This is a genomic window from Sphingobacteriaceae bacterium GW460-11-11-14-LB5 (assembly GCA_002151545.1).
In the GTDB taxonomy this organism is placed as follows: Bacteria; Bacteroidota; Bacteroidia; order Sphingobacteriales; family Sphingobacteriaceae; genus Pedobacter.
Window position 1 is genome coordinate 1,038,087 of sequence record CP021237.1, and the last position, 57,671, is coordinate 1,095,757.

At 37.4% G+C, this 57,671-nt stretch carries 57 protein-coding genes and 1 tRNA gene; 35 read left to right on the forward strand and 23 right to left on the reverse strand.

Features of this window, described 5'->3' with window-relative positions; genetic code table 11:
• Positions 1-181: 181 nt before the first annotated feature.
• Together CA265_04290 and CA265_04295 are read left to right on the forward strand one after the other, a co-directional pair.
• Entirely contained in the window at positions 182-739 is a 558-nt protein-coding gene (locus CA265_04290) for a hypothetical protein (GenBank protein ID ARS38938.1), read from the forward strand.
• Between the two features lie 5 nt (positions 740-744).
• A complete protein-coding gene (locus CA265_04295; protein ARS38939.1) occupies positions 745-951 on the forward strand; it encodes a transcriptional regulator in 207 nt (68 codons plus the stop codon).
• Positions 952-1,289: 338 nt separating this feature from the next.
• On the opposite strand, the gene CA265_04300 is transcribed toward CA265_04295, so the two are convergent.
• The 5 genes from CA265_04300 to CA265_04320 all read right to left on the reverse strand — a co-directional run bounded on the left by CA265_04300 (position 1,290) and on the right by CA265_04320 (position 5,330).
• Positions 1,290-2,489, reverse strand: a complete 1,200-nt coding sequence (locus tag CA265_04300) for a succinate--CoA ligase subunit beta (GenBank protein ID ARS38940.1) — start codon at positions 2,487-2,489, stop codon at positions 1,290-1,292.
• A gap of 73 nt (positions 2,490-2,562) precedes the next feature.
• The gene (locus CA265_04305) at positions 2,563-2,799 is read right to left on the reverse strand and encodes a hypothetical protein (protein ARS38941.1); all 237 of its coding nucleotides are present in this window, start codon (positions 2,797-2,799) and stop codon (positions 2,563-2,565) included.
• A 126-nt stretch (positions 2,800-2,925) separates the two neighbouring features.
• Entirely contained in the window at positions 2,926-3,234 is a 309-nt protein-coding gene (locus tag CA265_04310) for a hypothetical protein (GenBank protein ARS38942.1), read from the reverse strand.
• Positions 3,235-3,330: 96 nt separating this feature from the next.
• Positions 3,331-3,750 carry a hypothetical protein gene (locus CA265_04315; protein ARS38943.1) on the reverse strand — a complete coding sequence of 140 codons (420 nt, stop codon included), beginning with the start codon at positions 3,748-3,750 and terminating at the stop codon, positions 3,331-3,333.
• 11 nt (positions 3,751-3,761) lie between these two features.
• Positions 3,762-5,330: a hypothetical protein gene (locus CA265_04320; GenBank protein ID ARS38944.1), complete on the reverse strand. Its 1,569-nt coding sequence runs from the start codon at positions 5,328-5,330 to the stop codon at positions 3,762-3,764.
• Positions 5,331-5,403: 73 nt separating this feature from the next.
• Between CA265_04320 and CA265_04325 the strand changes: the two genes are divergently transcribed.
• The gene (locus tag CA265_04325) at positions 5,404-5,595 is read left to right on the forward strand and encodes a hypothetical protein (GenBank protein ID ARS38945.1); all 192 of its coding nucleotides are present in this window, start codon (positions 5,404-5,406) and stop codon (positions 5,593-5,595) included.
• A gap of 108 nt (positions 5,596-5,703) precedes the next feature.
• On the opposite strand, the gene CA265_04330 is transcribed toward CA265_04325, so the two are convergent.
• Both CA265_04330 and CA265_04335 read right to left on the reverse strand, forming a co-directional pair.
• Positions 5,704-6,000: a transcriptional regulator gene (locus CA265_04330; GenBank protein ARS38946.1), complete on the reverse strand. Its 297-nt coding sequence runs from the start codon at positions 5,998-6,000 to the stop codon at positions 5,704-5,706.
• 2 nt (positions 6,001-6,002) lie between these two features.
• The gene (locus CA265_04335) at positions 6,003-6,638 is read right to left on the reverse strand and encodes a hypothetical protein (protein ARS38947.1); all 636 of its coding nucleotides are present in this window, start codon (positions 6,636-6,638) and stop codon (positions 6,003-6,005) included.
• Between CA265_04335 and CA265_04340 the strand changes: the two genes are divergently transcribed.
• From CA265_04340 to CA265_04375, 8 genes are all read left to right on the forward strand, one after another.
• Positions 6,631-6,822: a hypothetical protein gene (locus CA265_04340; GenBank protein ID ARS38948.1), complete on the forward strand. Its 192-nt coding sequence runs from the start codon at positions 6,631-6,633 to the stop codon at positions 6,820-6,822. The genes CA265_04335 and CA265_04340 overlap by 8 nt on opposite strands.
• Positions 6,823-6,859: 37 nt before the next feature.
• Positions 6,860-7,510, forward strand: coding sequence for a lipoprotein-releasing system ATP-binding protein LolD (locus CA265_04345; GenBank protein ID ARS38949.1), 651 nt, complete (start codon positions 6,860-6,862; stop codon positions 7,508-7,510).
• A 71-nt stretch (positions 7,511-7,581) separates the two neighbouring features.
• A complete protein-coding gene (locus CA265_04350; GenBank protein ID ARS38950.1) occupies positions 7,582-8,061 on the forward strand; it encodes a hypothetical protein in 480 nt (159 codons plus the stop codon).
• A 1-nt stretch (position 8,062) separates the two neighbouring features.
• Positions 8,063-8,671, forward strand: a complete 609-nt coding sequence (locus CA265_04355) for a hypothetical protein (protein ARS38951.1) — start codon at positions 8,063-8,065, stop codon at positions 8,669-8,671.
• Between the two features lie 2 nt (positions 8,672-8,673).
• Entirely contained in the window at positions 8,674-10,164 is a 1,491-nt protein-coding gene (locus CA265_04360) for a hypothetical protein (GenBank protein ID ARS38952.1), read from the forward strand.
• A 149-nt stretch (positions 10,165-10,313) separates the two neighbouring features.
• On the forward strand, positions 10,314-10,580 hold the full coding sequence (locus CA265_04365) for a hypothetical protein (protein ID ARS38953.1): 267 nt from the start codon (positions 10,314-10,316) through the stop codon (positions 10,578-10,580).
• 51 nt (positions 10,581-10,631) lie between these two features.
• Positions 10,632-11,726 (forward strand): DNA protecting protein DprA, encoded by a 1,095-nt coding sequence (locus CA265_04370; protein ID ARS38954.1) that lies wholly within the window; start codon positions 10,632-10,634, stop codon positions 11,724-11,726.
• Between the two features lie 157 nt (positions 11,727-11,883).
• Positions 11,884-13,245, forward strand: coding sequence for a cystathionine beta-synthase (locus CA265_04375; GenBank protein ID ARS38955.1), 1,362 nt, complete (start codon positions 11,884-11,886; stop codon positions 13,243-13,245).
• A gap of 324 nt (positions 13,246-13,569) precedes the next feature.
• On the opposite strand, the gene CA265_04380 is transcribed toward CA265_04375, so the two are convergent.
• From CA265_04380 to CA265_04405, 6 genes are all read right to left on the reverse strand, one after another.
• The gene (locus CA265_04380; GenBank protein ID ARS42882.1) at positions 13,570-14,895 is read right to left on the reverse strand and encodes a UDP-N-acetylglucosamine 1-carboxyvinyltransferase; all 1,326 of its coding nucleotides are present in this window, start codon (positions 14,893-14,895) and stop codon (positions 13,570-13,572) included.
• 93 nt (positions 14,896-14,988) lie between these two features.
• Positions 14,989-15,675: a hypothetical protein gene (locus tag CA265_04385; protein ARS38956.1), complete on the reverse strand. Its 687-nt coding sequence runs from the start codon at positions 15,673-15,675 to the stop codon at positions 14,989-14,991.
• A 515-nt stretch (positions 15,676-16,190) separates the two neighbouring features.
• Positions 16,191-16,688 carry a histidine phosphatase family protein gene (locus CA265_04390; GenBank protein ARS38957.1) on the reverse strand — a complete coding sequence of 166 codons (498 nt, stop codon included), beginning with the start codon at positions 16,686-16,688 and terminating at the stop codon, positions 16,191-16,193.
• Positions 16,681-17,712 (reverse strand): heptosyltransferase, encoded by a 1,032-nt coding sequence (locus CA265_04395; GenBank protein ARS38958.1) that lies wholly within the window; start codon positions 17,710-17,712, stop codon positions 16,681-16,683. Before CA265_04395 ends, CA265_04390 begins: the two co-directional genes overlap by 8 nt.
• Before the next feature lie 109 nt (positions 17,713-17,821).
• Positions 17,822-18,424, reverse strand: coding sequence for a hypothetical protein (locus CA265_04400; GenBank protein ID ARS38959.1), 603 nt, complete (start codon positions 18,422-18,424; stop codon positions 17,822-17,824).
• A gap of 176 nt (positions 18,425-18,600) precedes the next feature.
• Positions 18,601-20,277, reverse strand: coding sequence for a DNA polymerase/3'-5' exonuclease PolX (locus tag CA265_04405; GenBank protein ID ARS38960.1), 1,677 nt, complete (start codon positions 20,275-20,277; stop codon positions 18,601-18,603).
• 41 nt (positions 20,278-20,318) lie between these two features.
• On the opposite strand from CA265_04405, the gene CA265_04410 reads away from it, so the two are divergent.
• Positions 20,319-20,996, forward strand: a complete 678-nt coding sequence (locus tag CA265_04410) for a hypothetical protein (protein ARS38961.1) — start codon at positions 20,319-20,321, stop codon at positions 20,994-20,996.
• Between the two features lie 196 nt (positions 20,997-21,192).
• Here CA265_04410 and CA265_04415 read toward each other — a convergent pair whose 3' ends face one another.
• Positions 21,193-22,959, reverse strand: a complete 1,767-nt coding sequence (locus CA265_04415) for a signal peptide peptidase SppA (protein ARS38962.1) — start codon at positions 22,957-22,959, stop codon at positions 21,193-21,195.
• Positions 22,960-22,999: 40 nt separating this feature from the next.
• Here CA265_04415 and CA265_04420 point away from each other — a divergent pair, with 40 nt between their 5' ends.
• The gene (locus CA265_04420; protein ID ARS38963.1) at positions 23,000-23,506 is read left to right on the forward strand and encodes a 2-amino-4-hydroxy-6-hydroxymethyldihydropteridine diphosphokinase; all 507 of its coding nucleotides are present in this window, start codon (positions 23,000-23,002) and stop codon (positions 23,504-23,506) included.
• 19 nt (positions 23,507-23,525) lie between these two features.
• Positions 23,526-23,894 carry a histidine phosphotransferase gene (locus CA265_04425; GenBank protein ARS38964.1) on the forward strand — a complete coding sequence of 123 codons (369 nt, stop codon included), beginning with the start codon at positions 23,526-23,528 and terminating at the stop codon, positions 23,892-23,894.
• Positions 23,895-23,986: 92 nt separating this feature from the next.
• On the opposite strand, the gene CA265_04430 is transcribed toward CA265_04425, so the two are convergent.
• On the reverse strand, positions 23,987-24,682 hold the full coding sequence (locus tag CA265_04430; GenBank protein ID ARS38965.1) for a CDP-diacylglycerol--serine O-phosphatidyltransferase: 696 nt from the start codon (positions 24,680-24,682) through the stop codon (positions 23,987-23,989).
• A gap of 89 nt (positions 24,683-24,771) precedes the next feature.
• Positions 24,772-26,514, reverse strand: a complete 1,743-nt coding sequence (locus CA265_04435) for a transcription termination factor Rho (GenBank protein ARS38966.1) — start codon at positions 26,512-26,514, stop codon at positions 24,772-24,774.
• Between the two features lie 425 nt (positions 26,515-26,939).
• On the opposite strand from CA265_04435, the gene CA265_04440 reads away from it, so the two are divergent.
• The 6 genes from CA265_04440 (at position 26,940) to CA265_04465 (ending at position 30,383) form a co-directional block, all read left to right on the forward strand.
• Positions 26,940-27,770, forward strand: a complete 831-nt coding sequence (locus CA265_04440) for an orotidine-5'-phosphate decarboxylase (protein ID ARS38967.1) — start codon at positions 26,940-26,942, stop codon at positions 27,768-27,770.
• Positions 27,771-27,876: 106 nt separating this feature from the next.
• On the forward strand, positions 27,877-28,131 hold the full coding sequence (locus CA265_04445; protein ID ARS38968.1) for a hypothetical protein: 255 nt from the start codon (positions 27,877-27,879) through the stop codon (positions 28,129-28,131).
• Positions 28,122-28,445 carry a hypothetical protein gene (locus tag CA265_04450; protein ARS38969.1) on the forward strand — a complete coding sequence of 108 codons (324 nt, stop codon included), beginning with the start codon at positions 28,122-28,124 and terminating at the stop codon, positions 28,443-28,445. The genes CA265_04445 and CA265_04450 overlap by 10 nt, the downstream gene beginning before the upstream one ends.
• Before the next feature lie 36 nt (positions 28,446-28,481).
• Positions 28,482-29,765, forward strand: a complete 1,284-nt coding sequence (locus tag CA265_04455; protein ID ARS38970.1) for a hypothetical protein — start codon at positions 28,482-28,484, stop codon at positions 29,763-29,765.
• A 52-nt stretch (positions 29,766-29,817) separates the two neighbouring features.
• A complete protein-coding gene (locus CA265_04460; GenBank protein ARS38971.1) occupies positions 29,818-30,033 on the forward strand; it encodes a hypothetical protein in 216 nt (71 codons plus the stop codon).
• A gap of 131 nt (positions 30,034-30,164) precedes the next feature.
• Positions 30,165-30,383: a PspC family transcriptional regulator gene (locus CA265_04465; protein ID ARS38972.1), complete on the forward strand. Its 219-nt coding sequence runs from the start codon at positions 30,165-30,167 to the stop codon at positions 30,381-30,383.
• A gap of 82 nt (positions 30,384-30,465) precedes the next feature.
• On the opposite strand, the gene CA265_04470 is transcribed toward CA265_04465, so the two are convergent.
• Complete coding sequence (locus CA265_04470; GenBank protein ID ARS42883.1) at positions 30,466-31,122, reverse strand: hypothetical protein; 657 nt, start codon at positions 31,120-31,122, stop codon at positions 30,466-30,468.
• A gap of 794 nt (positions 31,123-31,916) precedes the next feature.
• On the opposite strand from CA265_04470, the gene CA265_04475 reads away from it, so the two are divergent.
• From CA265_04475 to CA265_04520, 10 genes are all read left to right on the forward strand, one after another.
• Entirely contained in the window at positions 31,917-34,505 is a 2,589-nt protein-coding gene (locus CA265_04475; protein ARS38973.1) for a cell division protein FtsK, read from the forward strand.
• 61 nt (positions 34,506-34,566) lie between these two features.
• Positions 34,567-35,217, forward strand: coding sequence for a gliding motility protein (locus CA265_04480; GenBank protein ARS42884.1), 651 nt, complete (start codon positions 34,567-34,569; stop codon positions 35,215-35,217).
• Between the two features lie 648 nt (positions 35,218-35,865).
• A complete protein-coding gene (locus tag CA265_04485; protein ARS42885.1) occupies positions 35,866-36,138 on the forward strand; it encodes a hypothetical protein in 273 nt (90 codons plus the stop codon).
• A 49-nt stretch (positions 36,139-36,187) separates the two neighbouring features.
• Positions 36,188-36,952: an MBL fold metallo-hydrolase gene (locus CA265_04490; GenBank protein ID ARS38974.1), complete on the forward strand. Its 765-nt coding sequence runs from the start codon at positions 36,188-36,190 to the stop codon at positions 36,950-36,952.
• Between the two features lie 42 nt (positions 36,953-36,994).
• Positions 36,995-37,081 (forward strand) — tRNA-Leu (locus CA265_04495).
• Between the two features lie 265 nt (positions 37,082-37,346).
• Positions 37,347-38,153, forward strand: coding sequence for a short-chain dehydrogenase/reductase (locus CA265_04500; protein ARS38975.1), 807 nt, complete (start codon positions 37,347-37,349; stop codon positions 38,151-38,153).
• Between the two features lie 74 nt (positions 38,154-38,227).
• Entirely contained in the window at positions 38,228-39,139 is a 912-nt protein-coding gene (locus CA265_04505; GenBank protein ARS38976.1) for an AraC family transcriptional regulator, read from the forward strand.
• Positions 39,140-39,232: 93 nt separating this feature from the next.
• On the forward strand, positions 39,233-39,571 hold the full coding sequence (locus CA265_04510; protein ARS38977.1) for a hypothetical protein: 339 nt from the start codon (positions 39,233-39,235) through the stop codon (positions 39,569-39,571).
• A gap of 14 nt (positions 39,572-39,585) precedes the next feature.
• Entirely contained in the window at positions 39,586-39,906 is a 321-nt protein-coding gene (locus CA265_04515) for a MazG-like protein (protein ARS38978.1), read from the forward strand.
• 489 nt (positions 39,907-40,395) lie between these two features.
• A complete protein-coding gene (locus CA265_04520; protein ARS38979.1) occupies positions 40,396-42,096 on the forward strand; it encodes a hypothetical protein in 1,701 nt (566 codons plus the stop codon).
• 109 nt (positions 42,097-42,205) lie between these two features.
• Here CA265_04520 and CA265_04525 read toward each other — a convergent pair whose 3' ends face one another.
• Both CA265_04525 and CA265_04530 read right to left on the reverse strand, forming a co-directional pair.
• Entirely contained in the window at positions 42,206-42,952 is a 747-nt protein-coding gene (locus CA265_04525) for a DNA-binding response regulator (protein ID ARS42886.1), read from the reverse strand.
• A 4-nt stretch (positions 42,953-42,956) separates the two neighbouring features.
• Complete coding sequence (locus tag CA265_04530; GenBank protein ID ARS42887.1) at positions 42,957-44,561, reverse strand: sensor histidine kinase; 1,605 nt, start codon at positions 44,559-44,561, stop codon at positions 42,957-42,959.
• 354 nt (positions 44,562-44,915) lie between these two features.
• On the opposite strand from CA265_04530, the gene CA265_04535 reads away from it, so the two are divergent.
• Entirely contained in the window at positions 44,916-45,689 is a 774-nt protein-coding gene (locus tag CA265_04535; GenBank protein ID ARS38980.1) for a carbonic anhydrase, read from the forward strand.
• A 30-nt stretch (positions 45,690-45,719) separates the two neighbouring features.
• Here CA265_04535 and CA265_04540 read toward each other — a convergent pair whose 3' ends face one another.
• Together CA265_04540 and CA265_04545 are read right to left on the reverse strand one after the other, a co-directional pair.
• Positions 45,720-46,913, reverse strand: coding sequence for a serine hydrolase (locus CA265_04540; GenBank protein ID ARS38981.1), 1,194 nt, complete (start codon positions 46,911-46,913; stop codon positions 45,720-45,722).
• Between the two features lie 113 nt (positions 46,914-47,026).
• Complete coding sequence (locus tag CA265_04545) at positions 47,027-47,611, reverse strand: hypothetical protein (GenBank protein ARS38982.1); 585 nt, start codon at positions 47,609-47,611, stop codon at positions 47,027-47,029.
• 285 nt (positions 47,612-47,896) lie between these two features.
• On the opposite strand from CA265_04545, the gene CA265_04550 reads away from it, so the two are divergent.
• Positions 47,897-48,748, forward strand: a complete 852-nt coding sequence (locus tag CA265_04550; protein ID ARS38983.1) for a hypothetical protein — start codon at positions 47,897-47,899, stop codon at positions 48,746-48,748.
• A 207-nt stretch (positions 48,749-48,955) separates the two neighbouring features.
• On the opposite strand, the gene CA265_04555 is transcribed toward CA265_04550, so the two are convergent.
• Both CA265_04555 and CA265_04560 read right to left on the reverse strand, forming a co-directional pair.
• On the reverse strand, positions 48,956-50,209 hold the full coding sequence (locus tag CA265_04555; protein ID ARS38984.1) for a hypothetical protein: 1,254 nt from the start codon (positions 50,207-50,209) through the stop codon (positions 48,956-48,958).
• Between the two features lie 101 nt (positions 50,210-50,310).
• The gene (locus CA265_04560; protein ARS38985.1) at positions 50,311-50,499 is read right to left on the reverse strand and encodes a hypothetical protein; all 189 of its coding nucleotides are present in this window, start codon (positions 50,497-50,499) and stop codon (positions 50,311-50,313) included.
• A gap of 622 nt (positions 50,500-51,121) precedes the next feature.
• Here CA265_04560 and CA265_04565 point away from each other — a divergent pair.
• Genes CA265_04565 through CA265_04575 form a run of 3 tightly spaced genes read left to right on the forward strand, consistent with a single transcriptional unit; the run spans position 51,122 to position 57,649 of the window.
• Entirely contained in the window at positions 51,122-52,651 is a 1,530-nt protein-coding gene (locus CA265_04565) for a hypothetical protein (GenBank protein ID ARS38986.1), read from the forward strand.
• Between the two features lie 11 nt (positions 52,652-52,662).
• Positions 52,663-56,007 (forward strand): hypothetical protein, encoded by a 3,345-nt coding sequence (locus tag CA265_04570; protein ID ARS38987.1) that lies wholly within the window; start codon positions 52,663-52,665, stop codon positions 56,005-56,007.
• On the forward strand, positions 55,991-57,649 hold the full coding sequence (locus CA265_04575) for a hypothetical protein (protein ARS38988.1): 1,659 nt from the start codon (positions 55,991-55,993) through the stop codon (positions 57,647-57,649). The genes CA265_04570 and CA265_04575 overlap by 17 nt, the downstream gene beginning before the upstream one ends.
• Positions 57,650-57,671: the final 22 nt, after the last annotated feature.

Sequence of the window (57,671 nt, forward strand, 5' to 3'; positions counted from 1 at the left end):
ATATGACGTTTCTTAATTTTTAAACGATTTAAGCCAATTCAAAAAATGCACTTATTGCAGTGTGTTTTTGATCATGTAATTTTTGTCAGGTAGTCTGTATGGAAATTAAAACAAGAAATTACTTCTATTATTAAACAGTAAAATAAATCTCAGGCATTACATTTTAAACAACTATGTAATTATGGAAATTAAAATAACAACCAATCAGATTTTGAAAGTATTACAGTTGCTTTCCTGGATCATTTTTATCGGCCTGTGTGTCGAAGCAGGTGGGGTACTCGTTAATACGATTATCACAACATTTATAAATCAAGAGGGCGTACGCAACTTTTGGGATGGAGCAGATTATTTGTCAAATGTTTACAAATTTGATCAGGGGTATTTTCTGGTCATCACACTCGTGATGATTATCGTTGCCGTGCTAAAAGCCATCATGTTCTATTTAATTGTGAAATTGTTTATCGATAAAAAACTCAGCATTTCTCAGCCTTTCAGTATAGAATTAAAGCATTTTATTTTGATACAGGTTTTTTTAGCGCTAGGCATAGGTTTTTTTGCCCATTTAGGCTATAAATTTACCATCTGGTTAGCGGAAAATGGCGTTGAGGGGGCTAACCTCCAAACATTAAATATGGATGGCGCTGATGTGTGGTTTTTTATGGCTGTTGTGCTTTTTATCATTGTACAGGTGGTTAACAGGGGGATTGAAATTCAACAAGAAAACGATTTAACGATATAAGCCTTATGCCCATAATTGTAAATTTAGATGTGATGTTGGCCAGGCGTAAAATGTCGTTAACCGAATTAAGCGATCGGGTAGGGATTACGATGTCTAATTTATCGATACTTAAAACAGGTAAAGCAAAGGCTGTTCGTTTGGAAACTTTAGAGGCGATTTGTAAGGCTTTAGATTGTCAGCCTGGTGATATTTTAGAATTCCGTGCAGATTAACTTCTGGTTGGTTCAATAAACCTGATGGAATGGAAATACTTTTTGTTGCGGGGTCTTCGACTCCGCTCAGGCTGAAAATCACAAAAAGATTGTTTGAGAGCAGGGCTTTTGTAACCGAAACCAATAGAATCCCTCACTTTCTAAATAATTTAACCACCTAAGACACCTTAGATCATCTTAAGGTATTTATGTATAGGGTAAATAATAGTTTAAAGAAACACCCCGTCCTGCGGACACCCCTCTAAAAGAGGGGAATAAAAAAACCTTCCAGTTTGCACTGAAAGGTTTTAGAATATGTTATTGCTTTAAGCTTGGGCCTTTCGACTTTAAGCTTAAACCTATGCTTGTTCAGCCAATACTTTAGTTACTAAATCTGCAGCTTCTTTTAAAGCAATTGCTGAGTAAACCTGAAGGCCAGACTCGTCAATTAATTTTTTAGCTTCTTCAGCATTTGTACCTTGTAAACGGCAGATAATTGGCACCGGAATGTTACCGATTTCTTTATAAGCATCGATTACACCTTGCGCAACACGGTCGCAACGTACGATACCACCAAAAATATTGATCAAAATTGCTTTAACGTTAGGGTCTTTCAAAATGATGTTGAAAGCCGCTTTAACAGTTTGTGCATTAGCAGTTCCACCAACGTCTAAAAAGTTAGCAGGTTCACCACCAGCCAGTTTAATAATATCCATGGTCGCCATTGCTAAACCAGCACCGTTAACCATACAACCTACGTTACCATCAAGGTTAACGAAGTTTAGGTTAGAAGCACTTGCTTCAACTTCCATCGGATCTTCTTCCGTAACATCGCGCATTGCTGCATAATCAGGGTGACGGAATAAACCGTTCTCATCCAGATTCACTTTAGCATCAACTGCAATTACTTTATCATCAGATGTTTTTAATACCGGGTTAATTTCGAACATTGAAGAATCGGTTGCTTCGTAAGCTTTGTATAAAGCGCTTACAAATTTAACCATTTCTTTAAAGGCATTACCGCTTACACCTAAGTTGAAAGCAATTTTACGTGCCTGGAAACCTTGTAAGCCAACTTTAGGATCGATTTCTTCTTTGAAAATTAAGTGTGGCGTGTGTTCTGCCACCTCTTCGATATCCATACCACCTTCCGTACTGTACATAATAATGTTACGGCCTTTTGCACGGTCTAACAATACAGAGATGTAGAATTCTTTGGTTTCAGAAGCACCTGGATAATAAACATCCTGAGCGACCAAAATCTTATTCACCAATTTACCTTCAGGGCCGGTTTGAGGAGTAACCAATTGCATACCAATAATATCGGTTGCACGTTGTTTAACTTCTTCCAGGTTTTTGGCTAATTTAACACCACCACCTTTACCGCGACCACCTGCGTGGATTTGCGCTTTAATTACAACCCAGTCAGAATTGTAATCTATTTTCAGTTGCTTAGCAGCCTCAACAGCTTGCTCAGGAGTATCGGCAACTATTCCTTCTTGAACGTTAACACCGAAACTTTTTAATATTTGTTTACCCTGGTATTCGTGAATATTCATCTGTTTATATTTTTGTCTTTATCTGTCAGATGGAGCCTATTACGATTAAAATAATATTTTAATCGTATCGGGTTCATTTGCTACAAAATTTGCCCAAAGCTACAATTTCAAACCCTTTAAACAAATAGCAATTGCCGATTTTTTCATAAAATGAACGTTTTATGTTAAACCCGAAATTAGCGCCTGTAATGGACGCTTGTTTATAGTGTCCTGCTGGTTTCTCAGATAGACGCAGCGATTTTTTATTTGAAAGCGAAGGCCCGGTGCTTCGTGGCGGCTCGCGGCCCTGCTTTCCGCTATAAGTCCTCACTACGCTCCGGGCTTACCGCTGCAATCAGGCTTAAAAACAAAGTGAGTTTTTGCCAAATGCATAAAAAATATTTCCGCTGCGCTAATCATTTTAAATCTGCGGGAACATAAGGGTTAATAGTGTCCGTTAGCTTCCTGCAAATGGTGTTCCGAAGATACCAACGGCCAGTTCTGCCCAGATGAGGAATAATGCCAGTAAAATCGCTACAAGTATTACCGTTCTTAAAATACCGGTTTTTAAATTTCTGAACACAAGTTCTATGGCTAAACCTGTACTTAGCAATAATGTACCCATTACTGCAAAATCCCTTGTGTCCCACTGTACCTCGTTTGTAAATTGCATGGCTACCAATGGAATGGCTAAAATTGATGCAATTACACTTAAGATGATGGTAATTCTTAGTTTTCCTGAATTTAATGTTTCCTGATTTTTCATGATTTTATATTTTAATATAAGTTTTAAATGGATAATTAAATAATTTTAGTTTCCCTGATGCGGTTTGCACCAGGGAGCTAAGGGTTGAGCGGTTAATTATAAAACGATTTGCAAAACAGCTTTCACTTTCTTAAATTTTGCTTTAGCAATCGGAATAAGCATTTGTGTCTCCCTGAAATCGCCATATTTGCGGCTTAATTCCGAAATCCAAACAGATTGCCCATTTTTGATAAAAACAACTAAGTTGAAATGATCAAGCTGGTTTATCCCGTTGTTTCGGATATTGCTTAAATCTATTTTTAACTTACATTGAAGTGTATTTAGTTGAGTATAAGGCGCAGCAATGAGGATATAATCTGCATCTAAATTTTCAATCTTGGAGAAATCAATGCTTTGTTGTGAAATAATCTGATCTATTATAGCATGCGTTAATGTTCGGTTAGACCTCAATTGATGGTAATAATTCCAGCAGAACAGGCCAACTACCAAGAAGATAAGAAATGCTTTTGCTTTCATGATTTTGATTTTTATTTGTTTAATCCAAAATATGCTGCAGTATTCGAATCTTGTAAATTCCACGATAACCAGCCCGATTCCTCATAACGCGATTTAAAATAGCCAATTCTTTTATCGAGGCGAGTTAAGATTTGATCATTGTTTTTATCTGCACTGACAACCGTTTCTTCTTCTGGGATGAATGAAGGAGGCATTACCAGCTTATTCCGGCTTTTATCTAATGTGGGAAGTGTTTTTTCAGATAAAGAAAGCAGGTAATCTGCATCCAACGCAATAGATGTGCTGTGTGCCAGATTATACTTTACGATAAAAACATCCCAGTTAATGGTGCTAAAAGTTAGGAGCAAGGCGAACCAGATATTTCCGTTCACCTTGAAAAGATAGAATATCGTTTTCTGTTTTGCTACTTTAAAATAAACCGTTGCCAAACCGATGATGCAAAGGATGGCAAATACCAATACACCGATTCTCTTGTGCGTTAAGCCATGGAATTCGATATAATAACTGTCGCGGATCAATACCGATATAATCAATATAAAGTTTTGAGCCATCCAGGTAAAGGCAAGCACCCTTAACGTTTGGCTTTTGTGGTAAAAATTTAAATTTCCCCTGAAAAAGTAAAGGATTATGGCCATGGCCATTACAATACTAAAGATTAATGTATTGGTGCCCTGGTGTAATTCGCCGGAGAAATTTCCTGAAGGTTTATAGCCAAACCAAAGCGTGGTAATATCGATGGCATTTAATAACAACAACAAAAGGTTAAGTGCAACAAACGAAATTATGCCCACAATATATTCGGTTTTTAAGGCCATTTTTCGGGTTAAGAGGTTTCCGCTAAATGTTTCTACAATATTGTACCAAATCGTTTTTTGACCTATTGTCTTCCTGATCCTCACCAATTGTTCCTTGCATTTCAGTTCTGCTTTCTCTAAACTTTTATCAAAAAATGCCAGCAATAAACCACCTGTTAAAACTAATCCGAAACAGAAATGTACAATGCGTCCGATGCTTAAATCTTTGAAAAAGAAATGAAGGATATCTTCAAAAAACTGTCCGATGCTCGTTAACACACTTTCGGCATAGTGTGCAAAAACATTATTGGCGGCCGAATACAAACAGGCAAAAAAGATTACGGCAATAACCGGGATAAAAATATACTTAATTAATTTAAAAACAGGTTTAAGGTTAAAATTGCCTATGCTTACTTTACTTAAATGCCGTATTGCATTAAAAGGTACCGTAATCATTTGTAAAATACTGGCAAGAAAAGCAGTAAAAATGGTTCTGATCTGTTGGTTATGGCTAAAACCGATGAATAATAGTAAACTGATGTAATAGGTGGCAACAGCTAAATCGGAGTTGTTAACCACAACCAGTACCGCTGCCAAAAGATGTGCTAAACCATAAATTTTTAGTTTATTGCTTTTAACTACATCGGGATTAATAAAAGTGATGGCTAGTAAATAAATGCTATAAATAAGCAAATTGAGTGCTAATCTTTCCTGCCAAAAGAGAAAAGTGAACAAGAGGCCACCCAGCAGGACGGAGAGTGTTAAGAGGTTGGATTTATTTTCCATTTTGTTTAAGGTTTAAGAATTGAAGTAACTGATAATGAGTAGGTAGATAATAACTAAAGGAATATTTAATAGCATGCAGATGATGGTAGCGACAGTGTTTCTCCAGGAAGTTTGGTCACAAATGAGCTCAATTAGAATTATTGCTAACACAAAGAAATTTACAATTGCTGCACCAAGCGTAAAAACAGCTCCTATGATCATGAGAAAAAAAGAGTCTGATATTAAGTTTATTATTAGTATTAATGTGCCGATAAGTGCAGAATAGTAAGCCAGCCTTTTGCCTAAATAATTCATTTGAGGCGCTAATATTTCTTCCGTTTTCATGTTTTTAAAAGTGCTTTGAAATTCAAAGTGAATAGTTAAAAAAAAATGTTTATAGTTTCCTGATCATTTTTTCAAGTGCATCTAAATGTGCTTTGAAGGCTTGTTTGCCCAAAGCGGTAATCGCGTAGGTGGTACTGGTTTTTCTGCCAATAAACCCCTTATGTACTTTAATAAATTCGGCCTGCTCTAATGTATTTAAATGCGAAGCCAAATTACCATCAGTTAACTCGAGCATTTGTTTCAGGTCGTTAAAGCCAATCTCATCGTTTACCACCAGGATAGACATTACACCTAACCTGATCCGGCTATCGAATATTTTATTTAAATCTGCTATCGGGTTTTTCATTCTTACTGACCTCTCTCATATTTAAAATACATTAAAAGACCATAAACAATGTGCAGTATACCAAAGCCAAAAGCCCAGAATATTAAGCCATAACCCACGTAAAACATGCAAATCAATCCCAGTATTACCTCGCAAAGCCCCAGGTAGCGAATGTCGCTGTAAGTATATTTACTGGCATTAATAAGCGCTAAACCATAAAAAATTAAACAGCTTGGTGCAATAATAGCATAGGTGTTCGGATGGTTAACCAATAAAGCAATAATAAATAAACCTCCTGCAACCAATGGAACAAATAAGTTAATTAAAAGTGATTTAGAGGTTTTGTCCCAGATGGGAAGATTGTTTTTCTGACTTTTTCTGTAGGTAAACAAAATTCCGCCAGCCAAAGCAATCACCAAAACAAAAATACCAAGTTTGATCAGGTTAAATTCCAGGTCCATTTCTCCATCAACACCGTAACCATAACCCCGTTTGTTGATGAATTTGTTAATTTCATCATTGGCAAAATAAGCCCCGATTAATGCAATAACACCCGCAAAAACACCAGATAAACCGCTCAAAGAAATAAATCTTGATGACCTGTCCATCATTTGTCTGATATCTTTTAAGGCATTTAATTGTTCTTCCTGAGTGTTCATTTTAAAAGTGCTTTGTTTTTCAAAGTTAAATAGAAAATTGATAAATGCAAATCTTTTTTGTTTTTTATTGGTTGATGTTAATGGCCAGATGGCTCATGGTGAGATGGTCCATGGCCTGGCTGTTAAAGAAATATATACCAATCATGAATTTCCAATGGATGATTACCTGTTGAACTATCGCTAACTATTGAACTAACCAACCATTTTATTAAATTTGGAGCATGCTAAAAGCCACTGGAATAAGAAAATCGTACGGGAATCTGCAAATTTTAAAAGGCGTAAATTTTGAAGTACAAAAAGGGGAGATTGTAAGTATTATTGGGCCATCTGGTGCAGGTAAAAGTACTTTATTACATATTTTAGGAACATTGGATAAACCTGATGATGGATCTGTACAATTAAAAGGTACGGTTATCAATAAACTGAACGGCGATTTGTTGAGCACTTTCCGAAATCAGAACATCGGTTTTGTGTTTCAGTTTCATCATTTACTGCCAGAATTTAGCGCCATTGAAAATATTTGCATTCCGGCATTTATTGCCAAAACCAATAAAAAACAGGCCGAAACCAGGGCATTTGAACTGTTAGATTTGTTTGGGCTTAAAGATAGAGCCCAGCATAAACCCAATCAGCTTTCTGGCGGCGAGCAGCAACGTGTGGCCATTGCAAGAGCGTTGATCAATAATCCCTCTATTATATTGGCTGATGAACCTTCAGGGAATTTAGACTCTGAAAATGCAGCCGGATTACATCAGTTGTTTGTAAGTTTGCGCGATAATTTCCATCAAACGTTTGTAATTGTTACACACAATGAACACCTTGCAAAAACCAGCGATCGTGTGGTAAGCATGAAAGATGGTTTAATCGTATAAGATTATGCGCTAATTCTTTATTCGCTCACTCATTTTATCCATTACTAATTTATTCATTCAATCATTATACCTTGAAAATACTGATAACAGGAGGGAACAATGCCAGGGCCTTAAAGCTAATGAAGGCATTTCCCAGTCATTTTGTTTTACTTGCCGATTATGGCGATGTGCCGGGAATAGTAACCGAAAATTATGCCTTTTCATCACTAGGCCTGCTAAATAAAGATAGTATCGCCCATATTCTGTTAAATTTCTGCATCACCGAAGCCATAGATTGTATTATTCCGTTGCACGATTATGAGCTTGAGCCACTGGCTAAATCTGCTGTGCTTTTTGGTGAGTATGGCATCCAGGTGCTGTTGCCCAATGCAGATGTAATTGCTGATTATATAACTGAAGAAAAGGTTGCTTATCAAAATTTTGCGGTGTTTATTCATGGTGATCGGATTTTTTCAACCGATGAACATGTTATACATGCAAATGTATCTCCTGAATTAAATGGCGTATTTGGTTATAACAATGCTGATGATTTAAAACTTTTTACAATTTAATATGGATGCAAATCAATACGTTAAAGACAAGCAGATTGTAATTTTTGAATTGGATGATGTGCTATTTCCGGAGAAAGATTATTTGCTGCAGGTTTATTATCTGTTTGCGCAGTTTATAGAATACACCGAGCAAAAAAGTGCGCAGCCTATTATTGAATTTATGCGTGCAGCATATGAGAAGAATGGTGTCGAAAAACTTTTTGAGAAAACAGCAAACCAGTTTGCCATTGATACAAAGTACAAGCATAATTTCGATCTTCTGCATCAGAATGCCCGTTTACCTTTAAAGCTTTTGCTCTATCAAAATATGCTGGAGTTTATGCAGGAACTTGTGGTAGATCGCAAACAGATATTCATTGTAACGGCCGGCAATCCTGAGCAACAACTGAATAAAATTAAGCAAACCGAGTGGAATGGGCTGGAACAATATCTTACTGTGTATTTTGTTGATGAACTGGGTTTAACTAAAGCAGAAATTTTTCAGAACATGTTAAACAGCAACAATTTATCGCCAAACCAGGCGTTAGTTGTTGGTGCAAATAAATTTGATGAGCAACAATCTAAATTAATTAATTTGCCGTATATTGAGTCACTAGAAATTTACAAATAGATATGCTTAGAAAATTTATTTCGCAAAATACATTTTTGTGTGCTTTGATTATTGTGGTTGGGTTTACAGCATCATGTAAAAAATCAAATAATGCACCTGACGGAAATGATGCGCCGCAAGGCGCTCCAGGAACCCGGGCCGAGTTAACTAAAGATTCGATTTACCTGTATGCACAGCAAACTTATTATTGGAATGTAGGGATGCCAAGCTATTCGGCCTTTAATCCAAGACAATATAGCTCAAACAACGCAGTTTTAGCTGCTTTAAAAGCATTGCCGAGTACAGGTGGGAAAGATAAATATTCGTTTATTGATGATGGAACCGTAGCTGGCGAATTAGGCGGCGTAGCTGGTGATTTTGGTTTCTCTGTGTTCTTTGCCAGTACGAATGATTTAAGAATCAAATATGTATATGCAACGTCTCCTGCTGGTGTTCAAGGCTTAAAAAGAGGTTATCAGATTACAAAAATTAATGGTAGCACAGATATCAATACCAGTGATGCAAGGATTGATTACGTAGTGAACGCTATTTTTGGTTCAAGTCCAACTGTTGCAATGACGGTTTTAAAACCAGATGGAACTAGTCAGGATGTAACCATAACCAAAGCAAATTATAATATCAACCCTGTACTTTTTACCAAAACGTATACCATAGGGCCGAAAAAAGTTGGTTATATTGTATTCAATAGTTTTACCACTAATTCAACTGATTTTCTGGATGCCGCATTTACACAGTTTTCAACAGACGGGATTACTGAACTTGTTGTCGACTTGCGTTATAATGGAGGTGGTTCGGTAGCTACATCAGAAGCCTTTACGAATTTAATTGCACCAACAGCTCAAAATGGTAAAGTAATGTATACCACTTACTGGACGCAGACCATGCAGGATAATCAAGCCACTATTCTTCAAAATCAGAAGTTTTATGCTAAAGGTAACGATGGCGTAACACGGATGTATTCTTATTTTGATTATTCTTATAAACCTACTGTTGCAGCTGGAAACCAGGAAGTTTTTGCTAAACGCGGATCGTTGAATGGCTTAACCAGGGTTTACTTTATTGTAACCGGTAGTACAGCGTCGGCAAGCGAGTTGTTGATCAATAACTTAAAACCTGTCATCGATGTTAAACTGATTGGCAAGAAAACTTATGGCAAACCAGTTGGTTTTTTCTCCATCCGTATCGATAAAAACGATTTATACATTCCTCAGTTTGAAACCAAAAATCAATTAAATCAAGGTGGTTACTTTGATGGAATGGCAGTTGATAAGGATATTTTTGATGATGTAACCAAAGATTTTGGCGATCCAACAGAAAAACTATTGGCTCAGGCTTTATATTATTCTGCCAATGGAGGTTTTTCTTCTTTCCTTAAAGATAATACCATAAGCAGTACTTCACCACTATCTAAAACTCAGGTGGAAGATCTCTCTGGCAAAATGGACCACGAATTTAAAGGAATGGTTGAAACTAGAAAGTTGAGATTTAAATAATTAGCGATAAAAATGCACCGAATTGGCCAGATTTGTAGTTCAAATCTGGCCAGTTTTTTTATAATTATTACACAAATCGAATAAATAAGAGTTGCTTTTTTTATAAAAAATTGATAAGCTTGTTTAACATTAATCGTTAAAGAGATACCATGCCAATAGAAATTGTAGAAAAGGAACATATCAGTTATTTAAACATCATCAATGCAAGAGAGGATCATACTACTGAATTAAAAACCAAGCTTGATGAAGCGCAAAGGTTAGGTAATGAATTTAAATCAAAAGCCGTTATAACTTTCAATACCACCATTGGTCCAAAACGAGTTGATACTACAGTTTGGGCCGTAACAGAGAAATATATACAACTAAAAAACAATATTCATATTCCATTAAAAAGTTTAATCGACATTGATTTTTAAGCTTGCTTTAAGGAAATAAATCATCCCGCATTTATTTAACCTTATCAGATCATGAGCATGCTCCATAAAATTGCCTTAACTTTTATTAAAACGATTGGTCCGGTAACGGCCAAAAACCTTCTTGCCTATTGTGGAAGTGCCGAAAATGTATTTTCTGCAAGTAAAAAGCAGCTTTTGCAGATTCCAGGTATTGGAGAGAAAACAATTGAAGCCATCCGTGGCAGCGATGCTTTGGTAAGGGCCAGGCAAGAATTGGATTTTATTGAAAAACACGGGATAGAAGTATTGTTTTTCTCCGACGAGAAATATCCTAAAAGATTAAAGAATTGCATCGATTCGCCCATACTGCTTTATGCCAAAGGTACCGCTGATTTTAACCAGCAACGTATCATCAGCATTGTTGGAACCCGTAATGCAACAAGTTACGGGAAAAATCTCTGTAAGGAATTGTGCGAAGTTTTAGCACCATACAATGTTTTAATCGTTAGTGGCCTGGCTTATGGCATTGATGTAACCGCCCATAAAGAATGCCTGGCAAATAATATTCCTACTGTTGGTGTGCTTGGTCATGGCTTGGATCGAATGTATCCAAAAATTCATAAAACGGTAGCGCAGAAAATGGTTTCAAATGGAGGCCTGCTCACCGAGTTTCCCATCCTAACCAATCCCGACCGGCAGAATTTTCCACAAAGAAACCGGATTATTGCAGGTATTGCAGATGCTACCGTTGTAGTTGAAGCATCAATAAAGGGAGGCGCTTTAATAACCGCAGAAATCGCAAATTCCTATAATAAAGATGTATATGCTTTTCCGGGTAGAACAAATGATGTTTTTTCAGAAGGTTGTAATTTCTTGATTAAGACCAATAGGGCCGGCTTAATAAATAATGCCAATGACCTGATTTATTATTTAGGTTGGGATGATGAAGTGAAAGGCAAGCACCCTATCCAGCAAACCAGGTTGCAGTTAAATCTTACGCCTAACGAACAGCGGGTTGTTGATGCCTTGCAAAATGGTCAGCTTTCTATAGATGAACTATGCGCTCAATTGAATATTCAGCAAAGTAAACTGGCCATCGTAATCCTTACCTTAGAGATGCAGGGCATTATTGTATCGCTGCCAGGAAAGATATATAAACTCCTGTAAGAAAATTGAAATTGCATTTTGCCCAATAATCAATCTATAATGCCTATCATAATTATAGATTATGAAATTAAATTCTTCTTAATTTTTATTTTCAAAATTATGTTTCAAATAAAATATAGTTTGTAAAATACTTAATGCCTTTGCTTAATTTTGCAAGATGTGGTACAATAATATTTTAGAAACTATTGGCAATACGCCATTGGTGAAATTAAATACGATAACAAAAGGAGTTCCGGGAACAATTCTGGCGAAAATAGAGACTACTAATCCGGGCAACTCAATTAAAGACCGTATGGCCGTTAAAATGATTGAAGATGCTGAGAAAAGTGGTAAACTAAAACCAGGCGGAACCATTATAGAAGGAACATCCGGAAATACAGGTATGGGCCTGGCCATGGCAGCCATTATTAAAGGTTACAAATGTATTTTTACCACTACCGATAAACAATCGAAAGAAAAGGTTGATGCTTTACGTGCCTTTGGTGCCGAAGTAATCGTTTGTCCTACAAACGTAGAACCTGAAGATCCCCGTTCGTATTACTCTGTTTCGTCGCGTTTAGAACGCGAGGTTCCAAATTCATGGAAACCCAATCAGTACGATAACTTAGCCAACTCACAGGCACATTATGAGCAAACTGGTCCTGAGATATGGGCGCAAACAGAAGGTAAAATTACACACCTGGTGGTTGGCGTGGGTACAGGTGGAACCATTTCCGGAACCGGGAAATATCTGAAAGAAAAGAATCCAAATATTAAAGTCTGGGGGATCGATACCTACGGTTCGGTTTTCAAAAAATATAAAGAGACGGGCATATTTGATAAGGATGAAATTTATCCATACATCACAGAGGGTATTGGCGAAGATTTTCTTCCGGCAAACGTAAATTTTGATGTAATCGATCTGTTTGAAAAGGTTACAGATAAAGATGCTGCTTTAATGACGCGAGATATTGCGCGTAAAGAAGGTATTTTCGTAGGTAACTCTGCCGGTGCGGCTATTGGTGGATTAATCCAGCTCAAAGATAAACTGAAGCCCGAAGATGTTGTTGTGGTTATTTTTCACGACCACGGCAGCCGTTACATGGGCAAAATGTATAATGAAGATTGGTTGCGTGAGCGTGGATTTTTACAGGACGAAAAATTAACCGCTAAATCTATTTTGTCTAAAAAAGAAAGTACAGAAATTGTAACCCTTGATGCACAAAAATCGGTGCTCGAAGCGATCAATACCATCAAATCGATGAATATTTCTCAAATTCCGGTAACACAGCAAGGCATGATTGTGGGTAAAATTGCTGAAAGCGATATTTTAAGCGCACTGCTTGAAAATCCAGGCTTAAAATCGGCACCCATTTCAGAAATTATGACGGCTACTTTCCCGTTTGTTGATTTAAATACCTCAATTGATAAAATTTCTTCTCTAATTAATAAAGAAAATTCTGCTGTTTTAGTGGAAGATGAAACAGGTAAGATCGAAATTATTACACAATATGATATTATAAACGCGATATCAGGGTAGGTAGGTTTTGAGATGGGAAATGTAGGATGTAAGATGGGAAATGTAAGATGGATGATGGTATATTTCCTCCGATCGTCCTCCTGAACTTGTTTCAGGATCTTTTTAGCATGGAAAATGCTGATCCAGAAGGCACCTCCTAGTCGTCGCCCTGAATTTATTTCAGGGTCTTAAGACAAGATGATAGGTGCTGAAATTATTCAGCATGACGATTCCCTTTGAAAGTGACCAAATAAAAAACGCCCAGGTAAAATTTTTACTCGGGCGTTTTTCTTTATGCTATTTTCGCTTTGGGTTTTACCTAAAACCCTAAACCTGCTAACCTTACTAATGACTCGGTGCATCAGCATTTACACGCTTAATCTGCGCGCCTAAGGCACGTAAACGGGTGTCGATATCCTGATAGCCACGTTCAATCTGTTCGATGTTGTAGATGGTCGATTTGCCTTCTGCAGATAAAGCTGCAATTAACAATGAAACCCCGGCCCTGATATCGGGAGAAGTCATGCTGATCCCACGAAGTTTATATTTTTTATCGATACCATTAACCGTTGCGCGGTGCGGATCGCAAAGAATAATCTGAGCACCCATATCAATCAATTTATCCACGAAGAATAAACGGCTTTCGAACATCTTTTGATGGATTAAAACGTTTCCTTTTGCCTGTGTAGCCACAACCAAAACAATACTCAATAAATCAGGCGTAAAACCTGGCCATGGAGAATCGGCAATGGTTAAAATCGAGCCATCGATAAAAGTATCGATTTCGTAATGTTTTTGAGAAGGAACATAAATGTCATCGCCGCGGCGTTCTAATTTAATGCCCAGTTTTCTGAAAACCTCTGGTATTACACCCAGTTCATCATAACAAACATCTTTAATAGTAATTTCCGATTCTGTCATGGCAGCCATACCAATAAAGGAGCCAATTTCGATCATATCCGGCAACATTCTGTGCTCGGTTCCGCCTAAAACGCTAACACCTTCAATGGTTAACAAGTTAGAGCCAATGCCCGATATTTTAGCACCCATGCGGTTAAGCATTTTGCAAAGTTGCTGTAAATAGGGTTCGCAGGCTGCATTGTATATGGTAGTGGTGCCTTTTGCTAAAACAGCCGCCATTACAATATTTGCCGTTCCGGTTACCGAAGCTTCATCCAACAAAATGTAAGCACCCCGTAAATTGGTAGCATCCACATTAAAGAAAGCTTTTTTGCTGTCGTAAACGAATTTTGCGCCTAATTTTTCGAAACCGATAAAGTGGGTGTCTAACCTTCTGCGGCCAATTTTATCACCGCCCGGTTTCGGGATTGCCGCTTTACCAAAACGCGCCAACAATGGCCCAACAATCATAATCGAACCACGTAAACCACCACCTTTCGATTTAAAAGTATCAGATTCAAAGAAATTTAAATCAATATTCTTAGCTTCAAAAGTATAGGTGTCTTTGTTAATGCGCTCAACGGTAACACCTAAATCGCCAAGTAATTCAATCAGTTTGTTAACATCTTTAATATCAGGGATATTACTGATGGTTACTTTCTTTTCGGTAAGCAATACAGCTGATAAAATCTGTAAAGCTTCATTCTTGGCTCCCTGGGGGGTAATTTCGCCTTTTAATTTAATTCCGCCTGTTATTTCAAATGCGTTCATATATTTTTCTTTTGCTAACCCTTTCGTCATGCTGAATTTATTTCAGCATCTATCTTAAAGATTCTGAATCAAGTTCAGAATGACGTATGGTTATTAATATTTAGGTTTATTGTTGTTATTACGTTGACGGTTATTATTGTTGTTATTTTGACGGTTTTTTCCGTTGTTGTTATTGTTGTTGCTTCTGCCGCGGTTATTGTTATTATTGTTTTGACGAGGATTTTGTGCCCTAAATTCTACTTTAGCGAGGTTAACACCTTCATCAAGCGATAACAATCCACCAGAAAGGTACTTTAAATCCTTAATAATGGTATCATCACTCACATTGTCTTTGTTCCAGGTAACGTAAGCCATTTTCATAAAATTTGCGATGCTTTGAACCATTGCCTTTTTAATTTCGGCATTTTCTTCACGCATGGCTTTTTCAATCAAATTCTCAACTGTTTTACCATAGTGTTTGTAGGTAATTCTTTGTTGAGGATAGGCTAGCGGTTCTGGTTTAATGTAAGCATTTTCAATTAATGGCTTAGGGTATGGACTATCTACATCAATCTGATAGCCAGAAATAATGTGCAGGTGATCCCAAAGTTTATGCTTAAAATCGGCAACATCACGTAAATGTGGTTGCAAAAAACCCATCAGGTCGATAACCGCCTGGGCATATTTATTACGTTCTTCAATGGTTGGTAATTCGCAGATATACTTTACCATATTTTGTACGTTGCGGCCATATTCCGATAAAATTAAATGGCTACGCGTAGTATTATAGTCAAAACTCATGTTCAGATAAATTAATGGATAAATTTTCTGGCGATACGAATTATGAAATAACCAGAAGAGTTTAGGTTATGAATTCACCGAAATGTCTATTGCCAGATTTTCGTGTTATATATTCAAAGGTAATAAAATTATTTGATTTGAGGTATTCATAGCTGATTTGTGATATTTTAAATTGATGCGTTTTTTTTGGAAATGTTTGTCAGTAGTTCCTGGCCTTCATCAGCCCCGTTATTCGCTGTAGTCCCGATACCAATTTAGTGCCGATTCATCGGTAAAAGATCGGGAGCTGCCGCTTCTACCGGGGTTTATTTAACTGTGGGTTGTGCTTGTCGGGAAAAGCCTTTCTAGCGCCCATGGGCTAAAACTGTATTATAGTACTTGTGCAGTTGGCTAAAGCCAATCTGTAATGATTTAATGCAAACCCACAATAATTTCCGTGTAACTCAGTGTTTCCGTGGCAAATAATAAACTGGCCACTCTCCTTAATGATCTTAATCCCTTAATGGTAAAAAGCCCTAAATCTCATCGCTATTCTTCGGGTAATCGAAAAACACCATTTCTCCGGTTCCTTTACTTACCATTTGCCACGAATCAAAAGGAAAAGAAATTAACACCATGCCTGCAGTTGGGATATTGTAAATGTCGGCATCGCATAATTCGTTCGCGAAATCTGTAAAACCGGGGTTGTGACCAAACAGCACTACTTTTTCGGCCGCATCATCCAAGGCATTAACCACCTGAAGCAAAGCTGTGGTATTGGCTTCGTAAATAGATTCTTCAAACTGGATCTGATCAATATTGTAGGCTTCCGCAAAATATTTGGCCGTAGATTTAGCTCTTTTCGCCGGGCTACTTACGATTAAATCTATTTTGAAACCTCTGTTAACCAGTCTTTCGGCCATTTCTGGTGCATTTTCTTTACCACGTTTGTTTAACGGACGGTCGAAATCACTTAAATCAATATTTCCCCAATCCGATTTGCCATGGCGGACCAGCAGTAGTTGTTTAGCCATTTAGTTTCTCTTTTATTTTGTTTACAATGGTTTCAGGCTTAATTAAGTCTATACAGTTTTCAACACCACAAAGGCAGGGTTTGTTTCCATAAATTGAGTTTGGCCTGCCTGGATGATCAATCTGAATGCAATCGCTTTCCGATTGTCCGTAGCCCAAAAAGCCTGCATAAGGATGTGTCGGCCCCCAAATCGATACAACAGGTACACCAACAAGTGATGCCATGTGCATGCCAGATGAGTCCATACTTAACATTACATCTAAGTTCGAGATGATGGCAAGCTCTTCTGTTAAGCTAAAATTGCCGATTAAACTATGGACATTTTTATACTTTTCAGCCCAGTTTTCAGCAACATCTTGTTCTGTTTTACCACCACCAAATATGAAAAGCTCATCGCCTGATCCGCTTAATGAGGCAATAACCTCTTCCATTTTTGTTAAAGCATATACTTTATAAACATGCTGCGCAAAAGGAGAGATACCTATTTTTTTTGTGGTTTTATAGGTAAATAAATTTTGTGCCTTTTCTGGGATTTCCTGCGGAGACTTATTTATTTTATGAGTGAGTTTAACATTAAATCCCAATTCGCGGAAAACATCGGCATAACGCTCAACGGTTTTTCTGAGCGGTTTAAAAACCTTGTTATGGGTACGGGTTAGTGCCTTTTTCTCAGCCCTTCCTTTATCTATGCGCTTAATTTTTGTTCCGGTTAAGCGAAAAAAGGTTGAAATTGCCCTGCTCCTCAAATTATCGTGTAAATCGGCTACCGCGTTTGGTTTATAACTGCGGAGCTCCTGATAGAGTTTGTATAGCCCGTCAATTCCCTTATGAATAGTTTTAGGCTGGATAGGGTGGAAGATCAGGTTCGGGATACCATCAAAAAATGGCTTAAAAGCAGCTCTGCTCACCATAATGATTTCTGCAGATGGATGCTGTTCAGAAAATTCGCGTAAAACGGAGGCTACCATGGCCACATCGCCCATAGCCGAAAAACGTAAAACGATAATTTTTTGGGTTACGGCCATATATTTTTCAGGTAGTTCGTCATTGCGAGGCACGAAGCAATCTCAATGCTAAATTTGAATAGCGAAAGTAGTAGGATTGCTTCGTGCCTCGCAATGACGGTTTGTAGTACTATGCTTTATTATACAACACCGGGTTTAAACTCGGGTCGTTATACATTTTCATTTGTTTATATACTTTCATGTATTTTTTGCCCGCTTCAATATCGGCCAGTAGCTCATCGATGCTGTTTGATAAATCCTCGCGTTGCGATAATAATACATTTAGTTTCGTCTGGCATTGTTCACGGTGCTCAGCTGATGCACTTTCGCGTTCAGCTTCTTCCTGCATATGGTAAATTTTCAGTGCCAATATAGAAAGGCGATCTATTGCCCAGGCCGGACTTTCTGTATTGATTTTTGCATCTGGAAGGGCTGAAATTCCCTGGTAAAGGTTTAAGAAATAACCATCAATAAACTCAACCATATCGGTACGCACCTGGTTTTGTGCATCTATTCGCCTTTTCCAGCTCAAACCTTCAACAGGATCAATCTGTGGATTACGTACTACATCTTCCATGTGCCACTGGGCAGTATCAATCCAGTTTTTAACGTAAAAAAGATGCTCTAAACTTTCGGCATCATATGGGTTTTCAACCGGATGGTCAATATCATCAAACTTGTGATAGTCTGTAATTACTTGATTAAATATGCGGTTGGCAATTTCACTTATCATGGGGCAAAGATATTAAAAGATTTTTATGGGTGATGATGCAGATTTTTCCTTGCAGGTTGATTACACAGATTTGGAGATTACACGGATTTCTTTTTGTGAAATTTAAAACAAGATAAGTTAGAGACTGTTTTCAGCTAACCGCTAACCGCTAACCGCTAACCGCTAACCGCTAACAGCTAACCCTTCTTACTCTCAAAATACGCAGTTATCTCCTCCAAAGTAAAAGCATTCAAACATTTATCAGCACTTAAACCGCCTTTGCGGGCGACTAAAATACCGTAATGCATATCGTGGAAACCTTCAGTACGGTGGGCATCGGGATTTACAGATAGCAATACTCCTTTTTCTAGGGCATAACGGTGCCAGCGCCAATCTAAATCCAAACGTAAGGGATTCGCATTAATTTCGATCACGACTTTGTTTGCTGCGCAGGCATCGATAATTTTTTTATAGTCGATCGGATATCCGGCACGGCTTAACAATAAACGGCCGGTTGGGTGTCCTAAAATAGTGGTATAGGGGTTTTCAATGGCTTTTAGTAAGCGTGCAGTAGCTTTTGCTTCGTCCATGCGCAAATTGCTGTGCACAGAAGCCACTACAAAATCGAATGTTTTTAAGATATCGTCCGAATAATCCAATGAGCCATCACTTAAAATATCGCTCTCAATACCTTTGAAAATTTTAAAAGGAGCGAGTTTTTTATTTAGTTCATCAATTTCCTGGTGCTGACCGAAAACACGCTGCTCATTTAATCCCTTTGCATAAACCGCAGTTTTAGAGTGATCGCAAATACCTAAATACTGAAGGTTTAAGTTCTCTTTGCAGTAAACAGCCATTTGTTCTAAGGTATGTACGCCATCGCTCCAGGTAGAGTGATTGTGCAAACTGCCTTTCAAGTCTTCGTATTGGATTAAAGTCGGGAGTTGATTGACTTTCGCCAGTTCAATTTCGTTGAAATCTTCACGAAGCTCAGGCTCGATAAAAGATAAACCTGCTTTGCTATAAATTTCTTCTTCATTTGCAAAAGGCCCTTCACCAGCTAATGTCAGCACTTTTTCTACATGTTCCGTATTTCCGGTTAACCTGAACCACTCTAAGTAGAAACCAGCTTTTTCTAACACATGGATTTTTATTCTAAAACCTGCTTCGGTAGTACAGATGAAAGCATTTTCGACTTCGATTAGTGAAAGTGGTGCGAAAGCGGGTAAGTTTTGTTTAAGCGCATCGATTTGTGCTGTACCGATTACGATTTCTAATTCATCAATAATCTCACATGCACGGCGGTACTGACCGGCGAAACCTAAAAGTGCATGGCTGTCAATCTTTGCAGCCCAATCAGAAAGCTGGGTAAATAAGGTTTTGGCAAAACCTTCAACCTGGGCATATAAAAACCGTCCGTTGGCAGCCAGTTTAAATTCGATGGCATTTTTAATTTCTTCCTGGGTTTTTAAACCAAAGCCTTTAGCTTCAATTAAGCGGTTTTCGTTACAGGCGTAATACAATTCGCCTATACTTTCTATGCCTAAGGTACGCCAGATGATGAAAATCTTTTTCGGTCCAATGCCTTTTATAGCCAGCATTTCCACTACACCTTCAGGGGTTTTCTCTAAAATTTCGTTAAGTTCTTTTAATTCTCCGGTTTGAAGAAGCTCAATAATTTTGGAAGCCAATCCTTTGCCAATTCGCTCAATTTTATCCAGTTCCGCTAAAGGTTTGTCCTTTAAAGCAAAAGGCAATTTATCTACTTTAAAATAGGCATTTGCAACAGATTTAATTTTGAAAGGGTTTTCTTCATGCAGTTCCATAAGCTGCGATAAGAGGCGCAAGGTGCGGGCGATGGTCTTGTTTTCCATAAGGGGTAAAATTAGGAAATAATGCCTCAAATCTTTACCGCATGTCTAAAATTATAAACACAATTTTATTAAAGCGTTGTTTTACACTGATGAAATCTATAAAATTTGCCCTCCTGGGATTAAGTATAAGTTTGGTGGCCTGTCAATCTGCCGATCAAGCAAATCAGAACAAAACAGATTCGACAAATAATTTAACATCAGCTGCCGTGCAACCTGTTGATGAGCGGTTTCTGGTTGTGGCCGGACATTCAGTGGGCGAAATCACCCTTGGCGAAAATATGGAACAGGTTGGGATAAAACTGGGCAGGCCAAGCGCGGGTGATGCTGCTATGGGAAAAGCCTGGGGGATTTGGTATAGCAACGATTCGACCGGAAAGCACCCCAACGAAATTGCAGTATATTCTTCTTATCGCGATACGAGTATGCTTGTAAAGGATGTGAAACAGATCAGGATTACCTCTAATCAGTTTAAAACGCAAAATGGTTTGGCAACAGGCAGCACTTTGGAAGATACAAAACTTAAATTTCCATCCCTCAAAAAACTTTCGGCCTATTTAAACGAAGATCAAGATACGGTAACAGTTTACGATGCCCAAAAAGATGGGATTGGCTTTGAATTTTTAAAAGGGAAAAGCATTTCTTTAACCGTTCATCGTGCAAATATTCCGGTTAATGCAACTTATTTAACGCTGCATCCGGAGTGGAAGGCGATTGATTAGGGGATGATGTGAGATGGAAAATGGAAGAGGTAAGATGGGTGATGTAAGATGGAACAGGTAAGATGGATGATGGTTACCTGGATCATGGTTTGATGGTTCATGGTTAATTGCTGATGAGACTTGACCTCTATGACCATTAACTATTTAACTATGAACCATCAATCCTAATATTCCATCATCCATTTTCCATCTTAAATTATTTAATAACCGCTTCAAATGGCATCCTGGCCTGAATGCCAGAACTTGCAATTACCTTTTTCATTTGTTGATAAAGCATGTAATTATCGCCAAGTTCTTGTTTGGTATAATAGGTTTTAATTCTGTCTGTACCTTCATCCATTAACGATTTCCATGGATCAATTACATCGGGATATTCTACAACTTTATAGTTTTTTAATTTAGCTTTTTTAGCGGCCGCTTTAATCGCATCGTTAAAACTTCCGATTCTATCAGCCAGGCCAATTTGAACGGCATCTGTTCCAATCCACACATGGCCACCGCCAATGCTATCAATGTAAGCTTTGCTTTTCTTTCTGCCATCGGCCACACGGCTCACAAAACCACTGTAAATCCTGTTTAATTCATTTTGAATAATGAATCTTTCACCAGCAGTCATGGGGCGGTTAGTCGCCATAATATCGGCATATTTGCCGGTTTTAACGCCATCAAATGTAATGCCTAGCTTGTTGGTCATTAAATTCTGGAAGTTGGGGATAATACCGAATACACCGATAGAACCTGTAATGGTGTTTGGCTGCACAAAAATACTGTCAGCGGCACAACCAATATAATAACCACCTGATGCAGCCACATCGCCAAACGATGCAATAACAGGTTTTTCTTTTCTGGTTAATACCACTTCTCTCCAGATCACATCCGAAGCCAATGCGCTACCTCCGGGAGAGTTTACGCGTAAAACCACCGCTTTAATGTTATCATCCAAACGTGCTTTTCTAATTGCCCTGGAAATACGTTCTGAACCAATCTGGTTGTCGGAACCTTCGCCGCCATTAATTTCGCCATTGGCATAAATTACCGCAATTCTATCTTTTCCTTCGCCTGTATCGCTATTGTTTTTGGCATAGTCGTTAATCGAAACCGAGCGGACATTTTCTCCTCTGGTTCTTCCCGATAATCCTTTTAATTCCTCTAAAATCTGATCTTTGTATTTTAAGGCATCAATCATTTTAAAGTTAACGGCATCTTGTGGCTGTTGCACTTTGTAATTATCTGCAATGTTATACAGACTATCTTTTTGAATATTTCTGCTTAGTGCGATATCGCTTAAGAAAGTATTGTACAAACCACCTACATAAGCTGTAACCTGTTTGCGGTTATAATCGCTCATTTTATCTAAAATAAAAGGTTCAACCGCACTTTTGTAATTCCCCACGCGGATGACCTGCATTTCTACACCAACTTTTTCCAAAGTCCCTTTAAAGAAGGTTAATTCAGAGCTAAATCCTTTAAATTCTAAAGCACCTTCAGGATTTAAATAAACTTTATCAGCTACAGAAGCTAAATAATAAGCACCTTGTGTATATACTTCGCTGTATGCAATAATTTTTTTATGCGATTTTTTGAAATCAATCAATGCATTTCTAACCTCGCGCAAAGTGGCAAAACCAGCGTTCGGACTACTTACATTCAGGTAAATACATTTAATATTATCATCTGTTTTGGCTTTTTGTACCGCTTTCAAAAAATCGTTTAAGCCTATACCATCTTTTTCTTCGCCCCCAACAATTGGCAGGTTTCCGAATGGGTTTTTAGGTGTACGTTCCATAATGGCCTGGTCCAAATTCAGAAATAGTACCGAATTATTAGACACAACCACTGTTTTGTCGCTATCAATAGAAGATATTAAACCTACAACAACTACGAAGCAGATAATAAATACAATTACTATCGATAAGAAAAAGCCCAACATAGAGGCAAATAAATACTTAAAGAATTCTCTCATTTAAATGTTTTAATTTTGTGTTGTAAAGATATAAAAATACATGATGCTTAATAAAGCTTTAGAGTGCAGCACGGCTTATTTGTTACTGGGTGGAAATTTAGGCGATAGGGAGGCGAATTTGAAAAAAGCCATTGATCTATTGAACGATAAAATCGGTAAGGTGATTGCCATCTCCTCTCTTTACGAAACGGCTGCATGGGGCAAAACCGATCAGCCTGCTTTTTTGAACCAGGCTGTAGGTGTAGAAACCAATTTAAGTGCTATAGCTGTTTTAGATCTTGCACTAAGTATTGAACAGGAATTGGGCAGGGTGCGGAAAGATAAATGGGGTGAACGTTTAATTGATATCGATCTTATCCTTTTTGGAGATCAAATTATCGATATTCCCGATAAACTTCAGGTGCCTCACCCGCATATGCAGAACAGAAAATTTGTGATGGAGCCCCTGGCTGAGATTGCACCCGAAGTAGTACATCCTGTACTGGGAGAAACGATTTTGTCTATCTGTCGTAATATTGATGACCCGCTTGAGGTTAAAAAGCTTTAGTGCATCTAACTTTGATCTTATGTTAACCGACCAACGCCCTCTTGACTTTTCTTACCTGATCCAAATGGTTGGTGATGACAAGACATTTTTAATTGATTTTTTTGAAGCTTTTATTTTACAAACGCCGGTCTATTTAGCAGAAATGGCTGATGCATTGTTAAAAGAGAACTGGAGCAAAGTAGCTAATTCTGTACACAAAATTAAACCCACATTCAGTTATATAGGCAGGAATGACGTAAAGGAATTCGTTCAGGCAATTGAAGACCATGCAAGGAATAAAATTGCGCTTGAAACGATTCAGGCCGATGTGGAAAGGCTAAAATTGATTTGTGTGATTATCTGTCAGCAACTTGAGCTGGAGAAAAACAAGCTTACTTCCAAGCAGTAATTTCCGCAGAAAAGGAATGCAGATTTTAAAGGATTACCTAAAATAAGTTAATCTGCGATTTTGATCTTCTTAAATCTGCGGGAAAAATTTAGTTATACTTTATGATTGGCTGTAGAACCTCTAAAATGCAATATTGATAAAGCAATATACAATACCAAAACAAAAGGTATTGCTGCAAATTTCAGAACAGCAATTAATATAGCTGACAGGATGAGGAAGATAAATTTGATTTTATTTTTCGCCCAGCTTAAATCGCTGAATTTTAAAGAGAATATTTTTATTTCGCTCACCAGTAAGAAACTTGTAATTGCCGTAATGGCAATCAGCAAAATACTGGAAGCAATAACCTGCGGATAATCGCTGGCAATAAAAGGTAGTGAACAGATAAACAAAGTATTCATCGGGGTATTTAAACCGATAAAATCTTCTGTCTGCCTGGCATCGTTGTTAAATTTGGCCAACCTAAGTGCAGAAAAAACAGTAATGATAAAACCGAGATAGGGAAGGTACTCAGATGAATAATCGCTTGCCTTCAATAAGTGAAACATGATTACCCCAGGTAAAAATCCAAAACTTACCATATCTGCCAGAGAATCAAGATCTTTTCCGATTGCCGATTTTACATTTAATAAGCGTGCAACCATACCATCAAAAAAATCGAAAATTCCTGAAAGAATAACGAAGTACGCTGCGGTTTCCAGATTGCCTTTAAATGCAAAAACGATTCCGATACAACCAGAAAAAAGGTTTGCACAGGTAATCGCATTAGGGATATGTTTTTTTAGCATGGGGTCTAAGGTTTAAGATTTAGGGTGTAAGGTTTAGGCATCCAATTAGGAAACCTTAAGCCTTACACCTTTTACCTTTAAGCTTTATCTTAGCTGTTCATCGAAATTAAGAACTCTTCGTTGCTTTTTGTTCCTTTTATTTGAGATTGAACAAATTCCATTGCTTCCTGGCTGTTCATATCAGCGAGGTGGTTACGTAAAATCCATACACGCTGTAACGTGTCTCTGTCGTGCAATAAATCGTCGCGACGTGTACTTGATGCTGTAATATCGATAGCAGGGAAAATACGTTTGTTAGATAATTTACGATCTAACTGAAGTTCCATGTTACCTGTTCCTTTAAATTCTTCGAAAATCACCTCATCCATTTTAGAACCTGTATCGGTTAATGCTGTAGCTAAAATGGTTAATGAACCACCATTTTCGATGTTACGTGCCGCACCGAAAAAACGTTTTGGTTTGTGTAAGGCATTTGCATCAACACCACCTGATAATATTTTACCCGAAGCTGGTGCTGTAGTATTATATGCCCTGGCCAAACGGGTAATTGAATCTAAAAGGATTACCACATCGTGTCCGCTTTCTACCAAACGTTTCGATTTCTCTAAAACAATGTTGGCAATTTTAACGTGACGCTCAGCCGGCTCATCAAAAGTTGAGGCAATTACCTCAGCCCTTACGCTACGTGCCATATCGGTAACCTCTTCCGGGCGCTCATCAATTAATAAAATAATTAAATAAACTTCCGGGTGGTTTTTAGCAATGGCATTGGCCACTTCTTTCAATAAATTGGTTTTACCCGTTTTAGGCTGCGCAACAATTAAACCACGTTGCCCTTTACCAATCGGTGTAAATAAATCCATAATACGGGTAGAATAATTGTTCGTATCCGTAAACAGGTTTAATCTTTCGGTTGGGAAAAGTGGTGTTAAATAATCAAAAGGAACACGGTCGCGAACTTCAGCAGGGATTCTGCCGTTAATGGTTTCTACGCGAACCAATGGGAAATATTTTTCGCCTTCTTTTGGCGGACGGATGCTACCTTTTACAGTATCACCGGTTTTCAATCCAAAAAGTTTAATCTGAGACTGAGATACATAAATATCATCAGGAGAGGTTAAGTAGTTGTAATCTGCCGAACGTAAGAAACCATAACCATCAGGCATAATTTCTAAAACACCCTCATTTGTAATTACGTTGTCGAAATCGAGGTTAGAATAACTGTTTTCGTTTTTGTGATGATTGCCACCACCTGGTTGTTTTTGCTGGCGATTTTCGTCGCGTTGCGGTTTTTCCTGCTTTTCTTTAGGCTCTTGTTTTTGTTTCGGAGCAACTGGAAGCACTTCTGCACTTTCTTCTATTAAAGCTGAGATTGGTTTTACACTTTCTTCAGCTTCAATAATTCTGTCTGGCTGTCTTTCCGGCTGTTGCTGGTGTTGAGGCTCGTCAAATAAAGTTACAGCATCTCTTCTTCTTTCAATTGGTGCTGCAGGCTCATCTTTCGTTAACCTTGCTCTTTTTTTAACCGGCTTGTCGGTTGTTGTTGCAGCAGGTTTATCGGCTACCACGGTAGAAGCGGCAGCTGCAGCTGCGGCCGCAACTTTTGGAGTTTTTGTCGCTTTGGTTTTAGGCGCAGGAGTAGCTGCAATAGGTTCGATATCGCTATAAGGGTCTGCACCAGCTTTAGCGGCATTTATAATTTCTTGTTGGTGTAAAAGTACTTCAACAAGGTCGATTTTTCTTAGGGAGTCGGCACCTTCAATGCCATAGCTTTTTGCTAGCTCACGTAATTCTGTTGTGAGCTTATCATTTAATTCTGTTTTACTAAACATTCTAAATATATATGTTTCAAGAAATTTTTCATTTGTTTATAACGGATGTTTTCTGTTATAAATCTACACAGGCTTAAAAATAATTGTGTTAGTGCAGGCCCGGCAGTTTCATTGTGTATAAATTCTTAAGGCTATAAAACATTGAATGAGTTCATTATGGAAAATGCTCAAATTGTTTCATAATTGTTTACAAGCTGAATAAAAAGCGAAATTCGCCTTTAAAAAATGGTAACAAAAAACAAGTCTTGATAAATTTTTCTGGGATATTCAGATAAACGGTTGAGAAATTATGTTGCAATTGTATGTATTTGAAACGTAATCTGCAAGCAAAAGTTTAAAATGTTTATAAAAATAATTAATGTGAGCATTATTTTGTCGCTCAGAAAACTTAAAAATCTTCATATTTGCAGCAAATAAGCCCATATATGACCAAGCAACAACTTTTCGAGCAGATACAAAAAAAACGTTCATTTTTATGTGTCGGATTAGATTCTTCGTTAGATAAGATACCAAAACACCTGTTAAAGTATGAAAATCCGATTCTGGAATTCAATAAACAGATTATTGATGCTACAAAAGATTTGTGTGTAGCTTATAAACCCAATACTGCTTTTTACGAGTGTTATGGCAAAAAAGGTTGGGAAACCTTAATTGAAACCTGGAAATATATTCCACAAGATATTTTTTCTATTGCTGATGCTAAACGCGGCGATATTGGGAATACCTCTGCGATGTATGCCGAAACCTTTTTTAACGCAGCATCGTCTGAGATGAGTTTCGATTCAGTTACCGTAGCGCCTTATATGGGGAGCGACTCGGTAACACCATTTTTAACTTTTAAAGATAAATGGGTAATTCTATTGGCCCTAACATCGAACACAGGGCATGCCGACTTTCAGTTACAGGAGGTTGGAGAAGACAGACTTTTCGAAAAGGTGATTAAAACCTCGCAAACCTGGGCAACTGATGAGCAGATGATGTATGTGGTAGGTGCTACACGTGGTGCTGCATTTGGTGATGTACGTAAACTGGCACCCGATCATTTTCTTTTAGTACCGGGTGTTGGTGCACAAGGTGGAGATTTGAATGAGGTGTGTAAATACGGGTTAAACCCGCAATGCGGATTACTGATCAATTCTTCCAGGGGGATTATCTATGCAAGCCAAGGTGAAGACTTTGCAGAAAAAGCCAGAGAAGAAGCATTAAAACTGCAGCAAGAAATGGAGCAGATTTTGATTAAAGCAGAATTAGTGTAAAAAGTTAATTTTAACTATCGAAATGCATGATGTAGCTAATCTTGATAGGGTTGATTGATTTTTCTTTGCATAAAAATCCTTATATTTAATTGTTTAGACCTAGCCTATGACTAATCCTTTTGATAATATGGACTTTAAGTTGTTGCTTGAGCATGTAAAAAACCTCTCAGCTGCCGAAAAAAAAGAACTGATGCAAGTTTTAAATCAAGGCCAGCTTCCGGTGGTTAATGAAGAGCAGGTAGCTTATGTAAAGACGCCCGCAACGCATACTTCTTTTGATGCAAAGTGGGAGGAAAGTTTATCGGCTTCTGAATTTAAAGCAGCAGTCATTCAGCATATTAATACTTTGCCTTGGAAATAGTACGCTTCAACCCCTCGGTTCTGCTTTATCTTAACGAACTGGTTGATGTGCTTTTTTACGAAAACTATTTCAGTATCCGCGAAAGTGCTATAGATTACATTATCAGATTGATTGATATTGCTGAAAGCAAAATCGTGAAGAAGCAATATTACATTGCTCCTAAGGCTATTTCTCGTCATGGCAGTTGGCTTATCCATTTTAATATCAGTCAGAAAACAACCTGGTACTTTGTATTCGAAAAAAGTGAGGATCGTTATTTGGTTACCTATGTTTTTAACAACTACTCCAAAGAAGCTCAAAATTTAAACTTATAAGTTAGTTATAGCTAAATAAATTCATTATCTTCAAGAATGAATTTTCCAGAAGATTTTCTTCATTATGTTTGGCAATTCAGGTCGTTTGATTTTAACGGTCTGCAAACCACTCGTGGCGAAAATCTGAAAATCATAAACCCCGGCTTACTGAATAAAAATGCCGGTCCCGACTTTTTTCATGCAAAAATCGAAATTGGCGATACCATCTGGGCAGGCAATGTAGAAATCCACCTTAAATCATCAGATTGGCTAAAACACAACCATCAGTTGAACCCCGCATATGAAAATGTAATCCTGCATGTAGTTTACGAACATGATGCCGAAATAAACAGGATGGATGGTTCCATTTTACCGGTTTTGGAATTGAAAAACCGCATCTCTACAGATCTCATTAGAAAGTATGAAAACCTGTTTCTTACACTGACTGATTTTCCTTGCATTGCTCAAATAGGTAAGGTAGATGAATTAATTGTCGAATCCTTTTTATCGAGAACTTTAGTTGAACGTTTTGAGCAGAAAACAAATGCGGTTACGGAAACTTTAAACGAATTAAACGGAAATTGGGATGAGACTTTTTACCGTTTCATGGCGCGTAATTTTGGATTCAAAATAAATGCTTTGCCATTCGAGTTATTTTCCAAAGCCGTTTCGCAGAAGATTTATGGCAAGCATAAAAATAATCCACATCAGATAGAAGCATTGGTTTTTGGTGCAGCAGGATTTTTAAATGATCATTTTGAAGAAGAATATCCGAAACGGCTAAAAACCGAATTTCAGTTTCTTCAAAAGAAATATAACCTTAAACCAGTCGACGTGTCCCTTTGGAAGTTTATGCGGATGCGTCCTCAAAACTTTCCAACAATTCGCCTGGCGCAATTTGCAGCATTAATTGTAAAGGCCAACCATCTTTTTTCCAAAATTATGGAAATAAAGAATGTGGCTGAGTTGCGTACCTTATTTGAAAATCTGCCGGTAAACGATTACTGGAAAACACATTATCATTTTAAAAAAGTAGCTTCCTCGGTAAATATCCAGATGGGCAAAACATCTGTAGATAATATCCTGTTAAATACAGTAGCCTTGTTTTTATTCGCTTATGGAAAACATACCGCTACACCATATTATATCAGCAGGGCGATTAAACTGTTAGAAAGTTTGCCGCCTGAACAAAATGCCATTACCGATAAATTTACCGGGGCAGGAGTGAAGATGGATCATGCATTTGCGTCGCAGGGAATTTTGCAGCTAAAAAAGCAGTATTGTGATGAGAAAAAATGCCTATCTTGTGGTATTGGAATTAAAATTTTAAAACAAGCCTAAACAGATTCTCATTTCCGATAAAACTTTCTACCTTATAATCCGTTTTTACATTATGGAATTTCCACACGAGCTAAAAGAACTATACCCCAATCAGATTATTGAAGTTAGGGGGAATGCCGATGCCTTAACTGTTATTTTGAATAAAGATGTCGATATCCATAAATTTAAGGCAGAACTGATCAAAAAATTTTCAGGACTGGAAGAACAACAAACGCTTTTTATTAAACACGAGGATAAACAGGATTTCGAAAAATTGGTTTTGGAATAACGAGTTTGCTTGGGCTATTGAAATTTAACCAATTAAATTTGCTAAATTAGAGTTTGAAAGCAAAATGATGGTTTCGGTTTTGGATAATTTTTATCTAGTGTTGTGCGTTAAGATTTTAAAATAGGCTTAAAATGTTCCAGAGAATTATAACTTATTTTGAACAGCAGAGTTTTGGGGTTTCTACTTATTTGGCCAGTAAACTGAATATGAGTACCGCTAAAGTTCGTTTGTTTTTTATTTATTCGTCGTTTTTGGCGGTGGGTTTTCCAATATTATTCTATTTTTTGGCCGCCGTGGTGCTCGATATCAGGACATACATGAAAAGAATGCGTCTGAGAATATGGGAATGATTCAGTATCCAGTTTACAGTTAACAATATTCAATTTACAGTTGATTAAAACTGAGAACTACAAACTTCCAACTGAAAACTGTCTAATCATCGTCTCTTAAAATTTCTGCAATTTCATTAAAACCTTTTTCTGCGGCTAAATCTGCAGGCAGTTTACCACCTTCCATGCGTAAAGAAACTTCTGCTCCGTGTTCTAATAATAAAATAATCAGTTCTATATTTCCCAATTGTGCGGCAGTATGCAAAGGGGCTAAGCCTGCTTTCTGACAAACATTCGGGTATGCGCCGGCATCTAGCAGCATTTTAGTGATATTGAAATTATTAGCGGCAACTGCCGAATGGATTGGAAATACATTGAAGCCATTTTTTGAAGCCAGATTAACATCAGCACCTTTTAAAACCAGAAATCTAGCTAATTCCTCATGTCCGAAATAGCAGGCTAAACCTAGCGGTGTAAAACCATCTTCAGAAAATTCGTTTATACTTTCCGGGTTTTGAAAAATCAATAAGGTAGCGGCATCAAATTTACCAACTGCACAGGCCTCAAATAAGGTTAAATGATCTACAAACTCAGCAATTAAGTCGGCTATTTCCTGTTTTTTATAGTAACAAGCCAATAATAATGGCGAAATGTGATGTGAGGTATCAATATTTGCCAATTTTGGATTTTCAACCAAAATTTCTTTTACTGCTTGTAAATTTCCGGCCTCAATTTGTTCTTCGAGTTGCGCTATACCCATCATATTGTTTCAAAAATCGCTTTAAATTAACTAAAATTAAGGAATTGTAAACTTTAATGCCTAAATATATATAGTGTAAAGCAAATTAGCAAAAGTCACAAGACCTGGTAGGTTTTTAAAACTAAGCTCTACTGAATCAGGTTAAATAAACCTGATAAAGCGATCCCGACGTAAAAAAGTCGGGAGAAGTGATAGCAGGACTGTTATAACCGATGTGCACAGAACCCTGCTTTTCAAAATAATACGGACCACCTAAGTCACCTGAGTTCATTTAAGCATTGGTTAACCATTAAAAAATATGGGCGTTACCCAATCCCGTGAAATACGGGAAAGGGTCGGGCTTTTCAGGGCTGCGCTTCGCTCCGGTACCGATGAAGGATCGGTACTGAACCCTTACAATCCCTAACGCAAAACCCATAGGCCTAAGCAATTAATCTTACGAAAAAAAAATCCCGTTTAACCTCTCCAGGCAAAACGGGATAAAACCTAAAACAAAATCCGTTTCATTTGACAAAACGTAACAACTTGTGTGTTGTTGAAATAATAGACAATAATTTCTGTTTAAGGTTTAATGCCCGATGAATATTTTTATTTAATTTAAGGCACATTATAAAAATAAAAGGTATAACTATATATTTCCTCGGGTTTGATGCGTTGTTTTAAAAAGAGGAGGCGTGGTAGAAAGCATATAACAGCAATGGTTACAATTTGTGATTATTTTTTTTGTCAGGCTTTCGTTAATGCTGCGCAGTTTTATCTAAGTTTGTTCAATATTAAATTATTTAGGATAGAAAATGTCGGTAAGGGGTAACCAGTTTAAAACCAATACATTCAGAGATAAAGGTGCAGAAAGTGCACCCGGCAGATCATCATCAGGTCGGCAGCCGAAAGAAAAAAGAGATTTTTTGCCAAGCTTCGATTTGGCAGATGGCCGTGCAGTTAAAATTGTAGGTCTGTTTTTTGTGATATTGTCATTATACTTTTTAATTGCTTTTACTTCGTATTTATTTACCTGGCAAGACGATCAGAGTTATGTAATCGACGCAAATGGCGGCTGGAGTAATCTTTTTAAAACAACAGAAGAACTAAAAGAAGCAGGCGTTTCTATCCCGGTTGTGCAAAACTGGTTAGGTAAGTTTGGTGCATTATTATCGCACCAGTTTATTTACGAATGGTTCGGTATTGCATCTTTCTTGTTCGTTTTGGCCTTTTTTATTATCGGTTACCGTTTATTATTTAAAGTTAAAATCCTTTCCATCTCTAAAACATTAGGTTATAGCTTTTTCTTTTTATTGTTTATTTCACTAACCTTAGGCTTTGCACATAGTTTTTGGTCAGAATCGCCACATTATTTAGAGGGTGAGTTTGGTTATTGGAGTAATAAATTATTAGCTGCCCAAATTGGTGCGGCCGGTGTGGCCGGATTAATCGCTTTTGCCGGATTAACGATTTTAATCATCGCCTATAACATCGATTTTAAATTTCCGGAGCGTAAAGAGAAAGAAGTTTACCTGGATAACGAGACCCCGGATTATGTAAACGACATTAGGGCGCAAGCCGTAAAAAACCAGACTTTCGACGAGCCATCAGAACCTATTGAATTTCCGGTACGCGATAAGCCGGTAAGTAACGAACGTAAACCGCAAAATGTGGTATTGCAGCCGAGCCGTTTCGAAGAAAAGGAAGAGGAAGAAACAGTAGCTCCTGTGGTGTTATCGCCTCTTGCTACTAATTTGCCTCTTGCTACTGCGGCAGCAACACTTCCTTTAACGGTTGAGCCACCAATCGAAGCCGAAAAGGAACCTGCTTTTACGATCGAAAAAACTGAAGAAGATAAAAAATCGGATGATCTGGTTGAGCAGTTTGGCAATTATGATGAAAAGTTAGACCTGTCTGGTTATAAGTATCCAACAATTGATTTGTTAGAGAATTATGGTACCAATAAAATTTCGGTAAATGCCGAAGAACTGGAAGCCAATAAAAATAAAATTGTAGAAACCCTTAATCATTACAATATTGAAATTGATAAGATTAAGGCAACCATTGGTCCAACGGTTACCCTTTACGAAATTATCCCGGCCCCTGGGGTAAGGATTTCGAAAATCAAGAACCTGGAGGATGATATTGCACTTTCTTTAGCCGCCTTAGGTATCCGTATTATCGCGCCAATGCCTGGTAAAGGTACCATTGGTATCGAGGTGCCCAACCAACACCCGGAAATGGTGCCCATGCGCAGTATTCTAAATACAGAGAAATGGAGCCAAACCACGATGGATTTGCCTATTGCATTAGGTAAAACCATTAGCAATGAGGTGTTTATTGCCGATTTAGCTAAAATGCCTCACTTACTGGTGGCAGGGGCAACTGGTCAGGGTAAATCGGTAGGAATTAATGCCATCCTGGTTTCGCTGTTGTTTAAAAAACACCCTGCACAATTGAAATTTGTACTGGTCGATCCGAAAAAAGTAGAGTTAACTTTATTTAACCGTATAGAAAGACACTTTTTAGCTAAACTACCTGGTGAAGCCGATGCCATTATTACCGATACTAAAAAAGTAGTAAATACGCTAAACTCACTTTGTATCGAAATGGATCAGCGCTACGATTTGCTGAAAGATGCACAGGTGAGGAATTTAAAAGAATACAACGATAAGTTTGTTAAACGCAAGCTTAATCCAAATAACGGTCACCGCTTTTTACCTTTCATTGTATTAGTGGTAGATGAGTTTGCCGATTTAATGATGACGGCAGGTAAAGAAGTTGAAGCACCAATAGCACGTTTGGCGCAGTTAGCCAGGGCAATTGGTATTCACTTGGTTCTGGCTACGCAGCGCCCATCGGTAAATATTATTACCGGTACCATTAAAGCCAACTTCCCGGCGCGATTGGCTTTTAGGGTGTTATCGAAAATCGATTCGAGGACCATTTTGGATAGTGGTGGTGCCGATCAGTTAATTGGCCGTGGTGATATGCTTTTATCTACAGGAAGCGACTTAATCAGGCTACAGTGTGCTTTCGTTGATACACCTGAGGTAGACCGCATTTCTGAATATATTGGGAACCAACGTGGATATGCCGATGCTTATCAGCTGCCAGAATATATAGATGAAGCAGGCGAAGGCAGTAAGGCCGATTTTGATCCTAATGAACGTGATAAGTTCTTTGAAGATGCGGCCAGGCTGATCGTGATGCATCAGCAGGGTTCTACCTCATTAATACAGCGTAAACTAAAACTGGGTTATAACAGGGCAGGCCGGATTATCGATCAGTTAGAGGCCGCCGGTATTGTTGGTCCGTTTGAAGGAAGTAAGGCCCGCGAAGTTTTATACCCTGATGAGTATTCTTTGGAACAGTTCTTGAACAGTATGAATGACAAAGACTAGATTAAACCAATACCAAAAAATCTACTCTAACGTTTCAAAGGAAAAATTTAAAAAAGAAAAGATGAAGAAATTAATTTCAGCATTAATGGTTGTAGTTGCTTTTACAACTTCAACTTATGCTCAAACTGATGCGAAAGCTAAAGCCATTTTAGCAGAGGTGAGTAAAAAATACAAATCGTATAATATTGTAAAAACAGATTTTACCTTCACTTTGGATAATCCAAAAGCTAAAGTAAAAGAAACCCAGCAAGGTACTTTGTATGTTAAAGCCAATTCGAATAAGTATAAAGTAGCCATGACTAACCAGGAGTTATTTAGTGATGGTAAAAGCCAATGGACTTATTTGAAAAAAGACAAAGAGGTGCAAGTAAGCAATGTAGATAATAGTGGTGATGCCATTAATCCGGCTAAAATTTTTACGGTTTACGAAAAAGGATTTAAATATGTGTACACTGGCGAAGAAAAATCAGGTGCTAAAACTTATCAAATGATTGATTTAACACCGGTTGATGCTAAAAAATCGATTTTTAAAGTTCGTTTAAGTATCGATAAAGCCGCTAAACAAATTGCCAATGTGGTGTTATTCGATAAAAACGGTAACAAATACACGTACAACGTAAAAACTTTTTCACCAAATGTAAACGTACCTGAAACTACTTTTGCTTTCGATGCCAAGAAATATCCTGGTGTTGAGGTAGTAGATTTAAGATAATTGTGATTTCCGCCTGGGCGGGATGAAACCTGGAGGTTCAGTTGGAAACAGCTGAACCTTTTTTGTTTGATAACAATCTTAGCTATTTATCATGAATATGTGCTAAGGTAACTTAGGTGTTGAAAAAGCTTGGATGGGTAAAATGCCTTAATCACCTAAGTTTTATTGTGTAATAGTCCTTAGGCGGTCGTCATGCTGAACTTGTTTCAGCATCTTTTTTGCTATTAAAAACATTCTGGCCTAAAAAGAACCACCGCTTAGCACAAGTATTAATTTTTGCCGCTCTCTACCGCTGCTGTCGGGTTTAAGCGGCTTGGTCCTTTTAAGAAACAATGGTTTCTAGTCAACATTTAAAAAATAGAATAATAGTGAGGTCAGCGCATTTTAATAAAACTGGCAGAAGCGAACACGATTCCCGACACTGATAGAAGTTAATATTTAGCCAAAACAGAGGAGCTGGATGACAGGTTTACAATGAATCGTCATCTCGACCGGAGCAATGCGCAGTGGAGAGATCTTTGAACTAGATTAAAAGATCTCTCCACTACGGTCGAGATGACGCCGATTATTAGAAATGAACATGATGGTTGATAAATTTTTCATCGGGTATTTATGAATGCTGCGCAGATTTATCTAAGTTTGTTTCCAATGTCATTGCCACTAACAAACCATACTTTAGAGAAATTAGAAGCCCTGCTTTTTGCCATGGGTTATAAGGTTCGTTACGAGAAAGGGAACTTTAAAACAGGTTCCTGCCTGCTCGAGCACAATAAGGTTATTGTAGTAAATAAATTTTCGAATCTGGAAGGAAAAATTGCTGCATTGGTTGCCCTGGTTAAACAAACCAACGCCGATGAAAACCAGTTAGACGAAAAACAACGGCAATTTTATCAATCTTTACAGCAAACCGAATTATTTTAATGGAGATAAAAAACTACAATTACATCAACAGAAAGGAAAGTTTAAGCAGATGAAAGTTACTTTTTTAGGCACTGGTACATCACAAGGCGTTCCTGTAATTGCATGTAGTTGCGAAGTTTGTTTATCTGCCGATCAAAGAGATAACCGGTTAAGGACATCGATTTTACTCGAAACAACTGATAAAACCATCGTGGTAGATAGCGGACCAGATTTCCGTTACCAGCTCTTGCGCGAAAAGGTAAAAGACCTGGATGCTGTTCTGTTTACACACGAACATAAAGATCATATTGCCGGTCTGGATGATATTAGGCCATTTAATTACCTGCTCCACAAGGTAATTGATGTTTATGCCACTGATCGGGTGCAGGCAGCTTTGAAAAGGGAGTTTTATTACATTTTTGCCGAAACCAAATACCATGGTTTGCCACAGATTAATCTTCATACGGTAACCAATGGCGAAGATTTTAAAATCGGCGAAAGCACGATAGTTCCTTTTGAAGTGATGCATCATTTATTACCCATTACTGGCTACCGGATTGGCGATTTTACATACATTACCGATGCCAAAACCATATCGGAGCAAAGTTTTGAAAAAATAAAGGGAACCAAGATTTTGGTGTTGAATGCTTTACAGAAAGAGTCGCACATTTCTCATTTTACCTTAAACGAGGCCATTGCTTTTGCCGAAAGGGTAGGTGCAGAACGTACTTATTTAACACACATCAGTCATAACCTGGGTAAACATGCCGATGTGGAAAAGAATTTACCTGCGCAAATCCGATTGGCTTATGATGGTTTGAAAATAGAAATTTAAACGCTTTTTAAAATCCAAAATTAAATTATATTTGCAGCACAAACCCAGGTGGCGAAATTGGTAGACGCACCAGCTTGAGGGGCTGGCGCCTGTATGGGTGTGGGAGTTCGAATCTCCTCTTGGGTACAATTCAAAGTATTCCTCTTAATGGTATAAACCGTACTTAGAACATTTCTAAGTACGGTTTTTTTATCTTCAAAATCGCCTTTCTAGGTAATCTCTGCTATTTTCAAAGTATTCTGCCCATGGTCAGTCTGGTATGGGAAGAATGGCTTAGATCACTTGTTGCGAATTCAAGCCCAAAACGTCATTCTGGCTTACTATATGTCGTTTTCGATTAATTCCATACTTTACGGAATGTCCACTTTTGCATAGTTCAATCTAAAAACGAATTATGCAAAAGACAATTTTTATCACTGGGGCCTCATCAGGGCTAGGTAAAGCAACAGCTGAATTATTTCATGCAAAAGGCTGGAGCGTGATCGCAACCATGCGAAATCCTGAAAAGGAAAGTAAACTTAAAGAGCTTCCAAACGTAACCTTGGTGAAATTGGATGTTACTGACGCTGCAGCAATTCAAAAAACAGTTTCGACTATTTTACAATCCTATGCTGTTGATGTTGTGCTAAACAATGCCGGTTACGGTCTGATAGGTCCGTTGGAAGCTTTGAAAGACGAGCAAATTCTATCGCAGGTGCAGACCAATCTGTTTGGTGTGATCAATGTAACCAGAGCATTTCTTCCTTACTTTAGAGAAAGCAGAAGTGGAAGCTTTATCAATGTTACCAGTACATTTGGATTATTGGGCTATCCTACCTGTTCGATTTATAATGCGACCAAATTCGCTGTAGATGGTTTTTCAGAGGGGCTGGCTTACGAATTGGCACAATTTGGGATCAAAGTTAAAGTGGTGGCGCCAGGAGGAATGCAGACTGATTTTGCAGGAAGGTCTTTACAGGGTGGAATGCACGAAGCATACACTCAACTAGTAGCAAAAGTTAGTGAAGGCTATAGCGAGGAGCAGATTGCCAATTATTCAAAAGCAGACGACGTAGCCCAGATTATTTATGAAGCAGCCACTGATGACAAAAAACAGCTCAGGTATATAGCAGGCAATGATGCTATCGGTCTGTACAAGGAACGTTTGGAATTGACGCCCGAAGGGCAATTCGAAAAAATACGTTCGCAATTTATATTTTAGTTTCGTTGTCTCTGCCGGATTTTATACCAATCTGGCAGAAATGACTTTCTTTATGGATTACTTAAATTTGTACTATGAAAAAACAGCCCGTCATATTCAGTTCGTTATCACAATTGCATAAGGCAATGGGTCAAGCTGCTCCATCGCATCCGCTCATCAGTGTAATGAATTATGGAGATGCAAAGTTTGATCCAAGGGATTTTGAACAGGGTATTATATTAGACTTTTACAAGATATCATTTAAGACAAGCTTTTCCGGAGCGCTGAAATATGGTCTGGGATATTATGATTTTGAATCAGGTGGAATGTCATTCATAGCCCCCGGACAGCTATTGAAAATGCAGGACGAAGAAGCAGATTATAGTGGGATGACACTTCACATCCATCCCGATTTCATTCGACATTATTCGTTAAATACGCAGATCAAACAATATGGTTTTTTCGGATACTCAGCAGCCGAGGCTCTTTATCTTTCCGAGAAGGAAAAAGCAACCATTCTGAGTATTTACAGATTTATTCAGGAGGAGCTGAGCGAACGCATTGATAAATTCAGTCAGGATGTAATCATTTCACAAATTGAACTTTTGCTCAATTACGCCAACCGCTTTTATGACCGGCAGTTCCTGACCAGGAAGGCTGTAACCCATGACTTGCTTGCCAGATTAGAACAGCAATTGGAAGACTATTTCAAAGGAGAGGGTTCTTTGATTAAAGGACTTCCTGCCGTAAATGCGGTAGCCGAAAATCTAAATGTAACACCAAGATATTTGAGTGATCTGCTGCGAAATCTGGTCGGATTAAATACCCAACAGTTTATCCATGAAAAGGTGATTGAAAAAGCCAAGGAATATCTTGCAAAAGATGAATTTAGCATAGCTGAGATTGCTTATCATTTAGGCTTTGAACACCCTCAGTCATTCAATAAGTTATTTAAAAGCAAGACTTCTTTTTCCCCTTCAGAATACAAAAAGAGTTTATTGAACTAAATTGTGATTCAGTTCTAGGTGAACATTAAGCCAGCTTTACGTAAAGTACATTCCGCATTTAAACCAAACCCACGTATATAACAAAAAGAAAAAATGGACATACAAACTTTTATCACGGAATGGATTACAGCCAGTAACATGTTCGATGCGGAGAAATATCTAAGTTTTTATTTATTTGATGCTATTCTAGACGATCCATCGGTAGGTAGAAAATTTCAAGGGCATAAAGAGATTCGGAAATATTTTGACGACTATTTTATAGGGTACAACACACATACAGACCAAGTAGAACTGACAATAATAGATCAGCAAAATGCACATTTGGTAGTGCAATTTTCTGGTGATTTTCCAGAAGGTAAAATTGGAGGGACGTTTGAATTTAAATTTAAAAATGACAAGATCTCTTCTGTCAATGCGAACTTAATTCACTAAATAAATTTATAGCAATGAGTAAAGAAAATTTTGACGAGATTATTCGTAGGTCTCTGGAAATAAGAAAAAAGTATCATGAACTGGAGGTGCTGCATCATGGAAGCGAGTGGACTGTGGAAGAAGATGCGTTGGCTTATTTGACTGATGCTGGGTTAGTGGGGCGCAACATTATGTCGGAACAGCAACGCTGGCCGAAAGCCGGTTCGGAGGCTGAATTGCAACATAAACTAGGCGAAAATATTTGGTGGTTGATTGTTTTAGCTGAAAGGTCTGGGATTGATATAAGAGATGCGGTTGATAAATTTTTGAACAAAATGGATGTTGCTTTAAAGTAGAAGCCCAGGAGAACCACTATAGTGTGGTTTTAGTTGGTTTGGAATCATCGGCAAATGAATGGATGTGATATACTATTAATGACATTTGCCAAATTTTTCGTTCTATTATAATCTGGTCAAGGTGTGGTAATCGAAAATTATTTTGTATTTCGATGTCTGCTCAAATGAATTTTTTTATTCCAAGTCCTCAATTATAGATCTATAAGCAATAAAAAGCGATTTAAATGTTCAAAGTATTCCTGCTGATCGGTACGACTTAAAATTTAAATCCTTAACATAATGATTGTTAAGGATTTTTTGTTTCCGCACCTTTTAAGTCAGCATTGGCATATTTTGCATCATATTTTGATAAAATAACGGAAAATTCACTTTTAATTTTTTATGATATTTACCGAAGCTAAAAAGCTGGGTTACATTGACCTATTTTAGAAAAGAATAAACCACTTTAAATCACGACAGCTTCATCGCAAAAGAAAACAATTTTAACAGATGAAAAAATATCTATTGCTCTTATTAATCGCCATTTCGTCAACAGGTTTAATGGCACAAAAAAACACTGATGTCCCTTTCCAATTACAGGGAACGGTTAATTTACCTGATTACGATTCTGCCAATCGGGCGATTTATTTTACCTTCCAAAGAAATGGCAAAGAGGTCTTAGACAGTGCAATAATTAAAGGCAATAAATTCAGTTTTAAAGGTCTGGCTGATATCGATATTAAAGCTTCTTTACAATTTACTAAGCCAAATACTTCACCAAATGCAGCCGCTGATCCTAATTCGTTGAGCCTGTATCTTTCCAAAGGATTGGTAAATGTTAGTGCAAAAGGTTATTTGCGTAAATCCATAATTAGTGGGTCTGCCGTAAATAATGATTACATGATCTTTAAAAAGCCATACTTAAAGTTAGATACTTCATTGCGTTTACTGGGTTGGAAAAAAAGACGGGTAAAAGCCGAAGATACCATTGGTAGAAAAAATGTTGATGAGGAGATCGATAGTGTGAAAAACCTGAAACTTGCGCAATTGTCAGAATTTTTATCAATAAATATCACCAAACCTTATGCTGCCGAAGCTTTGTTAATGTATGTAAGCACTGATGGTTCTGCTTTCAACATCAATAAAGCACAACAATTTTTCGATCGGCTACCGGCCAAACAAAAAAGCGCCGCATTAGGTAGAGAGATCACCACAGCCTTAGCTAAGTTAACAGAGAAGCTGGCAACCATCAATGTGTTAACAAATGTTGATTTTTATGATGGTTATGCACAAAAGGTAGGCCATCCGGTTCCTAAAGGAGTAACACGCATCAATAATGCGGAGTATTTGCGTCAGCTTAGTTCAGCCGAAATCGATAAGATTGGTAAAACATTAAAAATAAAGGTGAGCATAAAATCAGGCTGCGATAACTATGATAGAATTGGCCATGTCACCCTGGTTCTTATGCCAAAAGGTGAACAATTTAATGCAGAAAAAGGTGAGCAATTTGAACTTTTAAGGATCATGACACCGTTTATGTACCGTACCCGCCAACCCGACCATATTCCTTACGAAGCACAAATAGACCAAATGGTTAGTACGATAAAACAAGCCGGAAAGGATGTTTATTTATTAACCGAGGTATTTGGTACAACTGGTGCCGGACAAAGGGAAGTAATTGGTTGCGATGGTTCATTACTAACTTTTAATGTGTCGGTAGATTTAATCAGCGATAAAGTGAAGGATTTGCCTGCACAAAAAGGAATTTCATTGTTGAGTTATTACAGTTTAGACGGCAAGGATAAAGCCGCGGGAAAAAACAGTAAACAAGTAAGCTTCGAATTGCCTGACAACAATAAAGCAACAGTTCTTTATGTTATTTCATCAGGACATGGAGCTGCCGAAGGGGGAGAAGAATACAACTGGAGAGAACATGTTGTAGATCTGGACGGTAAAGAATATACCCGCATAGAGATGAGCCAAAATTGTGCACCATTTGAGATGTATAATACGCAGCCTAATGGTATTTATTTCGGCGACATTAGCAAAGAACGTCGCTCGTGGTGCCCAGGCGGCCCTGTACCCACACGTATTATCAACCTGGGTCCATTGGCAAAAGGAAAACATACTTTGAAAATATCAATCCCCGAGGCCGAATTTGAAAAAACAGATAGTAAATATTATGTATCGGCCTATTTGGTGACGCAATAAACTGATATCAGTAAAATACAAAGCCTTTCCCACTAATATGGGAGAGGCTTTTCTGATTTTTTAATCATGATAAAGCGTTTCAACATTAATTGAATAAGAGAGATTTTGTTTAGAGTCGTTGCAAGGCTTGTTTTACGGTGTCCTTGTTGGGCTTAGAAATGGGTATTTTTTCTCCTGATGTTAAGAGTAAAATACCACCATCTTCTTTTAACCAGCTTTTTACATACTTTGGATTTACTAAATGGCTTTGGTGCGTTCTTAAAAATCCGTTAGGACGCAATAAATCTGCATATTCTTTTAGTGATTTAGAAACTAATATTTTTTCATCACCCGAAAGGAAAAAGTGGGTATAAGTATTGTCTGCCTCACAACGTATAATTTCTGATAAAGTAACATACCTGATTTCGCCTTGCATCTGTAGGGCAATTTTGCTCACATTCGTTTCTGGCTTTTTGAGTTGTTGTAGTAAAAAATCGAGTTGTAGATTTGGTATTGGCTTGGTCAATTTAGCTTCAGCTTTACTTACCGCATTTATCAATTCTTCAATATCAATGGGTTTTAAAAGATAATCTAAGGCGGCAAATTTTACAGCCTGTATGCCATATTGATCGTAAGCAGTTACAAAAATAACTTCGAAATCACGTGCTGGTAGTAGTTTTAATACCTCAAAACCGATTTGCTCGCCCATTTGAATATCCAGGAACACTAAATGAGGCAGATGTTTTTCAATAGCAGTAACGGCATCACTTACATTTTGCGCTGTAGCCATTATGCTTACCTGCGGACAATGCTTTTCTAGCAATGCCTGCAGGTTTTCTAAGTTGGAAATTTCGTCGTCTATTAAAATTGCCCTCATCATACTATAGCCAATCGGTCAGTGTTAAACTTATTTCAGTGCCCTTAGCGGTTGATTGTGTGGCTAAAATAAAGCGATTTTCTTTATAAATACTATTTAAGAGTTTTATTCTACTATCGCTCAATTGAAGACCCAGGCCATTGTTCTTTTTTTCTATGTTAAATCCATTTCCATTGTCGGCAACAGTTAGCACTAAATCATTCGCTTGTTTAGTAAATGTGATCATAATTTTTCCATCTGTGCCCTTTTTCGATATACCATGCTTCACCGCATTTTCTACAAAAGGTTGTAGCAGCATACTTGGTATTTCTACGTTCTCTAAAGCTAAATTATCGGAGTAGTAAATTTCGTATTTAAAGCCAAAGCGCAATTGCTCCATTTGTAGATAATCGTCTAGCAGCGTTTTTTCCTGCGATAAACTAATCAGTTCTTTATCATCAAGTACGTTACGCGTTAACCGGGCAAATTTAGAAAGGTATTTATTGGCATTGTCTATTTCGTTTTTGTTCATTAAATTTTGAATGCCCGAGAGTGCATTAAACAGAAAATGAGGGTTTAATTGGGAACGAATGGAGTTAAGCTGAAGCTTTGCCGTGTTTTTTTGCTGCTCATTTTCGGCCAGCTTTTTTTTGTTTCTTTTTTTGATAGCGTGAAGTATAAGTAAAAAATTTAAACCGATAATAAATGCTGCAATTAACGCATAGCTATAAAGCTCTTTTTTGGTATAGTTTTCTTCATCTAAAGTGATAGCAAGCATATATCTGGCCGTATATTTTTCGATTTCTTTTGGCGGCATGTTATATCGAATAAATGCTGATGGCTGAATAATAATTTCGTAATCTCCCGATTTTTTGAAAATGTTTTTATCGATCTTTAGGTTAGGTAAAAAGTCATGTTCTTCAATTAAGCCACCATATTGCCAGGAAGTTGATTCGAAAATGATTTTATTCGTTTTTTTGTCTTTTATTGAGGTATAGTATAGATAATCAATATCCGATTTGTCTTTTACAATTTGTAATTCCAGGTCATTTTTAGCAAAAGTAAAATTTGTTCTTTCTTTTGGGTCGGTTATCCAGCTGTATTTAAAACCCTTTTCATCTTTTGTAAGCTTAGAAAAACCTTTGATTTTTGCTTTGGGAATAGACTTTCCATAAAAAACAGATTTGTCAATATCCAGAGGTTTTTCGATACTATAAATTAATGTTGTAATCGTTTTGCCTTTTATATGGAAAATGCCAAGTGTTGTTGAACTGAATACTTCTTCATCACCTCCGGCATGGGTATCTTTCAGTTGTGCCATGTCGATCGGCTTATTTACCACGATTGGTTTATTATCTTCCAAAATGGTGTACCGATAGTGCTGTATATTAATATTCTTTCTAAAATTAATCGAGATACTTAAATTGTTTACTTCAGGTAAATAATTAAAAGACGTATGAGGTTGATTGGGGAATACATTGTCATAGTAGACTTTTTTGACTGAACTATCTACACAAATGAGTAGTTTTCCCCCGCCAGGGTAAGTGCGGTTAAAGTTGATGCCTTTTTGTGCATTTACGGTAGATAGCGCAATAAAGAAGCTGAGCAATATGAGGGTTATCTTTTTCATATGGTTAAGTTTAATTTTCATCAAACTTGTCGCAATAATAGCAAAACTAAAACCATAAAACAGGAAAGGTAGTGTTTCAAATAGCAGGGATATGGTTTTGCGCAGTATTTGAATATTTCTAAAGAGTGTATACCGTGATTAAAGGTGAAAAAGTATATCGTTAAGGATATCATGGAACTCAGCCGTCAGGAGTCTGAAGATCATGGTGTACGAGTGACTATCAGGCACGGTCCTGGTCAGCTCTTAAGGGGCTTGGTCAGTATATTTTCGATCATTCCTGTCAGTTTAAAATATGTATAAGATATTGTGAAGCATAAGAATAATTCATAAGTTTAAATGTTATTTCTTTAAGGTATGAAGCGCTTATTTTTATTCTTTTTCTTATTTACGGCGACGCTGTTAAGTGCATGCAAACAAAGTGAATCTGAGGTGAAAACCAATCCGGTTAATAGCGAAGATACACTGGTAATTGCTACCGAAGATATTTTGACCGCTGATATTTTAACAAAAGAGCAGCAGGCAAAACTTAATCCGATAGACGTGCTTAACAGGTTAAAAAAAGGCAACCTCGATTTTACAAAAGATAATCTAACCATACGTAATACTACTGAAAGAGTAAGGAAAGCATCTCTTGGACAATACCCCAAAGCCGTTATACTTTCCTGCCTAGATTCGAGAGTGCCGGTAGAAGATGTATTTCACAGTGGCATAGGCAACCTTTTTGTGGTTAGGGTAGCTGGAAATATCATCAATGATGATGTTCTGGGGAGTATGGAATATGCCTGTAAGGTTTCAGGTGCAAAACTTGTGCTTGTTTTGGGACACGAATATTGCGGCGCAATTAAGTCTGCTATAGATGGTGTTAAGCTTGGGAATATCACCACATTACTTCAAAAAATTAACCCGGCGGTTAATGCTGCGAAAGCTTCATTTCACGGTAACGCTGTTTCTTCAAATCCTGCTTTTGTAGAAGCCGTTTGCGATGAGAACGTAAAATGGGCTATTCAGGAGATTCTGAGTAAAAGCCCGATATTAAAAGAAATGGAATCAAAAGGCGAAATCATGATTAAAGGAGGTGTTTATAACATGAATTCGGGTAAGGTCGAAATATTTGAGTCAGGTAAATAGTATTTTACTCAAGCCGCCTGTTCAGAATAATTACTCCTGTTTTTTGTAATTGTAAGGCACATAACCCTGCCATTTCCAGGGTATGCAGGTTTCGCCGAGTATGGTTTCTAAAAGTTCCTGATATATCTTTTCACCATTTTCGCTATTGGTCGTAATAATGACCGAAATCCCTTTGTCTATAAAATTAATATTGTAATTTTTCCAGGCCCCGCCATTTCCCTCTTTAAAAAATGCTTTTCCATATTTACAATTGAACAAACCCCAACCTAGTCCATAAGATAAGTGTATGGCATCATTTTCGGTTGTTGTTTCAGTACTAACGGGCGGGAACTGTGTTTTGGAATGGATCGTGATCTGTGGAGAAAACATTTCATGATACATTTTTTTACTTAAACCTTTTTGCTGCATCACATTTTCTATAAATTTTGCATAGTCAGCAATGCTTGTGACCATTGATCCTCCTGAAACTGGTTCGGTACGCTTCCTTTTCGAATCTATATCACCATTATCCATATGCCCCACCGCTACATTATCATCACCAAATGAATCGTGCCATATGTATCCGGTACGCGCCATACCCAGTGGTTTAAATATTTTTTCCTGAGCCAACTCGTCTATATTTTTTCCGCATATTTCTTCTACCGTTAGCTGTAAAAGTTTAAACCCCTCACCAGAGTAAGCATATTTGCTTCCCGGATCAAAATAAATTTTAATCACACCGAGCGAATCAAATAAGGGAGCTGCTTCTGTGGGATTAAACCATCTTACATTCGGCAGGCCTGAGGTGTGGCTCAGGCACATTCTTGCCGTAATTAATTTCCAACGGTCATCATTTTTTAAATCAGAGAAATATTCATAATCTGGCACTGGCTTTTTCAGGTATTTATAAAGCGGTTTATCCAGGTCAATCGCTTTTTCCTCCACCAATTTCATCATTAAGTATCCAAAAACAGCTTTACTCAAAGATGCTCCATATACAATTGTCGCGGTATCTAACATGGTGTGCTGCGGTTTGTTTCTAAAACCATAAGATTTAACGAATACCGTTTTATTGTGGTTTAGTATAGCCAGATTTAACCCCTGAACATTCGCTGCATCCATCAGCCTTTTTACCGTAGTGTTAATCTCTGCAACTGATACCGTGCTTCCATCCAATCTTTTAATATCATCGACCTGATTGAATTTAATAATTGGAATAAAAAAAGAAAATAAGCAAGTGCGCATTTTAAAGTCATAGCGTTGATTTTTAAGATAATGCTTAAACGGTTGGTGGTGATCATTTTATTATCCAAAAATCTGTAAAAACGCTAATGGCTACAACGACACTTATACGTCAGTTACCCGACATTTGAGCGGTTTCTTAAAAGACGGATGCTGAGTGGGTAAAAAGAGGAAACATTTTTGACTGCTCTTATGGTGTTGAGTATAGAAAATATGATTCCGATAAGGTAGCATAAAATCAATAGCGGATAACCAACAGGCATGTAGAAAATGAGTAACGGAATGCTGATACAACCTAATAATGAAATCGTAATCTGAAAATTGATGACCTTCCTGCCTTCCATATCATAGCAGTCACTTTCTGTTCTGTATATTAACCAAAATACAACAGGCAAAATGAGATTGGCGAAAGGAATTAAAATACCCAATAGTGGAATGATATGAATCAGGGGTAATAGTTTGGGCGTGATGCCATCTTGTTCTGAAGGCAATTCTTCATTTTGATAAATTTCATCGGTATGAATACTTAATGCTGCAGCAATAAGCTTTAATGTATGCATGTGGGGCAACACCTGACCTGATTCTATGCGCTGAATAGTACGCACGGTAACACCCGACAGTTCGGATAATGTTTCCTGAGTAAGCCCTTTGCTTTTTCTTAGGCCTGCAAGATTACATTTACTTGTTTTGTCCGGCACCATACTACATACTAGTGATTATAATTTTAAATCGTAAAGTCGAAAAATCAAATTTCTTATTCTGCGCTTCCCACTTTAAAGACTGTTATCAAATATAGAAAAGATCTGTATAAATGGTATGGTATCGTGCTGAGGATCAACACGACATATCACTACCAAAATTTGGTTATATCGCGCAACCGTGATGATATTAATTATTAAATGAAAATATTTTTTTAAATTCAATAGCGAAATATGTGTCAGAATTATGATATGTATGAAAGCCAGCAATAAAATTCAAACAGCTATATGAAAAATCATTTAACCAATTGCCTTATTGTGGTGTGTTTAACTTTTGCTAATGGTTATGCACAAAAGAAAACACTGCCTTTAAATAGTTATAAATGGTTTCCTTTTATGTGGCATGCTGCTAAAATATCAGGGAAACAGTTCGATAAGGTTGCGATTCTGGTTCCTGCAAAAATTGATCGTATACCTGCCGGTTTTATTTTGCAGTTCGATTTGGGAAGTGATGCAACCTCTGTTTATGGCAATACGCTAAGCAGTTATTACACGCCACAAGAATATGATGCTTTTATTGTTAAAAGTGCCAAATATACTTCTGATGCGGGCCATACCAGTTATGATACCAAAGGGTTGCAGCTTAAATTTGGTGCTTTTAGCGTTAATAATATATTGCTTAAAGATAAATATGGTGATGAGATTCCTAAAGATTCTTTGTACACTAAAAGCCCAAAAATTTTAGGAACACTGGGTGCTGATGCATTTAAGGATAAAATATTGGTTATCGATTATTCAAAACAGCGGATGTGTGTGTTAGATGAAATGGATGATTTTTTAAAAAAGAAAACAACTTTTGTGGAAACAAGATACCAAAAAGGAAGGTTGCATATTCCGTTTACAATAAAAAATAACACTTACTGGCTGTTATTTGATACCGGTGCCAGCCTGTTTCCGATAAACACCAATAAAAATATTTGGACTCAACTGGTAGGGGAATCCATTTCAAAAGATACTATTGAAGCAAATTCCTGGGGCGAAAAAGTAAAGTTTTATGCGGCCACATCAAAGAAGATGTTTATTTGGGTCGAAAGAAACTTAAGAAAAATGAAGCATGGTATAACGAAAACAAAAGACTGATGGAATTTAATAAAGTAGAAAAAATCGACGGGCTTACAGGCAACGCTTATTTTCTTGACGAAATTGTTGTTTTGGACTTTAAAAACAACAAATTTGGGATTATGAATAAATAATCAGCTATTTCAAATGACAAAGGCTTAAACCCAAAAGACTTAAGCCAATAAAAAGAGAGAATAATTATAGCCCTTTAAATGAATATATATCCTTTTAATCCGCAATAAGTACTTTGGCATTATTACTTACGGTCAGTTTTGCAGCGAAAATATAGGCACTATCTTTCCTTTCGGCTGCCGTTTGCGAAATTACATTCCGGCTTCTTTTTACCTTTCCCTTAAAAATTTGCTTGCCTTTATAGGTTACAACCACCTTTTTATCCAGATCTAACATCTTATCGTTTAGGTACAAGTAAAGTTCGCCGGCAAAATTATCTTTAATATTTATCGTATTACCCACGTAGGAAACCTGAATGGTTTTGGGCGAATTTTCTGCAGTTTTAATGGTTTTGGCATCAGTTTCTGAGATACCCAGCCAATAAAAAAAACGCTGGACATGAGATGAATTTTGCTCCCATACAATAGTGTTTGCATAAGGTTGTCTTTTAAAGCCGCTGATAAAAGGAATCGCGATTTTATCTTCCATTTTCATCCAGTGGGGTTTATCGGCAAAAATATTGACCATGTGTTTGTATCCTGATGGATCTTCTGTTTGTAATTTGTTTAATTTCTGCTTCCATTCTGCTGCAAGTTCATTTCTTTTGTAAGCATCATCCTTTCCGCCCATGTTTAAGGCAAAACCTATGTTTCGAAGATTTGCCGGGGTGGTTTCGCCAGGGTGCCCTGCACTCATAGCTGCTGCTGCCCAATGATCGGCCATGTAGGTGGCCAGTCTGAATATCCCATCCCCACCTGCAGAATAGCCCATAACATAAACCTTATCGGGGTTTACATCGGCAAATAGGGTAGCCGCCCGTATGGCTTGTTCCAGTAAAACGTAAACCTCATCCTGAAACCACATATTCCAGCTATCAGTCGGTGCCCTTGGTACAATAACCACACCTTCCTTAATATTGTACATGTTGGGCTGATCGCTTGTCATAAATACCTGGTTATTCCACTGCCCGTCATTTACTGCAGCAGTTGTGCCGCCACCACCATGTAGGGAGATATACAGGCTTCTTCCATCGGCTGGTTTTTCGCCATAGGTATTGGTTTTGAATTTTAGTTTTTTGCCATTGTAACTAAATTCTTTATTATCCCATGAGGGTTTCAAGGCCGTTTTATCTTTTTCTTTTTCCTGATTGTCGGTATCGCTTATGTAACTATTGGCCTCGTTAAGTGTTAAACCTTTTTTATGGGCTGTTACAGGTGAAATGCTATGCTCATGTACAATTGAATCTGTTTTTGAACCAGGTATAAAGCTGGTTAACAGGATAGAAATCGGAAGTAAAAAAAAGAGTTTCATCGCATTAATTTATTTTGTCCTCTGCTTAAAATAGAGGGATGGTTAAGGTTGATTTTGAATTGCCGTAATTCCTGGTAAATATAATAAAGCCCGGTCAAGATTTACCTGATCGGACTGTATGTTTTTGAGACAACGTTTACGTACAAGTTACATCTCATCAGATCGGCATATTTTGCATCATATTTAGATAAAATAACTGAGGTTTCACTTTTGATTTTTTTATCATATTTGCCGAAGCCATAAAAAAAAATGCCTGGATAGCTTATTAAAAAAAGGTGAGTAAAAACCACTTAAATATGATCGAATTCAATATCCGTTTGCGCATGTAATGTGTTTAGTATTAAAATAAAATTGAGGAATAGAAAAATAATTTTTTTCATAATGTTAAGTTTTAATTTTCATCAAACTTGGAGCAATAATAGCAAAACTAAAACCATAAAACAGGAAAGATAGTGTTTGAAATAGTGGCGGTATGGTTTTGCGCAGTATTTGAATTTGGAGAAAAATAAACCAACACAATTTCTCTTTTATAAACTCACTTTTTTCTTTAAAATGCCCTAACTTCTTAGCGAAAATAAATTTGAAGAGAACTTAAAAATTAGTTTCAAATTCGAAATATTTATTTCTATATTGCCCGTGGATTTAAAAAATACCTTGCTTTTTCTGAATAAGAAAATGGTGATGTTTCGTCATCGATGAACTAATATTTGACACTCGGCACTACCTGCAATCTTTATGGGGAGAACACGTACTATACGTACGGTTTCGGTTCCATACTCCGCGAGTTTAACCGTACGTATAGTACATGTTCTCTGGAGTTGATTGATATAGTCCTATGAAAATACGAAGGATTTTAAATTCGAGCCCTGTTTTATAAAAAAGACAGGGCTTTTTAACTAAATCAAGCTCCAAATGGCAGAAAAACTTAGCCGACAACAAATCTACGATCGTATTCGCGCTACCTCTAAGGAAAGTTATATTCTTGAAGAAATGCAACGTCTTGGTTTTTGGGAATCTTCTGATACACCAAGTTTATCAGAAGTTTTAATTAAACGAGAACTTGTTGCAAACCAAGAGCTGGGCAATCTTTTGGCTCAGGATCGTAAATACCAGAATCAAGAGGCCATGCTGAAAGAAATGCGGAAAGCCCGCATGAAATTGGCAAAGGAGAAACGAGAAACAACCAAGCAAAAAAACAAACAAAAGAAAGAAGATAAGGCCGGAAACTGGAAGAATATTCAGCAACAGCAAATTATTTATTTAGGTGAGGGGGTTTCGGGCGGCTTAAACCAAACGGAATCTGATATTGAAACTTTGCAGAAGTTTAATCTGCCGGTTTTTAATCAAATTATTGATTTTGCATCGGCCATTGGTGTAGATTTATCTACTTTACGATACTTACTCTATCAAAGAAAAGTTTCTCGGATAAATCATTACCACACTTTCGAAATTCCGAAAAAAACAGGTGGAAAAAGGTTAATATCGGCACCAAAATCGAGGTTAAAAGCTTTGCAACTATGGGTATTGGAGAACGTTTTAAACCGCATCGAAATTAATGACCATGTTCATGGTTTCATCAAAGAACGCTCCATAATCAGTAATGCGCAACCACACCTCGAAAAAGACATCGTTATTAATGTCGATCTAAAGGATTTCTTTCCAAGTATTAGTTACAAACGCGTTAAAGGTTTGTTCAATAAATTGGGGTACTCAGAGCAACTTTCTACGGTGTTTGGACTAATCTGTACCAGTGCTGAAACTGAATATGTTGAAATGGATGGCGTATCTTATTACGTACAGAAAGGGGATCGTATTTTACCGCAAGGTTCTCCTGCTAGTCCGGCAATTAGCAATTTAATAGCTTTTAAACTAGATAAGAAAATTCATGGATTAGCATCAAAATTCAATTTTACTTATACCCGATACGCTGATGATTTAAGTTTTTCCTTATCAAAAGAAAACGAAAAAAATATAGCCAGTTTGTTGTTCTTTCTTAAGAAAATAATTGAAGCTGAAGGTTTTACCATGCACCCTGCGAAAACGCATATCATGCGAAAAGGCAATTTGCAAAAGGTTACTGGCATTGTTGTAAACGAAAAATTAAATGTTCAGCGAGATCAACTGCGCAAATTTAGGGCGCTTTTGCACAATATAGAATCACATGGCTGGAAAGATCAAAAATGGGGTAATGCTAAAAATCTGATTAATGCTGTTGAGGGTTACATCAATTTTGTAAAAATGGTAAATAAGATTAAGGCTGCAGCGTTTAAAATCCAGCTCGAAAATATTGTTGCTAAACACGGTTATCCGGTTATCAGGGAAGAGGTTGTTGAAGTTAAAATAGAAACCATTGTGGCAGAAATGGTACCTGAAGTTAAATTAGAAACGCCCATAAAGCCATCAAATGATGCCAAACAGTACGATTGGTGGAATATTCTTTAAATGTTTTGCATATGAAACTCATTAAACAAAGTAAATTATTTTTTAAAGAAGGGAAATCTGATAAGGTATATGAGATTGATCTTTGCGAGCTTTCTGCAAACGAATTCTTAGTGAATTTTAGATACGGTAGGAGAGGAAGTACACTCAAAGAAGGAACCAAAACAACTGCTGCATTGCCTTTGGATATTGCTGAAGTGCTTTTTGCAGAATTGGAAAATGAAAAACGCAAAAAAGGTTATCAAACTGAAACGGAAGTATTTATGGAACTCCCTTCCTTAGATGCCGTCGAACCTGATACTTTAAATGGTACAATTTTGCAGCGCTTGCAAGATGCTGTAGTTGGTAGAAACAGTTTCAGTACTGAGTGGAAAACCAGTCGAATAATTTGGAAGGCCGGCATGTTAAATTTAAAGGAGGCCATTCCTTTTATTATCAAGCTGGCAACAAGAGGCAATGAAATGCAAACTTATACAGCCCTATATGCTTTAACTAAATTAAATGCAGCTGCAGCCGAGCCGCTGTTTGCGGCTTTAGCCAATAACGTTAAGCAAAAAAGTCATATCGTGAACCTGGCTTTTGAGGGGCTTTTAACAATTGCTAATGAGGCTGAACAGCAAAAAATTAGCAATCAGTTATTAGAAAAGCTACCTGCAGAAATAAGATATGCTGTAGAAATAAACGATTTAGATTTACTTAAGGCTACTTTAGATCAAAATATAAAAGACAAAGAGGTAGATTATTTTACCACACTTTATTTATTAGGCAAAGTGCAATCAACGTTGTTGCCTATCCTTAATAATGTATTGAAAACTTGTCCATACAAACCGCCGTTTTTTAAACATTTGAGGGCAATTTACAAGCTGGCGCAATTAAGAAACGATGTAGCTACTTTAGCTATTTTATTTTATGGTTTCGAGAAACAACCCGCCATGTTCAGGCGAACATATTCGCTTGATTCTAATTACAGACAATATTTAACTGCTATTGACCAAACAGTTAGGGTAGGTGCAGAACTTAAAAATAAAGATAGTAAACTGGCATTTTCGCAATACACCAAAACCTATTTTCAGAAAAATGCTGTCGAATTTCTTAAAAGTGCCGGAGCAACCAAAGATGCTTCAGTATATTTAAAACTTGCCGTAAATACTTTATTGCAGTATACGGAAAATGATTATTCTATTGCCGAAGAAAAGCCATTAAATGAATATGGTCGCTATAATTATAAGACGAAACAATATTCCTATTTAATTGTAAATTATCCCGAATGTTCGGAGTCGTTACTGCTTTCTACCATCCTTTTTGGGAATGATTCGAAGCGCCAGTTGCAATCTAATTTAAGGTTTATAATCGACAGCAGGACAGTAACCAGCCCTGATTACTATTACAATGCGGCAAATGTTCGAGCGGTAGCTTCCAGATCAAATACAGGTTTTAATAGTGACAGTGGAGTTTCAGTAATTGATACAGCTAAGAATATTTTTAAAAGTTTATTTGGTAAGAAAAATGTAACACCACCACTACCTCTGCCAGTGGTTGAACAAGATATTACGCCAAAAACAGATTTAAACAGTTCGATCCGTTTGGAGCTGTATCCTGAACTTTGGGATGCTATGCCCCAAGCTTACATACAGTTGTTAATGCAGGCTGAAATGAACAGAATTCATCTTTTTGCCTACGAAAGGTTGACAGCTCATCCACAATATGACGAGATTATTCAGCGTTTTGATGAACGTTCGATTTTGCAATTGCTAAATAGTAAGTTCGATTTGCCGAATCAGTTCGGTTTTGAAATACTGAAAAACGAAGAAAGCAAACTTGCTGAAAACCCTGTCTTTGTTGCCAAAATATTGGCTTGCAATAGTAGAAATGCCAGGGTGTGGGCGCAAGAACTGGTTGGTGAAAATATTGAATTGTATTTTAATGATCTTGAATTTTTAATGATCGTGTTATTCAATACACAAGAGGAAAGCAAAAACTGGATCAATGAAACCTTACAAAAATGCCGTTTCTCTGAGGATAGGGTACAGGCTATTTTGGGTAAAGCCATTACCGATCTACTTCATTTTGAAAATACGGATGAAAACAATCTTCAGGCTAAAAATGCTATTGATCGTTTAGGTTTGTTTGCTGAAACGCAAATGGAAAAATTGAGTTGGAATATTGTAGAGCAGTTAATTTCATCAGTATTAAATGCTAATAAAATTTTGGCGACGAAAATATTGCTGAATAAGGTTAAGAGGGTTTCTCCAACGGAAATTCCAATCTCTTTAACAAAAATGTTATTGCTTAGTGAATTCCCTGAAGTTCGTGGTGGTGGCATTGAGTTATTAAATCAATACCCTGATCATTTTATCGTTGAAAATATCCAATTATTAATCAACCTAATTGATAGTAGCGATAAGAAAGTTTTGGATGCCATATTTAAAATAGTCGAGAAAAAATTAGCTGGTCAATCTGAAGTTGGAAATGTTATTGTATCGCATTTTGCTTATGCTTTAATGCGTAAAGAGAAGTTTGAAGGGGCACACGCGAGCTTAAGCGAGTTTCTACTGCAAAATCTAAAACAATATTGGAGCAGTGGCTTACAACCAAAAGAGCTTACAAAACTGATTCATGCACAATACAGAATTAGTCAGTTGGCCGGGTATGAAATTTTGAAAAATTATAGTAACCCAGGTCGTTTTTCTTTACGACAAATTATTTCTTTTGGTAGCCATGAAATTCTTGCCATCCGCCAGTGGGCATGGAATTATTTCAAGCAACATGTATCAAGAATTCGAGAGGAAAGAAATCAATCACTTTATCTGTTAGATTCGAAATGGGATGATACCAGGGCTTATGCTTTTCATTTTTTTAGAACGGAGTTTACAGAAGGAGATTGGGATCCGGATACTTTAATTGGTATTGTAGATTCGATTAGGCCAGATGTTGAAAGTTTTGGCAAGGAAATGATCACCCGGTTTTTTAATGTAGATCATGCTGTGGATTATTTAACAAAATTAAGCGAGCACCCAAGTGTAAATGTTCAGGCTTTTGTGAGTAGTTACTTATCCATGTACGCTAAAGATAAGCCTGCTTTACTACAAGAGTTAACGTTTTATTTCCGTTCGGCGCTTACCCGTGTTAACAAAGGTAGGGTTGCCAAGGACCGTATTTTTAATTTCCTCTATCAGGAATCGATTAAGAGCATGGAAACTGCAGCTTGGGCTATAAGCATTTTAGATGATGTCTCAGCACAATCTACCATTCAGGATAAAGCTGTTTGCATCGATATTTTAACAAAAATTAAAACACAATATCCTGTTTTGGATATGCACCTCATAATCAAAAACGAAGCGCATGTTATTCAATTATAAATACAGTGGAAATACTTCCATCAGTAATGATGCGAACAAAACAGCAATGAGTTTTGTACCTGATGCAATGCGTGATCCAACTTTTTTTGTTGGGAAATTAAATAAAAAAATTGCGTTTCGAGAAGCAATATCTGCATTACATGATGTAGTTGTTTCTGACCTTCGTTATAAACCAAAAGATAAAGCAGCATATAAAGCTTGGGCCGAAGAACAGGAAAAAATTTGGTTAGGCGAATACATGGCTGGATTCCAGATTGAGCAGGTAAGAAATCGCATCGAAGAAATTAGAAATGATTTAAAGCAGATTTATCGCGAAAAAGATCGGGTACTCGGGCCATTTAACAAAGCAAAAAATAGGTACTTCGATTACTTGTATAAAAATGATCGTGATGCATGGGTGGTTCTTGATCCGGTGATTACGGTTCATCCTGATGAATTGTTTTTCGAATGTTTTAGTCAAGATGAATCTTCGTATGGTAAGTTAAGTTGTAACTACAATGTATTTACAGAAGTTAATGAATTTAAATGCGGTACAACTAACATCGATTATTCTGCAGAATTATACGGTGAATTTCAAAAAATAAGAGGTTATAAGGATACATCTTTTAAAATTGATCCTTCAGGATTTGAGGCGAAAACCACCAACGAAGAGGTTTATAAAGAAGTTAAAATAGATTTACCAGATTCGTGGCTGAGGGGCTTTTTGCAGGTGAGCGCAGCAATGACTTTGCCGGCAACTTCATTTGAATTACATCCAATGGATGTCTTTAGCCTTTGTCAATATTTACGTCGTTTTAAAGAAACTGCTGGCCCGCGGGCTTTGCGGTTTATTTTAGAGCCCGGTAAACCAGTACGTTTGGTTATTGAACCATGGTATGAAACCTTAACTTTCCATCGCTCTATTTACACCGGTTCCGAGGAGAAAACAATCAGAATTTGGGGTAGAAGAAGATTGATAATTTTAGAACGTTTAATCCCCATTACCAAAAGTTTTAAAGTGGTTTTATTGGGTTCGGGTTTGCCTTCTTTTTTTATGGCTGATTTAGGCGATATGACTTTTACACTTGGATTGTCAGGCTGGACAGATAACGACTGGAGCAGGGCTGGTAATTTCGACTTAATGGCACCTCGTGGTCATGTAGATATACTAACCAAACAACAGATTTTTACCGCTTTAAAAGAAACTTGGTTTGCATCTGCAGCAGAAATAACAACAAAAACCGGACTAAGCGCCGCTGTGGTTTCATCAGCATTAACAGCGTACACGCAGGCGGGGCGTGTAATTTATGATCTGAAACTGGGTGTTTATCGTGTAAGAGAGCTAAGCCAGGAACCGCTAGATTTTAATGCTCTACGTTTTGGTAGCGAACAAGAAAAAATTGCGAACGAATTTATAGCGAAAGACCATGTGAAAATTGTTACCAAAATAGAAAATGATGTACTTGAAATAAAAGGTAAAGTGAAAACTAAAAGTGAAACTTTTAGTACAGTGGCTTTGATTGATAAAGATCAGCGTTTAATAGAAGGGACTTGCCAATGCGCTTTTTATCTGAGCAATAAACTTAAAAAAGGGCCTTGCGAACACATTTTGGCAACAAGAATGATGTTGCAACACCATGCGCTTAAAGTTGCCGCTAATTAACAAATAAATTTTACTTGAGGGT

Coding starts and splice junctions, on each gene's coding strand:
- CA265_04460 (ARS38971.1), top strand. CDS start 29,818: ATGGAATTTCCACACGAGCTAAAAGAACTATACCCCAATCAGATTATT.
- CA265_04410 (ARS38961.1), top strand. CDS start 20,319: ATGTCTAAAATTATAAACACAATTTTATTAAAGCGTTGTTTTACACTG.
- CA265_04315 (ARS38943.1), bottom strand. CDS start 3,750: ATGAAAGCAAAAGCATTTCTTATCTTCTTGGTAGTTGGCCTGTTCTGC.
- CA265_04330 (ARS38946.1), bottom strand. CDS start 6,000: ATGAAAAACCCGATAGCAGATTTAAATAAAATATTCGATAGCCGGATC.
- CA265_04475 (ARS38973.1), top strand. CDS start 31,917: ATGTCGGTAAGGGGTAACCAGTTTAAAACCAATACATTCAGAGATAAA.
- CA265_04355 (ARS38951.1), top strand. CDS start 8,063: ATGGATGCAAATCAATACGTTAAAGACAAGCAGATTGTAATTTTTGAA.
- CA265_04390 (ARS38957.1), bottom strand. CDS start 16,688: ATGGCTAAACAACTACTGCTGGTCCGCCATGGCAAATCGGATTGGGGA.
- CA265_04430 (ARS38965.1), bottom strand. CDS start 24,682: ATGCTAAAAAAACATATCCCTAATGCGATTACCTGTGCAAACCTTTTT.
- CA265_04490 (ARS38974.1), top strand. CDS start 36,188: ATGAAAGTTACTTTTTTAGGCACTGGTACATCACAAGGCGTTCCTGTA.
- CA265_04370 (ARS38954.1), top strand. CDS start 10,632: ATGAGCATGCTCCATAAAATTGCCTTAACTTTTATTAAAACGATTGGT.
- CA265_04310 (ARS38942.1), bottom strand. CDS start 3,234: ATGAAAAATCAGGAAACATTAAATTCAGGAAAACTAAGAATTACCATC.
- CA265_04545 (ARS38982.1), bottom strand. CDS start 47,611: ATGGTGCCGGACAAAACAAGTAAATGTAATCTTGCAGGCCTAAGAAAA.
- CA265_04485 (ARS42885.1), top strand. CDS start 35,866: ATGTCATTGCCACTAACAAACCATACTTTAGAGAAATTAGAAGCCCTG.
- CA265_04325 (ARS38945.1), top strand. CDS start 5,404: ATGCAGATGATGGTAGCGACAGTGTTTCTCCAGGAAGTTTGGTCACAA.
- CA265_04480 (ARS42884.1), top strand. CDS start 34,567: ATGAAGAAATTAATTTCAGCATTAATGGTTGTAGTTGCTTTTACAACT.
- CA265_04515 (ARS38978.1), top strand. CDS start 39,586: ATGAGTAAAGAAAATTTTGACGAGATTATTCGTAGGTCTCTGGAAATA.
- CA265_04335 (ARS38947.1), bottom strand. CDS start 6,638: ATGAACACTCAGGAAGAACAATTAAATGCCTTAAAAGATATCAGACAA.
- CA265_04360 (ARS38952.1), top strand. CDS start 8,674: ATGCTTAGAAAATTTATTTCGCAAAATACATTTTTGTGTGCTTTGATT.
- CA265_04400 (ARS38959.1), bottom strand. CDS start 18,424: ATGATAAGTGAAATTGCCAACCGCATATTTAATCAAGTAATTACAGAC.
- CA265_04465 (ARS38972.1), top strand. CDS start 30,165: ATGTTCCAGAGAATTATAACTTATTTTGAACAGCAGAGTTTTGGGGTT.
- CA265_04380 (ARS42882.1), bottom strand. CDS start 14,895: ATGAACGCATTTGAAATAACAGGCGGAATTAAATTAAAAGGCGAAATT.
- CA265_04535 (ARS38980.1), top strand. CDS start 44,916: ATGAAGCGCTTATTTTTATTCTTTTTCTTATTTACGGCGACGCTGTTA.
- CA265_04550 (ARS38983.1), top strand. CDS start 47,897: ATGAAAAATCATTTAACCAATTGCCTTATTGTGGTGTGTTTAACTTTT.
- CA265_04320 (ARS38944.1), bottom strand. CDS start 5,330: ATGGAAAATAAATCCAACCTCTTAACACTCTCCGTCCTGCTGGGTGGC.
- CA265_04530 (ARS42887.1), bottom strand. CDS start 44,561: ATGAAAAAGATAACCCTCATATTGCTCAGCTTCTTTATTGCGCTATCT.
- CA265_04405 (ARS38960.1), bottom strand. CDS start 20,277: ATGGAAAACAAGACCATCGCCCGCACCTTGCGCCTCTTATCGCAGCTT.
- CA265_04500 (ARS38975.1), top strand. CDS start 37,347: ATGCAAAAGACAATTTTTATCACTGGGGCCTCATCAGGGCTAGGTAAA.
- CA265_04510 (ARS38977.1), top strand. CDS start 39,233: ATGGACATACAAACTTTTATCACGGAATGGATTACAGCCAGTAACATG.
- CA265_04565 (ARS38986.1), top strand. CDS start 51,122: ATGGCAGAAAAACTTAGCCGACAACAAATCTACGATCGTATTCGCGCT.
- CA265_04420 (ARS38963.1), top strand. CDS start 23,000: ATGATGCTTAATAAAGCTTTAGAGTGCAGCACGGCTTATTTGTTACTG.
- CA265_04455 (ARS38970.1), top strand. CDS start 28,482: ATGAATTTTCCAGAAGATTTTCTTCATTATGTTTGGCAATTCAGGTCG.
- CA265_04520 (ARS38979.1), top strand. CDS start 40,396: ATGAAAAAATATCTATTGCTCTTATTAATCGCCATTTCGTCAACAGGT.
- CA265_04445 (ARS38968.1), top strand. CDS start 27,877: ATGACTAATCCTTTTGATAATATGGACTTTAAGTTGTTGCTTGAGCAT.
- CA265_04540 (ARS38981.1), bottom strand. CDS start 46,913: ATGCGCACTTGCTTATTTTCTTTTTTTATTCCAATTATTAAATTCAAT.
- CA265_04365 (ARS38953.1), top strand. CDS start 10,314: ATGCCAATAGAAATTGTAGAAAAGGAACATATCAGTTATTTAAACATC.
- CA265_04470 (ARS42883.1), bottom strand. CDS start 31,122: ATGGGTATAGCGCAACTCGAAGAACAAATTGAGGCCGGAAATTTACAA.
- CA265_04295 (ARS38939.1), top strand. CDS start 745: ATGCCCATAATTGTAAATTTAGATGTGATGTTGGCCAGGCGTAAAATG.
- CA265_04525 (ARS42886.1), bottom strand. CDS start 42,952: ATGAGGGCAATTTTAATAGACGACGAAATTTCCAACTTAGAAAACCTG.
- CA265_04290 (ARS38938.1), top strand. CDS start 182: ATGGAAATTAAAATAACAACCAATCAGATTTTGAAAGTATTACAGTTG.
- CA265_04575 (ARS38988.1), top strand. CDS start 55,991: ATGTTATTCAATTATAAATACAGTGGAAATACTTCCATCAGTAATGAT.
- CA265_04555 (ARS38984.1), bottom strand. CDS start 50,209: ATGAAACTCTTTTTTTTACTTCCGATTTCTATCCTGTTAACCAGCTTT.
- CA265_04395 (ARS38958.1), bottom strand. CDS start 17,712: ATGGCCGTAACCCAAAAAATTATCGTTTTACGTTTTTCGGCTATGGGC.
- CA265_04375 (ARS38955.1), top strand. CDS start 11,884: ATGTGGTACAATAATATTTTAGAAACTATTGGCAATACGCCATTGGTG.
- CA265_04345 (ARS38949.1), top strand. CDS start 6,860: ATGCTAAAAGCCACTGGAATAAGAAAATCGTACGGGAATCTGCAAATT.
- CA265_04385 (ARS38956.1), bottom strand. CDS start 15,675: ATGAGTTTTGACTATAATACTACGCGTAGCCATTTAATTTTATCGGAA.
- CA265_04300 (ARS38940.1), bottom strand. CDS start 2,489: ATGAATATTCACGAATACCAGGGTAAACAAATATTAAAAAGTTTCGGT.
- CA265_04425 (ARS38964.1), top strand. CDS start 23,526: ATGTTAACCGACCAACGCCCTCTTGACTTTTCTTACCTGATCCAAATG.
- CA265_04570 (ARS38987.1), top strand. CDS start 52,663: ATGAAACTCATTAAACAAAGTAAATTATTTTTTAAAGAAGGGAAATCT.
- CA265_04440 (ARS38967.1), top strand. CDS start 26,940: ATGACCAAGCAACAACTTTTCGAGCAGATACAAAAAAAACGTTCATTT.
- CA265_04505 (ARS38976.1), top strand. CDS start 38,228: ATGAAAAAACAGCCCGTCATATTCAGTTCGTTATCACAATTGCATAAG.
- CA265_04415 (ARS38962.1), bottom strand. CDS start 22,959: ATGAGAGAATTCTTTAAGTATTTATTTGCCTCTATGTTGGGCTTTTTC.
- CA265_04435 (ARS38966.1), bottom strand. CDS start 26,514: ATGTTTAGTAAAACAGAATTAAATGATAAGCTCACAACAGAATTACGT.